This is a genomic window from Aeromonas sp. QDB20, assembly GCF_027707805.1.
Lineage (GTDB): Bacteria > Pseudomonadota > Gammaproteobacteria > Enterobacterales > Aeromonadaceae > Aeromonas > Aeromonas dhakensis.
In genome coordinates this window covers 1-56,800 of the sequence record NZ_JAPCJC010000017.1, presented here as the reverse complement: position 1 = coordinate 56,800, position 56,800 = coordinate 1, and the positions used below count along the sequence as shown (strand labels likewise).

At 63.3% G+C, this 56,800-nt stretch carries 53 protein-coding genes (1 of these 53 cut by a window edge); 22 read left to right on the top strand and 31 right to left on the bottom strand.

All coding sequences use genetic code 11. The features are described from left to right. The 3 genes in view from agaF to PG897_RS17255 are tightly spaced (each overlapping or abutting the next) and all read left to right on the top strand, a layout consistent with a single transcriptional unit that may run on beyond the window. On the top strand, nt 1-97 hold the final stretch of the coding sequence (agaF, locus tag PG897_RS17265) for a PTS galactosamine/N-acetylgalactosamine transporter subunit IIA (RefSeq protein WP_043170428.1). It extends 338 nt beyond the left edge of the window; 97 of the gene's 435 nt are visible here — the last part of the coding sequence; the start codon falls outside the window, past its left edge; the stop codon is at nt 95-97. After that, complete coding sequence (nagA, locus tag PG897_RS17260; RefSeq protein WP_043170430.1) at nt 98-1,297, top strand: N-acetylglucosamine-6-phosphate deacetylase; 1,200 nt, start codon at nt 98-100, stop codon at nt 1,295-1,297. Further along, the gene (locus PG897_RS17255) at nt 1,288-2,142 is read left to right on the top strand and encodes a tagatose bisphosphate family class II aldolase (protein WP_005309394.1); all 855 of its coding nucleotides are present in this window, start codon (nt 1,288-1,290) and stop codon (nt 2,140-2,142) included. The genes nagA and PG897_RS17255 overlap by 10 nt, the downstream gene beginning before the upstream one ends. A gap of 119 nt (nt 2,143-2,261) precedes the next feature. Here PG897_RS17255 and pdxJ read toward each other — a convergent pair whose 3' ends face one another. The 10 genes from pdxJ to rpoE form a co-directional block, all read right to left on the bottom strand. After that, entirely contained in the window at nt 2,262-2,999 is a 738-nt protein-coding gene (pdxJ, locus tag PG897_RS17250) for a pyridoxine 5'-phosphate synthase (RefSeq protein WP_017786468.1), read from the bottom strand. A 128-nt stretch (nt 3,000-3,127) separates the two neighbouring features. Continuing rightward, the gene (gene recO / locus PG897_RS17245) at nt 3,128-3,838 is read right to left on the bottom strand and encodes a DNA repair protein RecO (RefSeq protein WP_017779322.1); all 711 of its coding nucleotides are present in this window, start codon (nt 3,836-3,838) and stop codon (nt 3,128-3,130) included. Further along, nucleotides 3,839-4,738: a GTPase Era gene (gene era, locus PG897_RS17240; RefSeq protein ID WP_005309385.1), complete on the bottom strand. Its 900-nt coding sequence runs from the start codon at nt 4,736-4,738 to the stop codon at nt 3,839-3,841. Beyond that, on the bottom strand, nt 4,735-5,406 hold the full coding sequence (rnc, locus tag PG897_RS17235; protein ID WP_005309383.1) for a ribonuclease III: 672 nt from the start codon (nt 5,404-5,406) through the stop codon (nt 4,735-4,737). The genes era and rnc overlap by 4 nt, the downstream gene beginning before the upstream one ends. Further along, nucleotides 5,407-6,330 carry a signal peptidase I gene (lepB, locus tag PG897_RS17230; RefSeq protein ID WP_005309381.1) on the bottom strand — a complete coding sequence of 308 codons (924 nt, stop codon included), beginning with the start codon at nt 6,328-6,330 and terminating at the stop codon, nt 5,407-5,409. A gap of 3 nt (nt 6,331-6,333) precedes the next feature. Continuing rightward, on the bottom strand, nt 6,334-8,127 hold the full coding sequence (gene lepA / locus PG897_RS17225; RefSeq protein ID WP_005309379.1) for a translation elongation factor 4: 1,794 nt from the start codon (nt 8,125-8,127) through the stop codon (nt 6,334-6,336). Between the two features lie 118 nt (nt 8,128-8,245). Further along, nucleotides 8,246-8,707, bottom strand: coding sequence for a SoxR reducing system RseC family protein (locus tag PG897_RS17220; RefSeq protein WP_005309378.1), 462 nt, complete (start codon nt 8,705-8,707; stop codon nt 8,246-8,248). A gap of 93 nt (nt 8,708-8,800) precedes the next feature. Then, nucleotides 8,801-9,781 (bottom strand): MucB/RseB C-terminal domain-containing protein, encoded by a 981-nt coding sequence (locus PG897_RS17215; protein WP_010635033.1) that lies wholly within the window; start codon nt 9,779-9,781, stop codon nt 8,801-8,803. 18 nt (nt 9,782-9,799) lie between these two features. After that, nucleotides 9,800-10,399 carry an RseA family anti-sigma factor gene (locus PG897_RS17210; RefSeq protein WP_043170433.1) on the bottom strand — a complete coding sequence of 200 codons (600 nt, stop codon included), beginning with the start codon at nt 10,397-10,399 and terminating at the stop codon, nt 9,800-9,802. A gap of 23 nt (nt 10,400-10,422) precedes the next feature. Then, a complete protein-coding gene (gene rpoE / locus PG897_RS17205) occupies nt 10,423-11,004 on the bottom strand; it encodes an RNA polymerase sigma factor RpoE (RefSeq protein ID WP_005309371.1) in 582 nt (193 codons plus the stop codon). 182 nt (nt 11,005-11,186) lie between these two features. Here rpoE and nadB point away from each other — a divergent pair, with 182 nt between their 5' ends. Then, the gene (gene nadB / locus PG897_RS17200) at nt 11,187-12,794 is read left to right on the top strand and encodes an L-aspartate oxidase (protein ID WP_043170434.1); all 1,608 of its coding nucleotides are present in this window, start codon (nt 11,187-11,189) and stop codon (nt 12,792-12,794) included. Between the two features lie 423 nt (nt 12,795-13,217). Here the strand turns inward: nadB and PG897_RS17195 are convergent, their stop codons facing one another. After that, on the bottom strand, nt 13,218-13,595 hold the full coding sequence (locus PG897_RS17195) for a protein YgfX (RefSeq protein ID WP_017764759.1): 378 nt from the start codon (nt 13,593-13,595) through the stop codon (nt 13,218-13,220). A gap of 19 nt (nt 13,596-13,614) precedes the next feature. Next, complete coding sequence (locus tag PG897_RS17190) at nt 13,615-13,884, bottom strand: FAD assembly factor SdhE (protein WP_005309363.1); 270 nt, start codon at nt 13,882-13,884, stop codon at nt 13,615-13,617. 113 nt (nt 13,885-13,997) lie between these two features. On the opposite strand from PG897_RS17190, the gene ygfZ reads away from it, so the two are divergent. Next, nucleotides 13,998-14,903: a tRNA-modifying protein YgfZ gene (gene ygfZ, locus PG897_RS17185; protein ID WP_042051136.1), complete on the top strand. Its 906-nt coding sequence runs from the start codon at nt 13,998-14,000 to the stop codon at nt 14,901-14,903. 18 nt (nt 14,904-14,921) lie between these two features. On the opposite strand, the gene PG897_RS17180 is transcribed toward ygfZ, so the two are convergent. Beyond that, a complete protein-coding gene (locus PG897_RS17180; protein ID WP_043170438.1) occupies nt 14,922-15,800 on the bottom strand; it encodes a LysR family transcriptional regulator in 879 nt (292 codons plus the stop codon). A gap of 124 nt (nt 15,801-15,924) precedes the next feature. Here PG897_RS17180 and PG897_RS17175 point away from each other — a divergent pair, with 124 nt between their 5' ends. Next, nucleotides 15,925-16,362, top strand: coding sequence for a PACE efflux transporter (locus tag PG897_RS17175; protein ID WP_005309357.1), 438 nt, complete (start codon nt 15,925-15,927; stop codon nt 16,360-16,362). A 95-nt stretch (nt 16,363-16,457) separates the two neighbouring features. On the opposite strand, the gene PG897_RS17170 is transcribed toward PG897_RS17175, so the two are convergent. Then, a complete protein-coding gene (locus PG897_RS17170; RefSeq protein ID WP_019839856.1) occupies nt 16,458-16,796 on the bottom strand; it encodes a hypothetical protein in 339 nt (112 codons plus the stop codon). A 193-nt stretch (nt 16,797-16,989) separates the two neighbouring features. Here PG897_RS17170 and cutA point away from each other — a divergent pair, with 193 nt between their 5' ends. The 4 genes from cutA (at nt 16,990) to PG897_RS17150 (ending at nt 20,085) form a co-directional block, all read left to right on the top strand. Then, nucleotides 16,990-17,307 carry a divalent-cation tolerance protein CutA gene (cutA, locus tag PG897_RS17165; RefSeq protein WP_201881409.1) on the top strand — a complete coding sequence of 106 codons (318 nt, stop codon included), beginning with the start codon at nt 16,990-16,992 and terminating at the stop codon, nt 17,305-17,307. Then, nucleotides 17,304-19,094, top strand: a complete 1,791-nt coding sequence (locus PG897_RS17160; RefSeq protein WP_201881411.1) for a protein-disulfide reductase DsbD — start codon at nt 17,304-17,306, stop codon at nt 19,092-19,094. Before cutA ends, PG897_RS17160 begins: the two co-directional genes overlap by 4 nt. Then, on the top strand, nt 19,084-19,617 hold the full coding sequence (locus PG897_RS17155; protein WP_201877685.1) for a GNAT family N-acetyltransferase: 534 nt from the start codon (nt 19,084-19,086) through the stop codon (nt 19,615-19,617). Before PG897_RS17160 ends, PG897_RS17155 begins: the two co-directional genes overlap by 11 nt. A 78-nt stretch (nt 19,618-19,695) precedes the next feature. Then, complete coding sequence (locus PG897_RS17150) at nt 19,696-20,085, top strand: hypothetical protein (protein WP_270829208.1); 390 nt, start codon at nt 19,696-19,698, stop codon at nt 20,083-20,085. 54 nt (nt 20,086-20,139) lie between these two features. On the opposite strand, the gene PG897_RS17145 is transcribed toward PG897_RS17150, so the two are convergent. The 11 genes from PG897_RS17145 to PG897_RS17095 all read right to left on the bottom strand — a co-directional run bounded on the left by PG897_RS17145 (nt 20,140) and on the right by PG897_RS17095 (nt 34,240). Beyond that, a complete protein-coding gene (locus PG897_RS17145) occupies nt 20,140-20,679 on the bottom strand; it encodes a hypothetical protein (protein ID WP_233422795.1) in 540 nt (179 codons plus the stop codon). 230 nt (nt 20,680-20,909) lie between these two features. Continuing rightward, a complete protein-coding gene (locus tag PG897_RS17140; RefSeq protein ID WP_270829207.1) occupies nt 20,910-22,211 on the bottom strand; it encodes an NAD(P)/FAD-dependent oxidoreductase in 1,302 nt (433 codons plus the stop codon). Between the two features lie 220 nt (nt 22,212-22,431). Continuing rightward, nucleotides 22,432-23,511: a class II fructose-bisphosphate aldolase gene (gene fbaA / locus PG897_RS17135; protein WP_005309342.1), complete on the bottom strand. Its 1,080-nt coding sequence runs from the start codon at nt 23,509-23,511 to the stop codon at nt 22,432-22,434. A gap of 115 nt (nt 23,512-23,626) precedes the next feature. Next, nucleotides 23,627-24,790, bottom strand: a complete 1,164-nt coding sequence (locus PG897_RS17130) for a phosphoglycerate kinase (protein ID WP_005309339.1) — start codon at nt 24,788-24,790, stop codon at nt 23,627-23,629. Nucleotides 24,791-24,852: 62 nt separating this feature from the next. Next, nucleotides 24,853-25,863 carry an erythrose-4-phosphate dehydrogenase gene (gene epd / locus PG897_RS17125; RefSeq protein WP_010635047.1) on the bottom strand — a complete coding sequence of 337 codons (1,011 nt, stop codon included), beginning with the start codon at nt 25,861-25,863 and terminating at the stop codon, nt 24,853-24,855. Between the two features lie 49 nt (nt 25,864-25,912). Then, a complete protein-coding gene (locus tag PG897_RS17120; protein ID WP_201881416.1) occupies nt 25,913-26,842 on the bottom strand; it encodes an ROK family protein in 930 nt (309 codons plus the stop codon). A 181-nt stretch (nt 26,843-27,023) separates the two neighbouring features. Then, complete coding sequence (hemE, locus tag PG897_RS17115; protein WP_010635049.1) at nt 27,024-28,091, bottom strand: uroporphyrinogen decarboxylase; 1,068 nt, start codon at nt 28,089-28,091, stop codon at nt 27,024-27,026. Nucleotides 28,092-28,247: 156 nt separating this feature from the next. After that, nucleotides 28,248-29,027 carry an NAD(+) diphosphatase gene (gene nudC / locus PG897_RS17110; RefSeq protein WP_043170453.1) on the bottom strand — a complete coding sequence of 260 codons (780 nt, stop codon included), beginning with the start codon at nt 29,025-29,027 and terminating at the stop codon, nt 28,248-28,250. A gap of 200 nt (nt 29,028-29,227) precedes the next feature. After that, the gene (gene putA / locus PG897_RS17105) at nt 29,228-32,392 is read right to left on the bottom strand and encodes a bifunctional proline dehydrogenase/L-glutamate gamma-semialdehyde dehydrogenase PutA (RefSeq protein WP_201885367.1); all 3,165 of its coding nucleotides are present in this window, start codon (nt 32,390-32,392) and stop codon (nt 29,228-29,230) included. 268 nt (nt 32,393-32,660) lie between these two features. Continuing rightward, nucleotides 32,661-33,266, bottom strand: a complete 606-nt coding sequence (locus tag PG897_RS17100) for a TIGR04211 family SH3 domain-containing protein (protein ID WP_005309324.1) — start codon at nt 33,264-33,266, stop codon at nt 32,661-32,663. Nucleotides 33,267-33,418: 152 nt separating this feature from the next. Beyond that, nucleotides 33,419-34,240 carry a potassium channel family protein gene (locus PG897_RS17095; RefSeq protein ID WP_017782385.1) on the bottom strand — a complete coding sequence of 274 codons (822 nt, stop codon included), beginning with the start codon at nt 34,238-34,240 and terminating at the stop codon, nt 33,419-33,421. A 31-nt stretch (nt 34,241-34,271) separates the two neighbouring features. Between PG897_RS17095 and PG897_RS17090 the strand changes: the two genes are divergently transcribed. From PG897_RS17090 to PG897_RS17075, 4 genes are all read left to right on the top strand, one after another. Then, nucleotides 34,272-35,522 (top strand): methyl-accepting chemotaxis protein, encoded by a 1,251-nt coding sequence (locus PG897_RS17090; protein ID WP_005309321.1) that lies wholly within the window; start codon nt 34,272-34,274, stop codon nt 35,520-35,522. Nucleotides 35,523-35,693: 171 nt separating this feature from the next. Beyond that, the gene (locus PG897_RS17085) at nt 35,694-36,134 is read left to right on the top strand and encodes a GNAT family N-acetyltransferase (protein WP_017779337.1); all 441 of its coding nucleotides are present in this window, start codon (nt 35,694-35,696) and stop codon (nt 36,132-36,134) included. A 130-nt stretch (nt 36,135-36,264) separates the two neighbouring features. Next, the gene (gene glnE / locus PG897_RS17080) at nt 36,265-39,138 is read left to right on the top strand and encodes a bifunctional [glutamate--ammonia ligase]-adenylyl-L-tyrosine phosphorylase/[glutamate--ammonia-ligase] adenylyltransferase (RefSeq protein ID WP_201881420.1); all 2,874 of its coding nucleotides are present in this window, start codon (nt 36,265-36,267) and stop codon (nt 39,136-39,138) included. 246 nt (nt 39,139-39,384) lie between these two features. Then, a complete protein-coding gene (locus tag PG897_RS17075) occupies nt 39,385-40,476 on the top strand; it encodes a type I restriction endonuclease (protein ID WP_201881459.1) in 1,092 nt (363 codons plus the stop codon). Between the two features lie 75 nt (nt 40,477-40,551). On the opposite strand, the gene PG897_RS17070 is transcribed toward PG897_RS17075, so the two are convergent. The 3 genes from PG897_RS17070 to PG897_RS17060 all read right to left on the bottom strand — a co-directional run bounded on the left by PG897_RS17070 (nt 40,552) and on the right by PG897_RS17060 (nt 45,741). Next, nucleotides 40,552-41,088 (bottom strand): GNAT family N-acetyltransferase, encoded by a 537-nt coding sequence (locus tag PG897_RS17070; RefSeq protein WP_201881422.1) that lies wholly within the window; start codon nt 41,086-41,088, stop codon nt 40,552-40,554. Between the two features lie 152 nt (nt 41,089-41,240). Further along, nucleotides 41,241-43,397, bottom strand: a complete 2,157-nt coding sequence (locus PG897_RS17065; protein ID WP_201881431.1) for an AsmA family protein — start codon at nt 43,395-43,397, stop codon at nt 41,241-41,243. A 196-nt stretch (nt 43,398-43,593) separates the two neighbouring features. Continuing rightward, complete coding sequence (locus tag PG897_RS17060) at nt 43,594-45,741, bottom strand: prolyl oligopeptidase family serine peptidase (RefSeq protein WP_201881432.1); 2,148 nt, start codon at nt 45,739-45,741, stop codon at nt 43,594-43,596. A 234-nt stretch (nt 45,742-45,975) separates the two neighbouring features. Between PG897_RS17060 and PG897_RS17055 the strand changes: the two genes are divergently transcribed. From PG897_RS17055 to PG897_RS17030, 6 genes are all read left to right on the top strand, one after another. Continuing rightward, a complete protein-coding gene (locus PG897_RS17055) occupies nt 45,976-47,187 on the top strand; it encodes a threonine synthase (RefSeq protein ID WP_201881434.1) in 1,212 nt (403 codons plus the stop codon). Next, nucleotides 47,184-47,849: an amino acid ABC transporter permease gene (locus PG897_RS17050; protein WP_201881436.1), complete on the top strand. Its 666-nt coding sequence runs from the start codon at nt 47,184-47,186 to the stop codon at nt 47,847-47,849. The genes PG897_RS17055 and PG897_RS17050 overlap by 4 nt, the downstream gene beginning before the upstream one ends. Then, entirely contained in the window at nt 47,830-47,961 is a 132-nt protein-coding gene (locus tag PG897_RS17045; RefSeq protein ID WP_265342733.1) for a hypothetical protein, read from the top strand. The genes PG897_RS17050 and PG897_RS17045 overlap by 20 nt, the downstream gene beginning before the upstream one ends. A 92-nt stretch (nt 47,962-48,053) precedes the next feature. Beyond that, on the top strand, nt 48,054-48,716 hold the full coding sequence (locus PG897_RS17040) for an amino acid ABC transporter permease (RefSeq protein ID WP_043170473.1): 663 nt from the start codon (nt 48,054-48,056) through the stop codon (nt 48,714-48,716). After that, nucleotides 48,713-49,474 carry an amino acid ABC transporter ATP-binding protein gene (locus PG897_RS17035; protein WP_216988684.1) on the top strand — a complete coding sequence of 254 codons (762 nt, stop codon included), beginning with the start codon at nt 48,713-48,715 and terminating at the stop codon, nt 49,472-49,474. Before PG897_RS17040 ends, PG897_RS17035 begins: the two co-directional genes overlap by 4 nt. Beyond that, nucleotides 49,471-50,307, top strand: coding sequence for a transporter substrate-binding domain-containing protein (locus PG897_RS17030; protein ID WP_139398077.1), 837 nt, complete (start codon nt 49,471-49,473; stop codon nt 50,305-50,307). The genes PG897_RS17035 and PG897_RS17030 overlap by 4 nt, the downstream gene beginning before the upstream one ends. Nucleotides 50,308-50,610: 303 nt before the next feature. Here the strand turns inward: PG897_RS17030 and PG897_RS17025 are convergent, their stop codons facing one another. Together PG897_RS17025 and PG897_RS17020 are read right to left on the bottom strand one after the other, a co-directional pair. Next, nucleotides 50,611-52,557: a MacB family efflux pump subunit gene (locus tag PG897_RS17025; protein WP_367273689.1), complete on the bottom strand. Its 1,947-nt coding sequence runs from the start codon at nt 52,555-52,557 to the stop codon at nt 50,611-50,613. 2 nt (nt 52,558-52,559) lie between these two features. Further along, complete coding sequence (locus PG897_RS17020; protein ID WP_270829206.1) at nt 52,560-53,720, bottom strand: efflux RND transporter periplasmic adaptor subunit; 1,161 nt, start codon at nt 53,718-53,720, stop codon at nt 52,560-52,562. A 161-nt stretch (nt 53,721-53,881) separates the two neighbouring features. Here PG897_RS17020 and PG897_RS17015 point away from each other — a divergent pair, with 161 nt between their 5' ends. Together PG897_RS17015 and PG897_RS17010 are read left to right on the top strand one after the other, a co-directional pair. Beyond that, on the top strand, nt 53,882-54,562 hold the full coding sequence (locus PG897_RS17015) for a response regulator transcription factor (RefSeq protein WP_042008917.1): 681 nt from the start codon (nt 53,882-53,884) through the stop codon (nt 54,560-54,562). Continuing rightward, nucleotides 54,559-55,842: a HAMP domain-containing sensor histidine kinase gene (locus PG897_RS17010; RefSeq protein ID WP_201881442.1), complete on the top strand. Its 1,284-nt coding sequence runs from the start codon at nt 54,559-54,561 to the stop codon at nt 55,840-55,842. The genes PG897_RS17015 and PG897_RS17010 overlap by 4 nt, the downstream gene beginning before the upstream one ends. A 29-nt stretch (nt 55,843-55,871) precedes the next feature. On the opposite strand, the gene PG897_RS17005 is transcribed toward PG897_RS17010, so the two are convergent. Further along, entirely contained in the window at nt 55,872-56,372 is a 501-nt protein-coding gene (locus PG897_RS17005; RefSeq protein ID WP_201885365.1) for an NUDIX hydrolase, read from the bottom strand. Between the last annotated feature and the right edge of the window lie 428 nt (nt 56,373-56,800).

Below are 56,800 nucleotides of genomic sequence, written 5' to 3'. Positions count from 1 at the left end.
TGAACAGGCGCTGTGCTGTGGTCATCGCGGCCTCACCAGCCTGGTGGACGAGCTGGCGCGCGAGCGGGCCGAGACCCTGGCCGAGGAGGGGATCTAGATGGCAGAGCGGATCCGCGCCCGCCGCCTGCTGACCGAGCAGGGCTGGCAGGAACATCAGGTACTGACCCATGAAGGGGGCATCATCACCGCCATCGGCCCCATCCCGGCCAACGACCCGGTGCGGGAGGTCGAGCTGCTGGTGCCCGCCCTCATCGATGGCCATGTTCACGGCGGGGCCGGCGTCGACGTGATGGATGAGGCGGCCGACGCCCTGGCCCGCCTCTCCCTTGCCAAGGCGGCAGAAGGGGTGGGCGCCTTCCTCGCCACCACGGTCACAGCCCCGCTGCCCGCCATCCTCAGCACCCTGGGTCGCATCGCCGATGCCATGGCGAGCCCCCAGCCGGGCGCGCAACTGCTCGGCAGCTATCTGGAGGGGCCCTACTTCACCCCGGATAACAAAGGGGCCCATGACCCGGCCCTGTTCCGGGAGCTGGATCTGGCGGAGCTCGACCAGCTGCAACAGGTGGCGCGAGGCACCCTGAAGGTGGTCGCCCTCGCCCCCGAGAAGGGCGGGGCGCTGGCCGCCATCCGTCATCTCAAGCAGGCCGGCATCCGGGTGATGCTGGGTCACTCCGCCGCCGACCACGACACCACCATGGCGGCGCTGGCGGCGGGGGCCTCCGGGCTGGTGCACTGCTTCAACGGCATGCGCGGCCTGCACCACAGAGAACCCGGCATGGTCGGCGCAGGCCTGGTGCATCCCGGTGCCTGGCTGGAGCTCATCGCCGACGGCCACCACGTCCATCCGAGCGTGCTCAGACTCTGTCACTGCTGCGCCAGGGATCGCCTGCTGCTCATCACGGATGCCATGCGCGCCGCCGGCATGCCGGACGGTCACTACCTGCTCGGCGACTACCGGGTGGAGATGAAGGACGGGGTGGTGCGCACCGACACCGGCGGCCTGGCGGGCAGCACCCTCACGCTGCTCGGCGCCGTGCGCAACATGGTGCAGCTGGCCGGCGTGCCGCTGGAGGAGGCCATCCGCATGGCTTCGTTGGCACCGGCCAGGATGCAGGGGGTGGAACATCGCCTCGGCTCGCTGGCCGTCGGCAAGCAGGCCAACCTACTCGCCCTGACCGCGGAGCTCAATCAACAACATATCTGGGTGGCCGGCCGGGAGATCCTCCCCGCCCCTGCCCCTCTCTCTTTCCCTGAAGCTGGTGCCCCTCTGGGTGCCAAGGAGTCCTCATGTATCTGATCTCGTCCCACGAAATGCTTAAAGATGCCCAGCGCCGCGGCTATGCGGTGCCCGCCTTCAACATCCACAACCTGGAGACCGTCGAGGTGGTGGCCCGCACCGCCGCCAAACTGAACTCCCCGGTGATCCTGGCCGCCACGCCGGGTACCTACCGCCACGCCGGGGTCGAGTACCTGGTCTCCATCTGCGCCTCAGCTGCCCATCAGTACCGCATCCCGCTGGTACTGCATCTGGACCACCACGAGGACGAGCAGGATATCCACTACAAGGTCGAAGCCGGCATCCACTCCGCCATGATCGACGCCTCCCACCTGCCGTTCGAGGAGAACGTCGCCAAGGTGCAGCGGGTCGTCACCTTCTGCCACCGCATGGGGGCAAGCGTGGAGGCCGAGCTGGGCCAGCTCGGCGGCCAGGAGGATGACCTCATCGTGGACGCCGCCAACGCCCATCTGACCGACCCGGACAAGGCGGCCGAGTTCGTGGCGCGCACCGGCATCGACTCCCTGGCCGTCGCCATCGGTACGGCCCACGGCCTCTACAAGGAGGAGCCGCGCCTCGACTTCGAGCGCCTCGCCGCCATCCGGGCCAGGGTAGCGGTGCCGCTGGTGCTGCACGGCGCCTCCGGCATTCCCGACCGGGACGTGCGCCGCTGCATCGAGCTCGGGGTGTGCAAGGTCAACGTGGCCACCGAACTCAAGATCGCCTTCTCCGACGCCATGAAGGCGTTCCTGGCCTCCCACCCCGACGCCAGCGACCCGCGCCAGTATCTGGTGCCCGCCATGGCCGCCATGGAGGAGGTGGTCGCCGCCAAGATCCGCATGTGTATGAGCGACGGCAAACTCTGAACATCGCAGAAGGCAGTGCAAGTCTGACCGCCACCGACCTTTCCATCATACCGCAACAAAAAGGGACGCCGTGGCGTCCCTTTTTCTTCGTGTCGCGAGGCCCAACCCCTGCCGACAGATCAGATCCCCTGACGGGCTTCCTGCATCAGCAGGCGCATGTCGCTGACCGCCTTGGCCAGGCCGTCGAAGGCGGCGCGGCCGATGATGGCGTGACCAATGTTGAGCTCATAGAGCTCGGGGATGGCGGCGATGGCCTTGACGTTGTGGTAGTGCAGGCCGTGGCCGGCATTGACCTTCAAGCCCTTGCCGGCGGCATAGGAGGCACCGGCGGCGATGCGCTTGAACTCGGCGTTACGCTCGGCATCCGTGGTGGCATCGGCGTAGCGACCGGTGTGGATCTCGATGAAGGGAGCACCGCTCGCGGCGGCCGCATCGATCTGGATGGGGTCGGCATCGATGAAGAGCGACACCTGGGCACCGACGGCGGCCAGACGGGTCACCGCATCGGTCACCTTGTCCAGCTGGCCGGCCACATCCAGGCCACCCTCCGTGGTCACCTCGGTGCGCTTCTCCGGCACCAGGCAGACGAAGTGAGGCTTGATACGGCAGGCGATGCCGATCATCTCCTCGGTCACCGCCATCTCCAGGTTCATCCTGGTCTGGATGGTCTGGCGCAGGATCTCCACGTCACGGTCGGTGATGTGGCGGCGATCTTCCCGCAGGTGCACCGTGATGCCATCGGCACCGGCCTGCTCGGCCACGAAGGCGGCCTGTACCGGATCCGGATACTGGGTGCCCCGGGCATTGCGCAGGGTGGCGATGTGATCGATGTTCACACCCAGATAGATTTCGCTCATTGACGACTCCTTGAAGCTCTTCACTGTTAACTGTGCAGCTGCCGCCTTGGCGCCAGCGCCGATATCCGTATGTCACGTGGGGGGTTGCAGGTTGCAACCCGCGGCAGAGGCACAAGGCCGGCAGGCGTTCAGCCCTGGCCTGCACCTCTGCGCTTTAAAAACAGCTCCCGGCTCTTCAACTGACGCCGTCCCAGATAGGGTTGCAGCGCCAGCCGGCTGAAACGCTTGGCCGCCTGCAACAGGGGGGGAGTATCGAAGCGCCCCTCGGCAAAGGCCAGCAGGTGCGCGCCGAGAAACAGGGTACGGGGATCCGGCGCCCGCTCGCAAGCGACAAAGCCCAACTCTCGCTCGAAGCCGTAGAGCAGGGTTGGCTCAATTGGCGACTCGTCATCCGCCGTGTACTCGAAGTCCACCGCATAACCCAGCGCCTGCAACAGCAGGAACTCGAAGCGGCGCAGCGGCAGCTCCGGCGTCTCGCCGTCGGCCAGCGCCATGATGGCGCGGGCATAGGCATCGAACACCTCGGGGAAGGGGGTGTGCGCTTCCAGCAGGTAGTAGACCAGCTCGTTGAGATAGAGGCCGTAGAAGAGGCGATCGCCACCGAGGCGCAGGGAGTGATCCGGGCACTCGACCTGGGTGAGATTCTTGAGATCCCCCTTGCCACGCCAGGCGATGGTGAGCAGGGTAAAGGGTTGCAACAGCCCCTTCAGAGGCGAGCGTGGCCCGCGAGAACCGCGAGCCACCAGGGTAAAACGGCCACTATCCTGGGTGAAAACCTCGACCAGCTGGCTGGTCTCCCGATAGGGCCGACTGTGGATGACGAAAGCCGGGGTCAGCAATCAGTCGTCGCCATAGCCGAGACTGCGCAGGGCGCGCTCGTCGTCAGCCCAGCCGGACTTGACCTTGACCCACAGCTCGAGGTGCACCTTGTTCTGGAACAGCCGTTCCATGTCGATGCGGGCCTCGGTGCCGATGGTCTTGATCTTCTCGCCCTTGTTGCCGATGACCATCTTCTTCTGGCCTTCGCGCTCCACCAGGATCAGGCCGTGGATGTGGTAGAGACCGTTCTCTTCCACCTTGAAGCGCTCGATCTCCACCGTCACCGAGTAGGGCAGCTCCTCACCGGTGAAGCGCATCAGCTTCTCGCGGATGATTTCGGAGGCCATGAAGCGGGAGGAGCGGTCGGTCACGTAATCTTCCGGGAAGAAGTGGACGTTTTCCGGCAGCAGATCCTTGGCCCACTCGCGGATTTTCTCCACGTTGGTGCCCTTCTCGGCGCTGATGGGCAGGATGTGAGAGAAGTTCATCTGCTGGCCCAGCCACTCCAGGTGGGGCAGCAGATCCTCTTTCTCTTTGACGTTGTCGATCTTGTTGACCGCCAGCACCACGGGACACTTGAGGTTGCGCAGTTTACCCAGCACCATCTCGTCGTCCTTGGTCCAGTGGGTGCCGTCGACCACGAACACCACCATGGCCACGTCCCCCAGCGAACTGGTGGCGGCGCGGTTCATCAGGCGGTTGATGGCCCGTTTCTCTTCAATGTGCAGACCCGGGGTATCCACGTAGATGGTCTGATAGTTCTCCTCGGTGTCGATCCCCAGGATCCGGTGACGGGTGGTCTGGGGCTTCTTCGAGGTGATGCTGACCTTCTGGCCAAGCAGCTTGTTGAGCAGGGTGGACTTGCCCACGTTGGGGCGGCCCACGATGGCGACAAAGCCGCAATAAGTGCTATCTGTCATGACAGTTTTTCCAATGCTTGCTGCGCCGCGGCCTGTTCGGCCTTGCGGCGGCTGGTGCCGACCCCGACCAGCGGACCATCCAGGCCTTCCACCTCACACTGGACGGTGAACTCCTGGTTGTGGGCTTCGCCCTTGACGTTGGTCACTGTGTAGGTCGGCAGGGATTTGCGGCTTCCCTGCAGAATTTCTTGCAGACGGGTCTTGGGATCCTTCTGCTCTATGCCCGGCTTGATCTCGTCCAGGCGACTGGCGTACCAGCCCAGCAGCAGGGTCCGTACCGTCTCAAGATTGGTATCCAGATAGACGGCGCCAATCACCGCCTCGACCGTATCGGCCAGAATGGATTCACGGCGAAAACCACCGCTTTTCAGCTCGCCCGGCCCCAGGATCAGGTGATCCCCGAGGTCGAACTCCCGGCCCAGTTCGGCCAGGGTCTTCTCGCGTACCAGGGTGGCGCGCATCCGGCTGAGATCCCCTTCCGCCGCCTGCGGGAAGCGGTGGAACAGATCGTCGGCAATCACCAGACTCAAAATGGAGTCACCCAGAAATTCCAGTCGCTCGTTGTGACGGGAGCCGGCGCTGCGGTGAGTCAGCGCCCGGGTCAGCAGTTCTTGATCCTGAAAGACATGCCCGAGACGGGACTGCAGTCTGTTCATCTTGATATTCATTTACTTGATTCCGCCAATGCGGTTGAAGCGCACCCCTGTCGGTACCCAGCTCGGCAGCAGGGAGCCTTCTTCGCGCTCGAATTCAAAACTTATCCAGATAGCGACCGCCTTGCCCACCAGGTTCTGCTCGGGCACGAAGCCCCAGAAACGGCTGTCGGTACTGTTGTCACGGTTGTCGCCCATGACGAAGTACTGACCTTCCGGTACAACCCACTCGTCGGGGTAGGTGCCGGGCTGGCGGTAGTAACGGCCGACCATATCGGGCATCAGCGGGTTGCGCAGGGTCTCGTGAGACACCTCGCCCAGCTGCTCGGTATAGCGGTCAAGCGGGATCCCCATCTGGGTAAATTCACCCCTTTGTTCAAACTTGACGTCGAGCTTCTGGAAGCCCGGGCACGTTTTCCCTTCCTGCTCCTCGCACTTGGGCCGGATCATCAGCTCCTTGTTGCGATAGATGACCCGATCCCCCGGCATGCCGACTACGCGCTTGATGTAGTCCACCCGGGTATCCAGCGGATACTTGAACACCACCACATCGCCGCGCTTGGGTTCACCAGTCTCGAGGAACTTGGTGTTGGTCACCGGATCCTTGAGGCCGTAGGCAAACTTCTCCACCAGGATGAAATCGCCCACCAGCAGGGTGGGCATCATGGAACCAGACGGGATCTGGAACGGTTCGAAGATGAAGGAGCGCAGGATCAGTACGAGGGTGATGACCGGGAAGACCCCGGCGGTCTGTTCGATCCAGACCGGCACGGGGGCCACCTTGGCCAGGGTTTTCTCGTCCAGATGGGCGCCGCCGTGGGCACGGGCCACGGCAATCTTGGCGGCCCGCTGCTTGGACCAGATCATCTTGTCCAGACACCAGATAACACCGGTGATCGCGCAGACCACCACCAGGATCAGGGAAAACGTGCTTGCCATCTATTAATCCTTTCCGACGTGGAGAATTGCGAGGAAGGCTTCCTGCGGCACGTCGACACGGCCCAGAGACTTCATCCGTTTCTTGCCTTCTTTCTGCTTGTTCAGCAGCTTCTTCTTACGACTCACGTCACCACCGTAACACTTGGCGGTCACGTCCTTGCGCAGGGCCTTGACGGTGCTGCGAGCGATGATCTGGTTGCCGATGGCAGCCTGGATGGCGATATCGAACATCTGGCGCGGGATCAGCTCGCGCATCTTCTCCACCACCTGGCGACCGCGATACTGGGCGTTCTCCTTGTGGGTGATGATGGCCAGGGCGTCGACCCGCTCGCCGTTGATCATGATGTCCAGACGGACCATGTCGGAGGTTTCGAAACGCTTGAAGCCGTAGTCCAGCGAGGCGTAACCGCGGCTGGTGGACTTGAGGCGGTCGAAGAAGTCGAGCACCACTTCCGCCATCGGGATCTCGTAGGTCAGTGCCACCTGCTTGCCGTGGTAGACCATGTTGGTCTGCACGCCACGCTTCTCGATACAGAGGGTGATCACGTTGCCCATGTACTCCTGCGGCAGCAGAATGTGACACTCGGCGATGGGCTCACGCATCTCCTTGATGCTGGTGATGGCGGGCATCTGGGCCGGGCTGTCGATGTGGATGGTGGTACCGTCGGTCTGCTCGATCTGGTAGACCACGGTCGGCGCCGTGGTGATCAGATCCAGATCGTACTCACGCTCCAGCCGCTCCTGGATGATCTCCATGTGCAGCATGCCGAGGAAGCCACAACGGAAGCCGAAGCCCAGTGCGGTTGAACTCTCCGGCTCGTAGAACAGAGAGGCGTCGTTGAGCGACAGCTTCTCCAGTGCATCGCGGAAGGACTCGTAGTCATCGCTGGAGATGGGGAACAGACCGGCATAAACCTGCGGCTTCACCTTCTTGAAGCCGGCCAGCGCCTTCTCGGCACCGTGTTTGGCCAGGGTCAGGGTATCGCCCACCGGCGCGCCGTGGATGTCCTTGATGCCACAGACGACCCAACCTACCTCGCCGCAGCCCAGACCGTCGGTATCCACCTGCTTGGGTGTGAAGATACCGATACGATCGACACCCCAGGTCTGGCCGGTGCTCATTACCTTGATCTTGTCGTTCTTCTTGAGCGAACCGTTCTTGATCCGCACCAGAGAGACGACGCCCAGATAGGAGTCGAACCAGGAGTCGATGATCAGCGCCTGCAGCGGGGCATCCGGATCCCCTTCCGGAGACGGGATCTTGGCCACGATCTCTTCCAGCACCAGATCGACACCGAGGCCGGTCTTTGCGGAGCAGCGCACCGCATCGACCGCGTCGATGCCGACGATGTCCTCGATCTCTTCGGCAACCCGCTCTGGCTCGGCGGCCGGCAGGTCGATCTTGTTCAGCACCGGCACCACTTCCAGGTCCATTTCCATGGCGGTATAGCAGTTGGCCAGAGTCTGTGCCTCAACCCCCTGGCCGGCATCCACCACCAGCAGTGCCCCTTCACAGGCCGCCAACGAGCGGGAGACCTCGTAGGAGAAGTCCACGTGGCCCGGGGTGTCGATAAAGTTCAGCTGGTAGGTGTTACCGTCTTGTGCCTGGTAGTTCAGGGTCACACTCTGTGCTTTGATGGTAATGCCGCGCTCGCGCTCCAGTTCCATGGAGTCAAGCACCTGAGCCTGCATCTCGCGGTCGGACAGGCCGCCACAAGTCTGGATCAGACGGTCCGACAGGGTCGATTTACCGTGGTCGATGTGCGCAATAATCGAAAAGTTACGAATGTGTTTCATCGAGCAAGAATCACTCAAAATTAGGTTAGGGCCGGATATGGAGGCAGGATTTTACTGGATAACCCGGTCGACGGCCAATCTTTAGTCGACGAAGCACCAGAAATAGCGGCCTGCACGGTCAGGAGAGATGGCGGGTGGGCAGGACCACACCCAGCATGCGGGGACCATAGGCCCCCTGATCGAGCCGGTTGGAAAAGTAACGAACCAGTGAAAAACCGACGAGGCCCCCCAGCAGGCAGCAGAGGATGGTGACCCCCTCCCCCGCAGAGAGCAGGGGTGCCAGCCAGAGTTGCCCCAGCAGGGCCCCCGCCAGCAGGCAGAACAGCGGCAGCACATAGACCAGCGCGGCCCCCTGCAGGATGCTCGCCTGGGGAATGCCGAGCCTCACCTGCTGGCCGACGCTCACCTCGGCGGTGAGCGCCACCCGCAGTCGCTGCGCTTTCAATGGAAACGCCTTGGCCACCGTGCCGGTACCGCAGTTGGACTGTTGATGACAACCGCTGCAGGCGGAGCGCCGTTCGCACTCCACCCAGGCATGTTCTCCATCAATGGCCACCACGGTTGCCAGCTCTTCGCTCATTCCACTCACAAGACGGTTCCACAATAACGAAAGATAGATTGACCCAATCTGAACACGACTGCCGGCCTTGGGCAAGCAGCCGCGTCTGACGGCTTACTGTACGGCCTCGTTGCGGGCCAGCGGCTGCACCGATTCGGCAATCCGCTTGGCGGTGTCGGCCGGCACTTCCCCGACCACGGTTATCTCGACCCCCACGTCATTGACGAAGCTCACCAGCGAGGTGGCGCCCTGACGGATCAGTTGCTGGCGCACCGCCTGCTTGGGATCGACCCGGGCCACGTAGACCGAGAGATCCACCAGCCCGTCGGAGAGCATCATGTAATCCACCGGCAGACTGGTAGTCACCAGCTGGTGACGATCCCGGGAGAGCACCTTGAAGCCTTCAGGCAGCCAGGTGAGGTGCCAGTTCAGCTGCTGCTGCGGCGCCGGATAGGCATCTTCCAACGCCAGCGCCTGGGGCAGCTTGCTGCTGGCCAGCTTCACCAGCCAGGGGGCCGGCGCAGGGAGCCGGTCCAGATCCACCCCCAACACCTGTTCGACCAGGTTGCCTTCCCGATCCACCATGTCCACCCGCAGCAACAAGCTGCTCTGCTCATCAATCCAGAGCACGAAACCGTACTTGTCGGCCTCCTTGGGCACCAGCCGCACCACCTGAGCCACCAACCCAGCCGCCCGGCTGCGGCCGGCCAGCACAGGATCATAACTCTCCAGCACCCGCGGCAACGGCATTCTCACCAAGGTGGCCCACACGCCGGGGAAACGTGCCCCCTTGAGGGTGTAGGGTTCATGGGTATTTTCAAAAAAGGTGTACTCGTCCTGGCGCTGCAGGTACTCGATGGTCTTGCCATCGAGGTAGCTGAGGTGAGCCACCTCCTTGCCATCGATCACGCCGTGGCTGAAGCGGATAGGCTCGAGTCGCCCCTGCCGGGCCTTGACCATGGACAATTCGAAATTCTGTTGCGAGACGGCACTCTGCATCTGCTGCAACAAGGCCTCGGCCGACTTGTCGTCGGCCGAGGCCTTGGCGCTGATCAACAGGAGAGAGGCCAGCAAAATACGGCTGGACTGGCGCACGTTCTGATCCCTAATCCGTTATTCCTGAATCTGCTTGTCTTGCAGCAGACGCTGTTGCAACTGGTGGTCGCGCAGGAAAGCGTTGATGCGTTCGCGCTGCTCCTGCATCTGCTGTTCGCTCAACCCCTGCTGACGCTGGGTTGCACGATTGCCGTCCTGCGGATAGTGCACGCTTACCGGCGAGGCACTGCCACCAACGGGGATAGTGTTGAGTACCGGGTTGGTCGGCACACCGTCCTGCCCCTGATACTGCTGCACCCCGAAGATGACGGCGGCAGCGACCGAGGCGGCGATGGCGTATTGCCCTACCTGCTGGCCGGCACGGCGCAGGAACGGCACTATCGTGGCGGTCTTGGCGCTACCCGGCTGCGGTACGGCAGGTTTGCTCTCCACCGGCTTGGGCGCCAGTATGGTAGGTTCATCTTCCAGCGCAGCCATGATGCTGTCGCTGAGATCCAGTTGCAGATTGACCGGCAGGTCCCCCCGCATGGCATCACCAATCAGGTGGTAACGAGACCAGGTCTCTTGCAGAGCCGGATCCGTTCCCAGCTCGTTCAGAACCTCAACATCGCTCAAGTCACCGTCCATCAGGGCCGAGAGTTGCTCTTTATTTGCCATAAGTTAACCTGTCTTTCCCCAGTTTAATTCTCGATCAGAGGTTGCAGCTTTTTATCGATTGCTTCCCTCGCCCGGAAGATGCGGGATCTCACCGTACCCACCGGACAATCCATGATTTCGGCAATCTCTTCGTAGCTCAGCCCTTCCAGTTCGCGAAGGGTGATAGCTGTCCTCAAGTCTTCCGGCAAAGCTTCTATGGCAGAAAACACGGTGCGCTTGATCTCGTCGGTCAGCGTCAGGTTTTCCGGGGTAGCCACCTCTTGCAAGGCTTCGCCACCGCCATAGTATTCTGCCTCTTCCGCCTCTACGTCACTGCTGGGCGGCCTGCGCCCCTGAGAGGTCAGATAATTCTTGGCCGTGTTCACGGCAATCCGGTACAACCAGGTGTAAAAGGCGCTCTCGCCACGGAATGTCGGCAGCGCGCGATAAGCCTTGATGAAAGCCTCCTGCGCCACATCCGGTACATCGCCCGGATTGTTGACATACCTGGCCACCAGGTTGACCACCTTGTGCTGGTATTTTTTTACCAACAGGTTGAATGCATTTTTATCGCCACGCTGGACCCGTTCAACCAGCTGTTCGTCCAGTAGATTCTGGTCGCTCATCAGAGCCGTAAAACCCCCATCAGGTTATCGTTTTTCTTTTCCGGCCCTTCCTAAGCGCACAAGTTCAGACAGGAGGAATCAGGGAAAGTTCGCTTGCATTGAAAAAAATGTGACGCAGGCTGCATCACCACCCTCGCTTGGGCTACCATGGTGCCAGTTCTTAATCCAGGCCAATGATACTTATGAAAGCAAGTGTTGAATACCTTTGCGACGTACTGATCATTGGCAGCGGTGCCGCCGGTTTGTCTCTCGCGTTGCGATTGGCAGACCAGGCCAAAGTCCTGGTTCTGAGCAAGGGGCCCATCAGTGAAGGGGCCACTTTCTATGCGCAAGGAGGCATCGCTGCCGTGTTCGACGAGACCGACAGCATCGAATCCCACGTGAGCGACACGCTCAACGCCGGGGCCGGGTTGTGTGACCCGGCCGTGGTGGAGTTCACCGCCCGCAACGCCCGCGACTCCATCCAGTGGCTGATCCAGCAGGGGGTCCCCTTCGATCAGGAGGAGGACGCCGAGGGCGAATCCCACTATCACCTGACCCGCGAAGGGGGCCACAGCCATCGCCGCATCTTCCACGCGGCGGATGCCACCGGCAAGGCGGTGCAGCTCACCCTGATCGATCAGGTGCGCGCCCACCCCAACATCCAGCTGATGGAGCGCTTCAACGCGGTCGACCTCATCACCACCCGCAAGCTGGGTCTGCCCGGCAACCGGGTGCTGGGCGCCTATGTCTGGAACCGCAACGCCGAGCAGGTCGAGGTGATCCGTGCCCGCTTCGTGGCGCTGGCCACCGGCGGTGCCTCCAAGGTGTACCAGTACACCTCCAACCCGGACGTCAGCTCTGGCGATGGTATCGCCATGGCGTGGCGCGCCGGCTGCCGGGTAGCAAACCTGGAGTTCAACCAGTTCCACCCCACCAGCCTGTTCCACCCCGATGACCCCAACTTCCTGCTGACAGAAGCCCTGCGCGGCGAGGGGGCCTATCTGCGCCGCCCCGACGGCAGTCGCTTCATGCCCGACTTCGACGAGCGGGCCGAGCTGGCACCGCGGGACATAGTCGCCCGCGCCATCGACCACGAGATGAAGCGGCTCGGTGCCGACTGCATGTATCTGGACATCAGTCACAAGCCGGCCGATTTCATCATCAAGCACTTCCCGACCATCCATGAGCGCTGCCTCGCGGTCGGCATCGATATCACCAAGGAGGCGATGCCCATCGTCCCCGCCGCCCACTACACCTGCGGTGGCGTGATGATCGACAACAACGGCCAGACCGACATTCCCGGCCTCTACGCCATCGGCGAGGTGACCTATACCGGGCTGCACGGTGCCAACCGGATGGCCTCCAACTCCCTGCTCGAATGCGTGGTCTATGCCCATCAGGCGGGGGCCGACATCCTGGCCAAGCTGCCGACGAGCGTGGAGCCGCCCCACCTGCCGGTGTGGGACGAGAGCAAGGTGGAAGATTCGGATGAGCTGGTGGTGATCCAACACAACTGGCACGAGCTGCGGCTGATGATGTGGGACTACGTGGGGATAGTGCGTACCAACAAACGTCTGGCCCGCGCCAAGCGCCGCATCGACCTGCTCAAGCAGGAGGTGCAGGAGTACTACGCCAACTTCCGGGTCTCCAACAACCTGCTGGAGCTGCGCAACCTGCTGCAGGTGGCCGAGCTCATCGTCAACTGCGCCCTGCAGCGCAAGGAGTCGCGCGGCCTGCACTACAACCTGGACTACCCGGACATGCAGCCGGACTCCAAGCCAACCGTGCTGACGCCGGAGCGGGATTGATATTTTCGCTCAGTAATGAGCCTGAAGTTCCCGCGGCCTGCACTGCTGCAACCCGGACTATCCGGACATGCAGCCGGACTCCAAGCCGACCGTGCTGACGCCGGAGCGGGATTGATCTTTTCGCTCAGCAATGAGCCTGAAGGTCCCGTGGCCTGCACTGCTGCAATCCGGACTACCCGGACATGCAGCCGGACTCCAAGCCGACCGTGCTGACGCCGGAACGGGATTGATCTTTTCGCTCAGCAATGAGCCTGAAGGTCCCACGGCCTGCACTGCTGCAACCCGGACTATCCGGACATGCAGCCGGACTCCAAGCCGACCGTGCTGACGCCGGAGCGAGACTAGTCTCTGCTACAAGCAATAAGAAGCAATATCCAGATGACCTCGCTCCGGCGGGGTCATCTGTTTTATGGGGAAGAGAGGCTAGCGGATCGGCTGGGAGAAGTGGATGGCGCGAGCCAGCGTGCGGTAGTGGGCCGGTGCCAGCGCATCGCTGAACAGCCAGAGCCGGCTGGCGGGACGCTCCACCGCTACCAGCTGCAACCAGAGCACGCCGGGCCAGATGCGGCTGCCCGCCCCCAGCTGATAACGGTTGCCCTGCCAGCTGAGCCACTGACCGTCCCACTCCAGCACGCCGGTCATCCGGCTCGTGTCGAGCCAGGCGCGCCACAACCCCAGACCCCAGCAGGGCAGCAACAGGGCCCACTGCCAGCCGTGGATCAGGGCGGCCAGTGGCCACAGGATCAGCAGAAACAGCGACAACAGCAGCAGACGCTGCTGTCTGGAGACGGTGACGGGCATCGACACCCGTACGGATGGATCAGCGCTGGCGATCGTGACGGGCCTGATTGCGTTCCAGGATCAGCGGGATCATGGCGGCGAAGGCAGGGTCTTCCGGCACGCCGTGGCCCATGCTCCAGCGGAACAGCTCCGGATCCTCACACTCCAGCAGGCGGATGAAGGTCTGCTGATCGGCCTCACTCAAGCCATCGAACTCGTGCTCGAAGAAGGGCATAAAGATCACATCCAGCTCGAGCATGCCACGGCGGCAGGCCCACTTCAGGCGGGATTTTTCAATTGGGCTCAACATGGAACTCTCCTTACAAAGACCCGGCGATGGTACCAGCTGGATTTTCCGGCTGACAAACATTCCTTACGTCTTTACCATGCAGGTCACATACTTTCTGTCTCTGGAATGCCATCGTGAGCCTGCCAATCCTTCCTGCCGAGCCAACCCTGTTCCCTCTGACCGATCTGGCCATCACCAGCCTGAGCGGCCCGGATCGCGCCAAATACCTGCAGGGTCAGGTCACCTGTGACGTCAACGCCCTGCAGCCAGGCCAGCACACCCTGGGCGGCCACTGCGATCCCAAGGGCAAGCTGTGGAGCGATTTTCGCCTGCTCTGCCTGAGCGATCGCCTGCTGATGCTGACCAAGCCGTCGGTGCTGGCCCGCCAGCTACCCGAGCTCAAGAAGTTCGCGATCTTTGCCAAGGTCGAGATCAGCGAGAATCACGGCCAGGCGGTCGGCGTGGCCGGTCAGGGAGCCGATGGCTGGATCGCGGGGCAATACGACCTGCAGCAGAGCGGCCTCATCGAGGGTGGCATGGCGGTGCGGATCGAAGCCGATCGCTGGCTGCTGGTCAGCGAACAGCCGCTGGCGCTGGCCCTGCCCAGCGGCCCCGAGTCGCTCTGGTGGGGACTGGAGATCAAGGCCGGCATCCCCCATCTGGAGGCGGTTCATCAGGGTGAGTACATTCCCCAGATGCTCAACCTGCAGGCGCTGGATGGCATCAGTTTCACCAAGGGCTGCTACATGGGGCAGGAGACGGTGGCCCGCGCCAAGTATCGCGGCGCCAACAACCGCGCCCTGTTCGTGCTGAGCGGCACCGCCACTACCCCGGTTACCAGCGGCGACACCCTGGAGATCCAGCTCGGTGACAACTGGCGCCGCAGCGGCATGGTGCTCAACGCCTGGCAGCAGGATGGCGAGCTGTGGCTCACCGCCGTGCTGCCCAAGGACACCGAGGCCGACGCCCGCTTCCGGCTCAAGCAGGAAGAGGGCTCAAGCCTGACCCTGCAGCCCCTCCCCTATCAGCTGACCGAGTAAGCGAAGCAAAGCACCCTGCTAGCGCACCCGCGCCAGCAGAGCCTCCTTCAGCCAGCGCCCCGCCTGCCCGAGCGGGCGGGCGCGATGCCACTGCAGCTCCAGCGCCAGCTCCGGCTGGGTGATGAAGTCCGGCTTGAGCACCACCACCTCGCCCCGAGCCAGCGGCCGGTGCAGCAGAAAATCGGGCACCGCCGCCCACCCCAGCCCCAGTTTCACCAGCTCCAGGATCCCGAGATCCCCCTCCACCCACCACACTTGCGCCGACAGGCGAAAGCGATGGCGCTCAGTCCCTTCCCGTCGCCCTGTCACCAGCAGCTGGCGAGCCCCCTGCAGATCGCTCTCCCGCAGCGGCGCCTTGTGGGCCAGCGGATGTTCGGGGGAGACCACCAGCGGCATGGCGACGCCTCCCAGCGAGCGGGCCACGATCTCCTGCTGCGGGTTCTCCTTCTGATAACTGATGCCGAGCTGGGCGCGGCCGCTAATCAGCATCTCGGTGAGATCCTCCATCAGCGGAAACAGCAGCTCCAGCTCAACCGTCGGGTAGTGGGTGGCGAACTCCTCCAGCACGGCGCCGAGCCAGGGCAGGTGGGAGTCATCATCGATGGCCAGGGTCAGGCGCGACTCGACGCCGCTGGCCAGCTCGCCGGCGATGGCCTGCAAGCGGGCGCTCTGGGCCAGCAAGATGCCGGCCTCCTGGCTGATGCGCACGCCCGCCTCGGTCAGCACCGGATAGCGCCCGCTGCGATCGAACAGCTCCAGCCCCAGATCTATCTCCAGATTGGCGATGGCGGTGCTGACTACCGACTGCGCCTTGCCCAGCTGGCGCGCGGCCGCCGAGAAGGAGCCTGCCTGCGCGGCGGCCAGCAATACCCTGAGTTGTTCCAGCGATGGGTTCATCGTCCTGCTCCTGAAAATGCGGTCATCCATCTATTTTAGCGATGGATACTAACGTGAAACTATCAAAAAATAGGGATAGATTGCCAACCAGTCAGTCAACATAGCTGTTTAAAGAGAGGAATTTATGCGTACCCGCAATGACCGTATCCGCCACGCTATCGGCTTTGAAGTGATAGGTCTGCTCATCGCAGCCCCCCTGGCCAGCTGGATCACAGGCATCGAGCTCAGCCACATGGGGCCGCTGGCCGTCCTGTTCTCGGTACTGGCCACCGTCTGGAACTATGTCTACAACATCGGCTTCGACAAGCTGCTGCTCAAGTACCAGGGGCACCCGCACAAGACCTTGTGGCAGCGCGTGGTCCATGCGTTCGGCTTTGAAGGGGGCTTCATGGCGCTCACCCTGCCGGTCATCGCCTGGTGGCTGGATCTCGCCCTGCTGGCGGCGCTGGCGCTCAATATCGGCTTCGTGACCTTCTATCTGGTCTACGCCTTCGTCTACAACTGGAGCTACGACAAGGTGTACCCAATCCCGGGTCAGTGGCAGCAGAACGCACTGGGTTGAACGACGGCAAAAAACGGTGGGAAAAACGAGGCACCATCATGCAAGAGGCATGATGGTGCTGGGGGAGGACAAGCCCGGCGGGCCTGCCGCAGCCTTCAGGCTTGTGCCTTCAGCTCTTCGGTCTGGGCCTCTGCCTCGGCCTCCTGGGTCAGCATGGCCTCAAGGTCGCTCTGGTACTGGGTCAGCAGACGCTGGGCCGCCACCATGTCACCCTTGTGCAGGCGCTCGAACAGATGGTGTTGCACCACGCCGTTGAGATACTCCACCGTGACCGGTTGCTCCAGGGTCTCCAGCAACTCCTCTTTTTCCAGCTCGGCATTGATTTCATCGGCACTGGTACGCAGCAGACCGGCCAGTTGCACCAACATACGGCGCTCACCTTCGCGCAACAGGCTCAACATGCGGTTTCTCTGCTGCTCATTCTGTTGGGTCATACATTTCCTTACGTCGAATGGGAACAAGCCCGCTCATTCTGCCTTGTCGCTCTGACAGCGTCTATCTCATGCCCCCCACTTATTTTCATGTCGCAGCCGCAAAGTGCGCCAGATGCTATTTGACCCGTCGCTAGGTATAGTAGCCACTGGTTTGCGGGCGCCTGGCCGCCCGGTACGGACGAGAAATTTCACCATGACTGACGCCATTCTGGTGCTTTGCACCTGCCCGGATGAGGCCAGTGCCGACCTCATATGCGAACAACTGCTCGACCGGCGGCTGGCGGCCTGCATCAACCAGCTGCCCGGCCTCACCTCCGTCTATCGCTGGCAGAACCAGATCGAGCGGGCCACAGAGATCCAGCTCATCATCAAGTCGCAAGCGGCCCTGTTCGAGCCGCTGCGCCAGTGCATTCTTGCTCATCACCCCTATGAGGTGCCGGAGATCCTGGCACTGCCGACAAGCCAGGGCCACCAGCCCTATCTCGACTGGATAAAACAGGAAACTTCATGACGCCGTTTCGCCTGCTATCTCCCCTGCTGTTGCTCTGCGCCCTGCTGGCCGGGCTCGACTCACTGCCGGCCCGGGCCAGCAGCACGGATCTGCTGAGTGCCCTCGGCATAGAGGCCAGCGCCCAGCCCAAATTTCTGAAAGTGGACGAGGCGTTCGTCCTCGAGAGCGAACAGCAGGGCAACCGGCTGCTGCTGCGCCTGCGCATCGCCGACGACTACTACCTCTACCGCCACCGCTTCAGCTTCCAGGGCGAGAACCTCACCTTCGAGGAGCCGGTGCTGCCCGCCGGCACCGATCATGAAGACGACTTCTTCGGCAAGACCCAGGTCTATTACCGGGAGGTGCAGATCCCCGTCACCCTGACCGAGGCGGGCCAGCAGGCCAGCCTCAAGATCAGCTATCAGGGCTGCACCGACGGCCTCTGCTATCCCCCGACCGACAAGCGGATCGCCGTCGAGCCCCTCGTCGCCGAACCACCGCATGACCAGGTCGATGCGCCCACGCCGGCCCCGGCCAGCAGCCAGCAGGATCAGCTGGCGGCCGCCCTCGGCAACCAGGGTTTCTGGCTCAGCGTCGCCGCCTTCTTCGCACTGGGGCTCGGCCTCGCCTTCACCCCCTGCGTCTTCCCCATGTATCCCATCCTGACCGGGATCATCGCCGGGGCCGGCCATCGCCTCTCCACCCGCCGCGCCTTCCTGCTCTCCTTCGTCTACGTGCAGGGGATGGCGGTCACCTACACTCTGCTCGGGCTGGTGGTGGCGTCGGCAGGCTTGAAATTCCAGGCCGCGCTGCAGCACCCCTATGTGCTGATCGGGCTCTCGGTGATGTTCGTGCTGCTGGCCCTCTCCATGTTCGGGCTCTATACCCTGCAGCTGCCGAGCAGCCTGCAGACCCGACTCTCCGGTCTCTCCAACCGCCAGCAGGGCGGCTCCGTGCTCGGGGTCGGCATCATGGGGATGATCTCCGGCCTGGTCTGCTCCCCCTGCACCACGGCCCCCCTCTCCGGCGCCCTCATCTACGTGGCCCAGAGCGGCGATCTCTGGCTCGGCGGCGCGGCCCTCTACGCCCTGTCGCTGGGGATGGGGCTGCCGCTGCTGCTGCTCGGCACCTCGGGCGGCAAACTGCTGCCCAAGGCGGGCGCCTGGATGGACGTGATCAAGCAGCTGTTCGGGTTTGCGCTGCTGGCGGTGCCCATCCTGCTGCTCTCCAGGCTGTGGAGCGATCAGGTCGCCACCCTGGCCTGGCTCGGCTGGGGGCTGCTGCTGTGCGGCTACCTCTACCATCACAACCAGCACCAGCAACATTCGGTGGGGCGCAGCCTGCGCGGTTTCGTGCTGCTGCTGGCGATGATCAGTGCCGTGGTGGTGGGCAAAGATCTGCTGCTGCCCTCCCCGGGCGCCAGCGTCGCCGCCCAGGCCGAGACGCCGGCCTTCATCCGCATCAAGACCCTGGACGATCTCAAGACCCAGCTGGCCGCCGCCCGCGGCAAGCCGGTGCTGCTCGATCTCTATGCCGACTGGTGCGTGGCCTGCAAGGAGTTCGAACACAAGACCTTCAGCGACCCCGCCGTGCGCGAGCGCTTCGGCCAGATGGTACTGCTGCAGGCGGACGTCACCGCCAACGACGATGCCGATGTGGAACTGCTCAACGGCCTCAACGTGCTGGGCCTGCCGACCCTGATCTTCTTCGACCGCGCCGGCAATGAAGTGAGCGGCCAGCGGGTGACCGGCTTTATGGGGCCCGCCGAGTTCCTCGGTCAGCTGGACAGGATTGGCGATGCCAACTGAGCTGCGTCAGCTGCAGGCAAGCGATGCGCCCGCCCTGCAGCGGCTGTTCGAGCTGGCTCCGGCCTATCAGGCGGCGATAAGTCACGCGCCGCTCTGCGCCCAGGCGGCAGAGGAGGCGCTCACGGCCTGTCCGCCGACGCTGCCCTTCTCTGCCAAACAGGTGATCGGGCGCTGGGAGGCGGGGGAGCTCACCGCCGTGCTCGATCTGCTGCGCGGCTACCCCGAGCCCACCACCGCCTATCTGGGGCTGCTGCTGGTGGGCGAGCCCTGGCAGGGGGCCGGCCGCGGTCAGGCGCTCTATCTGCACGCCTGCGCGCTGGCTCGCGCCTGGGGCGCAACCCGGCTGCGCCTGTCGGTCATTGCCAGCAATGAGGTCGCCTTGTCCTTCTGGCAGCGCCGAGGGTTCACCGAGTGCTATCGCCGCGAGCTGGCCGGCTACCGGGCCGAGGCTATCGTGCTGGAGCGCGCCATCGACCCCGCCCCTTCCGGGCACGCGCCCTCCCTCTCGAACCTTACTGACTGATTTTTCTGGCAATCCCTTGTATATGGTCGGCAGCATGGCAAAATTTGCCCTTTCCCGTCTCGTTCGTCCGGAGTTTTGATGAAAAAGTGGTTCATCCCCCTGCTTGCCCTCTGGCTCTATGGCTGTTACGCAGGTCCAGGTGAAGAGGCAATCCGGACCCAGGTCACCGCCAAACTGCAGGCCGACACCGACGCCAATCTGTTCGAGATCAGCGACTTCACCATCCTGGACAAGGAAGAGCGCATGGAGGGGGTCTATCTGGTCAAGGTGAGCTACCAGCTCCACTTCAAGCGGGGACTGGAGCAGTTGCAGGTACTGCAGGACGAGGATCTGGTCTACGACAGGGTCGGCCCCTTCCAGCAGGAGATGGGACTGATGGAACTGGAGCGCAAGTACGGCGAGTTCGAGGCGGGCCAGGTGCTGCCGCAGCAAGCCGAGGTGTGGATGATGAAGACCGAGCAGGGCTGACGTCTGGCCGAGCCCGCTCACTGACGCGGCCCCGGCCAGGCAACCCGGGCCGACTCAGGCCTGGGTATCCACCATATAACCCTTCCGGTCGGGCGCGTCACTCGGGATCTTGCTGGCAAAGGCCGACAACAGATCCTTCAGAGTCACCCCGCTACCGCTGTTGCCGCTGCTCTCCAGCAGGCTGGAGAATTGACTCTGCAGGGCGCTCACCTCGCTGCCAGGCTCCCCTTCCCCATCCAGCTGACCCAGCAGGCTCTGCAGATCCAGCTTCATGGGATTGTCACTGCTGCCAGTGGCGATGGCCTTGCTCCCCTCCTGCTGAGCGTGCAGGGCATCCATCAGGCTCGCCATGAAGGAATCGAGTGAACCACCGCTGGCGGCGGTACTCTCGGTACTCTCACCGCTCTCTTCCTCGCTCTTGCCCGACAGGCCCAGCTCGGCCAGCACCGACTTGAGATCCTGCTCCATCTTGTTGCTCGCACCCGGGGGCGGCGGAGGCGGCATCTCTGGTCTCTCCTGCCGTTCGCCGCTGCGCGTTGCCAGCAGTTGCGCCAGCGAGCCGACGCTTCCCGCGGCCGTTACGTTTGTTGTCATTGTCCTGATCTCCTGAGCGGGGCCGCCGCTGATCCTCAGCGGCTCAAACCCCGTTCACAGATGGCAAACCCCGCGCCAATCCGGTGTGTTCCTCTGATCAGCACAAGAAATTGGCGCATGATGGATTTTTGACAACTCCGACTATAAAGCGAGGCAACGGCAGGATAAATCCGGCTGGCCGGCAAACGGGGCGGCAACCGCTTGCCGAGCCGTGGCAAGCCCTGACTCGCTTAGAACAGATCCTTGAAGCGATACCAGAGCATGCCGAGCGCCAGCAAGGGCGAACGCAGCGCCGGGCCGCCGGGGAAGGTCATGTGGGGCACGCGGCCAAACAGATCCAGCCCCCGGCGCTCCCCCCTGATCGCCTCCGCCACCAGCTTGCCCGCCATATGGGTAGCGTTGAGACCGTGGCCGGAATAGGCCTGGGCATAGAAGACGTTGGGATGATCCGCCAGGCGGCCGATCTGGGGCAGCCGGTTGGCCCCTATGCCTATCATGCCGCCCCACTGGAACTCGATGGCGGTCTCCGCCAGCTCGGGAAACACCCGCAGCAGCTTGGGCAGCATGAAGGCCTTGATGTCGCGAGGATCCCGTCCCGAGTAGTTGCAGGCCCCGCCAAACAGCAGGCGGCCGTCGGCGGAGAGACGGTAGTAGTCGAGCGCCACGTTTTGATCGCACACCGCCATGTTTTGCGGCAGCAACCGCTGGCGCAGCCGTTTCTCCAGCACCTCGGTGGCGAGGATGTAGGAGCCCGCCGGCAGCACCTTGCCCCCCAGCTCGGGGTTGAGGTCATTGAGATAGGCGTTGCAGCCGATCACCAGGTAGTCGGCGCTGACCCGGCCATGGGCCGTGGTGACCTGTAGCCGCTCGCCATAGTCGATGTGCACCACTCTGGATTGCTCAAACAGGACCACTCCCAGGCTGGCCGCCGCGCGCGCCTCACCCAGCGCCAGGTTGAGAGGGTGCAGGTGGCCGGAGCCCATGTCGATCATGCCGCCGATGTAGCGATCCGATCCCACCACACTATGCATATCTTCGCGCGCCACCAGTTTCAGCTCGTGCCGGTAGCCGAGGCTCGCCAGGTGCGCCGCCTCCTCTGCAAACCCGGCCAGATGGCGCTGGCGGGTGGCCAGATCGCAGTAGCCCCAGCGCAGGTCGCAGTCGATGTTGAAGCGCTCGACTCGCTCGCGCACCAGCTCGACCGCCGCCAGCCCCATCAAATCCAGCTCGCGCACACCCTCTTCACCAATCCAGCGGGCGAACTGGCTGGTGTCGTGACCGATACCACGAATGAGCTGACCGCCGTTGCGCCCGGAGGCGCCCCAGCCGATACGGTTGGCTTCCAGCAGCACCACCTTGTAGCCAGCCTCGGCCAGATTGATGGCGGTATTGAGACCGGTGAAGCCGCCGCCTATGATGCAGACCTCGGCATTGCACTCCCCGCTGAGCTCTGGCCACTGCTGATTGTCATTGCGGGTGGCCGCGTAATAGGAGGCCACGTGTTCCTGATGTGTGTTGTGCTTTCCCTGCATGTTCAGCATCCTGCCCTGGTCCCGTTGCGTTTACTAAAATAAACGGCCTGCCATCGATAATACGCAGGCCCCCGTCGCCAATCCAGCCCGCCGGGATCACAGAAATGCAAAAGGCGTCCCAAAGGACGCCTTGTCACGAGCCGACCGCCCATCGCGATCCGCACTCATGCAAAAGGCGCCCCGCAGGGCGCCTTTTCATGCAATCAAGGTGCTGTACTAATTACAGTACGTTGATGGCGTTCAGGTCGGAGAAAGCCTGTTCCAGACGCTTGATCATGGAAGTCTGACCGGCACGCAGCCATACGCGCGGATCGTAGAACTTCTTGTTCGGCTTGTCGGCACCTTCCGGGTTGCCCAGCTGACCTTGCAGGTAGGCTTCGTTGGTCTTGTAGAAGTCCAGGATGCCTTCCCAGGTCGCCCACTGGGTGTCGGTGTCGATGTTCATCTTCACTACGCCGTAGGAGATGGACTCGCGGATCTCTTCCAGAGTGGAACCTGAGCCACCGTGGAATACGAAGTCCAGAGACTTGGCAGGGATGCCGAACTTCTCGGACACGTACTTCTGGGAAGCGTCCAGGATGGACGGGGTCAGCTTGACGTTACCCGGCTTGTAGACACCGTGCACGTTGCCGAAGGAGGCAGCGATGGTGAAGCGCGGGCTGATCTTGGACAGACGCTCGTAGGCGTAGGCCACGTCTTCCGGCTGGGTGTACAGAGCGGACTGATCCATGTGGCTGTTGTCGACGCCGTCTTCTTCGCCGCCGGTGCAACCCAGTTCCAGTTCCAGAGTCATGTTCATCTTGGCCATGCGGGTCAGGTACTCGCAGCAGATGTCGATGTTCTCTTCCAGAGACTCTTCGGACAGATCCAGCATGTGGGAGGAGAACAGCGGCTTGCCGGTTTCAGCGAAGTGCTTCTCGCCCGCTTCCAGCAGACCGTCGATCCACGGCAGCAGCTTCTTGGCAGCGTGGTCGGTGTGCAGGATGACCGGTACACCGTAAGCTTCGGCAACGGCGTGCACGTGCTTGGCACCGGAGATGGCACCGATGATTGCAGCCTGCTGACCTTCCAGCTTCAGACCCTTACCAGCGGTGAATGCAGCACCACCGTTGGAGAACTGAACGATAACCGGCGCTTTCACCTTGGCGGCAGCTTCCAGCACGGCGTTCACGGAGTCGGTACCGACGCAGTTGACTGCCGGCAGAGCGAAGCCGTTCTCTTTCGCGATGGCGAACACTTTCTGAACGTCATCACCAGTGATCACGCCCGGTTTTACGAAGTCGAAAATTTTCTTAGACATGTTTAATCGTCCTGTCTCGTATGCCGTTAATAAAAAATGGGGGGTTCATCATGAACCGGCACAGCGGCCACATGATAAACGAAACGGGAGGCTTTTGCCCCCCGTCTCGGGTCAATTAGGCTTTGGCGCGCTGTTCCAGAATCGCAACAGCCGGCAGTACCTTGCCTTCCACGAACTCCAGGAAGGCGCCGCCGCCGGTGGAGATGTAGGAGACCTTGTCGGCGATGCCGAACTTGTCGATGGCGGCCAGGGTGTCACCACCGCCAGCGATGGAGAAGGCCGGGGATTCAGCGATGGCACGAGCGATCACTTCGGTACCCTTGGCGAACTGGTCGAACTCGAACACGCCGACCGGGCCGTTCCACAGGATGGTCTTGGCATTCATGATGATGTCGGCCAGGGCCTTGGCAGAGTCAGGGCCGATGTCGAAGATCATGTCGCCGTCGGTCACGTCAGCAACGGACTTGATGGTGGCCGGGGTGGACTCGGAGAACTCGGCACCCACAACCACGTCGGTGGTGACCGGGATATTGGTTTCGGCAGCCAGTTTCTTGGCGGTGTCGATCAGGTCGTGCTCGCACAGGGACTTGCCGACGTTGTGACCGGCAGCAGCGATGAAGGTGTTGGCGATGCCACCACCAACCACCAGCTGGTCAGCGATCTTGGAGAGGGATTCCAGTACGGTCAGCTTGGTGGAGACCTTGGAGCCGCCAACGATGGCAACCATCGGGCGCTCGGGCTTCAGCATGGCTTTGCCCAGGGCTTCCAGTTCACCAGCCAGCAGCGGGCCGGCACAGGCAACCGGTGCGAACTGTGCCACACCGTAGGTGGAACCTTCGGCACGGTGAGCAGTACCGAACGCATCCATTACAAAGACGTCACACAGGGCGGCGTATTTTTTGGCCAGCTCTTCGGTGTTCTTCTTCTCGCCTTTGTTGAAGCGGCAGTTTTCCAGCACAACCAGCTCACCGGCGGCGACTTCTACGCCATCCAGGTAGTCTTTGGCCAGACGAACCGGGCAGGACAGTGCGTCTTTCAGATAGTTGACAACCGGAGCCAGGGAGAATTCTTCGTTGTATTCACCCTCGGTCGGACGACCCAGGTGGGAGGTGATCATCAGCTTGGCGCCCTTTTCCAGAGCCAGCTTGATGGTCGGCAGAGTCGCCACGATACGTGCATCGGAGGTGACCTTGCCGTCTTTTACCGGCACGTTCAGGTCAGCACGGATCAGAACGCGTTTGCCCGCCAGATCCAGGTCAGTCATCTTGATAACAGACATATTCAGTCCTCTATATTTTCAGGTAATGTTAAAAACAGTAACCTTGCGCCCGGTGCAGGCTCTCAGCCTGCGGCCATCATGGCCCGGGTGGTATCCAGCATGCGGTTGGCGAAGCCCCATTCGTTATCACACCACATCAACATCTTGACGAGGTTGGCATCGCTGACCCGGGTCTGGGTACCATCAATGATGCAGGAGTGAGCATCATGATTAAAGTCTACGGAGACCAGTGGCTCTTCCGTGTAATCCAGAATACCGCTTAATGTACCTCTGGATGCCCGTTGCAGGGCTTGATTTACGTCAGTAACCGTCACTTTTTTACGAACAGTAATACTGAGATCCATTGCCGTTACATTGATGGTCGGTACCCGTACCGCGATCGCCTCGAACTTGCCGGCGAAGTGGGGGAGGATCCGCTCCAACCCCTTGGCCAGCTTGGTATCCACCGGGATGATGGACTGGCTGGCGGCGCGGGTTCGGCGCAAGTCGCTGTGGTAGGCATCGATGACTTGCTGATCATGCATGGCCGAATGAATTGTCGTAATAGTACCACAATTTATCTCGAATTCTCGATGCAATGTTTCGATGACGGGGACCACGCAGTTGGTGGTGCAGGAGGCGTTCGAGACGATCCGCTCGCGCCCGGTCAGCACCTGATGGTTGACCCCGTAGACGATGGTGGCGTCCACGTCCGCCTCGGCCGGATGGGAGAACAACACCTTGCCCGCCCCCGCCGCCAGATGCAGCTCGGCATCGGCCCGCGAGCCGAACACCCCGGTGCAATCCAGCACCACGTCCACCCCCAGCGCCCGCCACGGCAAGCGCGACGGATCCCGCTCGGCAAACAGGGAGATGAGATCCTCCCCCACCAGCATGCTGTTGCCGGCCAGCTGCACCGGATGGTGGAAGCGACCGTGGCTGGTGTCGAAGCGGGTCAGGTGCACCATGGCTTCGGGGGCGGCCAGCTCGTTGATGGCCACTATCTTGATGTTCTTGTCGCGGCCGCTCTCGTAGAGGGCCCGCAGCACGTTGCGGCCGATCCGCCCGTACCCGTTGATGGCAATCTTGATCATGAAAATTCCGGGTCCTCAGCATGGACAAAGGGACAAGCGGATGGCTGACTCACGACAGCAGGGCATCCTGAAATTCACCGCGGGCCAACAATGCCGCCCCGAATACCCCGGCGCTGTCCCCCAAGGCTGGAGCAATAATGGGGGTGGCGAAGCGGGGATTAAAGAGGAAGGGCAAAATAGTCTCCCGTCCCGCGCGGTACAGACTCTGCACGTTGCCCACCCCGCCGCCGATGACGATCACATCCGGATCCAGGATGTTGACCACGTTGGCCAGCGCCTGGCCAAACAGCAGATGCAACCGGTCGATGGTGAGCTTGGCCACGTGATCGTGAGCCGTCGCCACCGCGATCTTGGCCAGCGGGAGGCGGCGCTTGGCCTTGGCCTCGTACCAGGCCTCCAGCGCCGGGCCGCTGATGAAGGTCTCGACGCAGCCGCGCTTGCCGCAGTAGCACTCGGGGCCGTCGGGTGAAAGCACGTTGTGGCCCCACTCGCCGGCGATGCCGTGGTGGCCGTTGAGGATGCGGCCGTTGATGACGATGCCGGAGCCAACCCCGGTGCCCATGATGATGCCGAACACCACGCGTGCAGAGGGGTGGTGCTGGCGCACCGCCCCCAGATGGGTTTCCGCCAGCGCGAAGCAGTTGGCGTCGTTGGCGATCAGCACGGGCACGCCGAGCCGGCGCTCCAGATCCTCCTTGAACGGCTTGCCGTTGAGCTCGGTGGTGTTGCAGTTCTTCATCAGGCCGGTTTGCGGATCCCGCGCCCCCGGCGTCCCCATGCCAATGAGGGTCGGCCGCTGACCGATCTTGTCGGCACACTCTGCTACCAGTTTGGCGATCTGGCCGATCATGTGGTCATAACCGCCGGCACGCTCGGTGGGAATGCGATGGCGCAGCAGCACCTCGTCCCCTTCCAGCACCACGCACTCGCACTTGGTACCGCCAAGGTCGATACCCCAATCCAACAACCTGTTGCTCATCCTGCCTCCAGCCATGACCGCAGGGCGCCAGCTCCGGGGTGCACGCTGCCGTGCCCGCCTGAAGTCGACCGCCCTCTACCGGGTTGCAGTGTAACCCGAGCGGCGGTCAGGATGCAGCCCCCGCCGCAGACAGCAAAACGGGGCCCGCAGGCCCCGTTGTTCCTTGTGTTGTCGACGGCGCTCAGCGGCCGTGGTACTGGGCTGACAGCTCGTGGACCGCGTTGACGAACACGCCGGCATGCTCCGGGTTCACATCCTGATGGATGCCGTGACCCAGGTTGAAGACGTGGCCGTTGCCGTGACCGAAACCGGCCAGGATGGAGGCGACCTCTTCACGAATGCGGGCCGGGCTGGCGTAGAGCATGGAGGGATCCATGTTGCCCTGCAGCGCCACCTTGTCGCCGACCCGGCGCTTGGCGTCCGCGATGTCGGTGGTCCAGTCCAGACCCAGCGCATCGCAACCGGTGGCGGCGATCTGCTCCAACCACTGGCCACCGTTCTTGGTGAACAGGGTGACCGGCACGCGGCGACCGTCGTGCTCGCGGATCAGGCCATCGACGATCTTGTGCATGTACTGCAGGGAGAAGTCGCGGTAATCGCGTGGGGTGAGCACGCCGCCCCAGGTGTCAAACACCATGACTGCCTGGGCACCCGCCTTGATCTGGGCGTTGAGATAGGCAATCACGCTGTCGGCCAGCTTGTCGAGCAGCAGGTGCAGAGTCTGCGGCTCTGCGTACATCATCTGCTTGATCTTGGTGAACGCCTTGGAGCTGCCCCCCTCCACCATGTAGGTGGCCAGGGTCCAGGGGCTGCCGGAGAATCCGATGAGCGGCACTTCGCCTTTCAGCTCGCGGCGGATGGTACGCACCGCGTTCATCACGTAGCCGAGTTCGTCTTCCGGATCCGGCACCGGCAGCGCCTGCACGTCGGCCATGGAGGTGATCGGACGCTCGAAGCGCGGGCCTTCACCCTGTTCGAAGTAGAGACCGAGCCCCATGGCATCGGGCACGGTGAGGATGTCGGAGAAGAGGATGGCGGCATCGAGCGGATAGCGGCGCAGCGGCTGCAGGGTGACCTCACAAGCCAGCTCGGCGTTGCGGCACAGGGACATGAAATCCCCCGCCTGGGCGCGGGTGGCCTTGTATTCCGGCAGATAGCGGCCAGCCTGGCGCATCATCCATACCGGGGTCATGTCCACTTCCTGGCGCAGCAGGGCACGCAGGTAACGATCGTTCTTCAGCTCTTTCATCCCAGTTCCTGAGTTCATATCCAGCATAAAATGGCGGATATGATACCACTTTGTGCGCGGCGGGGGGCGGCTCAAACGCCAGCCACTGCCGTTGGAGTGCAAAGATGTGAAGGGGCGCAAACAAGCGCCCCGCTTTTCCTGCAGGGCCGGGGGCCGTCAGCCCACGTCGGCGAGACACTGCTCGATAAGCCGCCGCGCTATGGTGCCGTGGGGCGGCAGCCTTGGCAGCACACTAGCCTCGAAGAAATCCGCCGCCACCAGCTCCTCGTCCTGCACCCGGATCTCGCCGCTCTCATAATCGGCGGTGAAGCCCATCATCAGGCTGTGGGGGAATGGCCAGGGCTGGCTCGCCACGTAACGCACGTTGCTCACCCGGATGCCGCTCTCCTCGAACACCTCCCGCGCCACGCACTGCTCGAGGTTCTCCCCCGCCTCCACAAAACCCGCCAGCACGGTATACATGGGATCCTCGGCCTGATAGTGACGGCGGTGGGCCGCCAGCAAGATGGCGGGCCCCTTGCGCACCGCCACGATGATGCAGGGGGAGATGCGCGGATAGACGACGTGGCCATGGCGGCACCCTTGCGCCCACTCCCCCGCCTTCGAGCTCATGGGGGCGCCGCACTCGCCGCAGAAGCGGTGGGTACGGCGAAAGGTGGCGAGCTGCCAGGCGCGGCCGGCCAGGCGAAAGCCCTCTTCATCCCCGGCCACCATCAGCTGGCGCAGGGGGGTAAGGGCCTCGAGATCTGCCTCTTCCCCCAGATCCAGCAGCAGGCAGGGCAGCCCGTCCCACTCGTCAAAGCGCTCAAAGGCAGCATGCTGCAAGTGGCTGGGCAGACAGGCGCGGGGGCCTTGTGGAATGCGCCCCTGGTCATCCAGCAGGACGAGGTGATCGCCCCCCAGCACGAACCAGCGGGCCTGTTCGGTTAATGGCATAGATGCAGCACTCTTTGTTGTGACGTCGGTCGGGATGCGCGCCCGGGACTGGGCGGCGGTGACGGATGAAAGCGACAACCGGCCACCATCTTAAGACGCGGCAAGCCGGGTGGCGACCCCAAGATGGCGGCTTTTCAATACCCATGAGAATGCCCATGAAAAAGGCCGCCCGCAGGCGGCCTGATGTCGGTCACGGTCGATCAGGCATCGCCCATCGCCAGCAGTGAGGCGTTGCCGCCCACCGCCGTGGTGTTGATGGTGCGGGTCTTCTCGGTAATGAAACGGCTCAGATAGTGAGGGCCGCCCGCCTTGGGACCGGTGCCGGAGAGCCCCTGCCCGCCGAACGGCTGTACCCCGACCATGGCGCCGATCTGGTTGCGGTTGATGTAGACGTTGCCCACGTTGATGCGGCTCGCCAGCTCCTCGGCATGGGATTCGTTGCGGCTGTGGATCCCCAGCGTCAGGCCGTAGCCGGTACCGTTGATATCCGCGATCACCTTGTCCAGATCCCGGGCGGCGTAGCGCACCACGTGCAGGATGGGGCCGAACTGCTCGCGGGTCAGCTCGCGGATGGAGCCGATCTCCAGCGCGGTCGGCTGCACGAAGTGCCCCCCCAGGGTCACGGCCGGCATCGGCGCCTGGGCGATCAGGCGGGCACGCGGGATCATGTGCACCAGGTGCGCATCCAGCCCCGCCTTGGCCTCGGCGTCGATGACCGGGCCGACGTCGGTGTTGTGCTCGGCCGGGTTGCCCACTTTGAGCTCCTGCAAGGCACCGGTGAGGATCTCCAGCACCCGCGGCGCGATCTCTTCTTGCAGGTAGAGCACCCGCAGGGCGGAGCAGCGCTGGCCGGCGCTCTGGAAGGCGGCGCTCACCACGTCGCGCACCACCTGCTCCGGCAGGGCGGTGGAGTCGACGATCATGGCGTTCTGGCCGCCGGTCTCGGCGATGAGCGGCAGGATGGCGCCATCGCGCTGGGCCAGGGTCATGTTGATGAGCTTGGCGGTCTCGGTAGAGCCGGTGAAGCAGACGCCGCCGATGCGGGCATCCGCCGTCAGCTTGGCACCCACGGTGGCGCCGTCACCCGGCAGCAGTTGCAGCACGTCGCCCGGAATGCCGGCCTGATGGGCCAGGGTCACCGCCAGGTGGGCGATGATACCGGTCTGCTCGGCCGGCTTGGCGATGACGGTATTGCCGGTGGCCAGCGCCGCGGCGACCTGGCCCAGGAAAATCGCCAGCGGGAAGTTCCACGGGCTGATGCAGACGAACACGCCGCGCCCCTGCAGGAACAGCTCGTTCATCTCGCCGGTGTAGCCCGGCAACAGGGTGGCCTGCCCCATCAGGCCACGGGCCTGCACCGCGTAGTAGCGGCAGAAGTCCACCGCCTCGCGCACCTCGTCGATGCCATCCTGCAGCAGCTTGCCCGCCTCGCGGGTACAGAGGGAGATGAACTGCTCGCGGTTCGCTTCCAGCAGATCCGCCAGTTTCTCAAGGGCGGCGGCACGCTCGCTCACCGGGGTCTCGCGCCAGCGCGGGAAGGCCGCATGGGCCGAGGCCAGCGCCTGCTCCACCGCCTGCTCGTCGGCCCAGTGGATCTTGCCGACGGTGAGGCTCACATCCTGCGGGCTCAGCACCACGCGGGCCTCGTTGCGCTTGAGGGTCTCGCCATCGACGATGGGGCCCGCCAGCCACTGCTTGTTCTCCAGCTCCTTCAACTTGGCGAAGAAGGGGCGCTGGATGGAGACGATGTTCATGTTGACGCCGCTGGAGTTCTTGCGGTCGCTGAACAGGTTCACCGGCTGCGGAATGCGATCGTTGGCCAGGCTGGAGTAGCGCTTGAGGGTGCGCAGCGGGTGCTCGGCCAGGGAGTCGACCGGGGTGTTGGGGTCCACCAGCTTGTGGACGAAGGAGGTGTTGGCCCCGTTCTCCAGCAGGCGGCGCACCAGATAGGGCAGAAGATCCTTGTGAGCCCCCACCGGCGCATAGATGCGGCAGTGCAGGCCGGGATGCTCGTTCAGCACCGCGTTGTGCAGCTCCTCCCCCATGCCGTGCAGGCGCTGGAATTCGAACTGGCGATCGCCGGCCATCTCCAGAATGCTGACCACGGTGTTGGCGTTGTGGGTGGCGAACTGGGGCGAGATGAAGCCGCGGGTCGGCTCGCTCAGCAGGTAGCGGGCGCAGGCGAGGTAGGAGATGTCGGTGCCCGCCTTGCGGGTAAACAGCGGGTAGCCGGGCAGACCGGCCTGCTGGGCATATTTCAGCTCGCTGTCCCAGTAGGCCCCCTTCACCAGCCGCACCGGAATGATATCTCCCTGCTCGCGGGCCAGCGCGGTGAGCCAGCAGAGTACCGGCAAGGCGCGCTTGGAATAGGCCTGCACCACCATGCCGAGCTTGCCCCAGCCACGGTTGGCGTCGGAGCGATAGAGCTGCTCGAACAAGTCCAGGGAGAGCTCGAGGCGGTCCATCTCTTCGGCGTCGATACTGATGGCCACGTCTTTGTCGCGGGCCAGACGCACCAGTCCCACCAGCCGCTCGCACATCTCGCCGAGCACCCGCTCGCGGTTGGCCACGTCATAGCGTGGATGCAGCGCCGACAGCTTGATGGAGATGGAAGGAGCCGGGCCGCCGTCGCTGATGCGCTCGCCGCCCACCGCCTCGATGGCGCGCTGGTAGTCACCGAAATACTTGTCGGCATCGGCCAGGGTCAGGGCGGACTCCCCCAGCATGTCGTAGGTGTGGGTGTAGCCCTTCTCGCGGGACTTGCGGCTCGCCTTGAGGGCTTCCTTCATGTCGCGCCCCAGCACGAACTGCTTGCCCATGATCTTCATGGCGGCGTACATGGCGGATCGCACCACCGGCTCCCCCAGCTTGTTGACCATGCGGCCCAGCAGGTTGGCCGGGTTGCCGTCCAGCTTCTTGTCCAGCTTGATGATCTTGCCGGTCAGCATCAGCCCCCAGGTGGAGGCGTTCACCAGGGTGGAGTCGCTCTTGCGAAAATGGGACGACCAGTTGGCGCCGGAGAGCTTGTCCTTGATCAGGGCATCGGCGGTCTCGGCATCGGGAATGCGCAGCAGCGCCTCCGCCAGGCACATCAGGATGATCCCCTCCTGGGTATCCAGGCTGTACTCCTGCAGGAAGGCATCGATGCCGTCGCCGGATCCGCTCTCCTTGCGCACCTTGGTCACCAGGGTGCGGGCACGCTGGGTCACCCGTTCCAGCGAGGCGCCATCCCCCGGCAGCATGGCCGACAGTTCGGCCAGATAGGCATTTTCATCCACCACGTAGTTCTGGGTGATGGCTTCGCGCAGGGCGGCCAGATCGGAGGGAATGTAGTCAGCGGCAAGCACTTGGGTAGCTTTGAACATATGGGGTCTTCCTGTACGCCCTAGGGCTGATATCGACGAAGGCGGTCGTGCCGCCGAAACGCCGATAATGTATACAATATCAACCCATAGATGAAATGAAATTGTTGCCTGTTATTAACAAAGAACGCTGATTGGCTCATATGGCGCACTATATCGGCGCCATATGCCTACCAGGCAAAATTCATCGCCTTATTTTGTATACAATTTTCGCAAGACAAAAAAGAAGGGTCGCCATGGCGACCCTTCACGCTGCTGCCGACAGCGGTTGTCAGTTCATCCAGCGATCGCCGCGGCTGCGGCGACGGGGCAGCATGGGCAGCAGGATGCCAAGCAGGATGCCGCCCCCCACCATGGCACCACCGCGGATGAACCAGTCCATCTGCATGTCGTGCTCCTGGTTGTCGTAGCTCTGGGTCAGGGCGTCGTTCTGTTCCTTGAGGTTGCCCATCTCCTCGCCCTGGCTGGCCAGCTGGGCCTTGAGGGTGGCGATCTCCTTGCTCTGCTCGGCGATCTTGCCATCCTTCTCGGCGAAGCGTTTCTCGTTGTCACCGTTGAGGTTCAGCAGGCGGGCCTTGGCCTCTTCCAGCTCTTTCTGTACCTGAGGCAGCCGCTCGCGCAGGCTGATCTCGCCCTGCAACTCGCTGCTCTTGATCCAGCCCTCACGGCCGCGACCGTCCACCACCTGGGTAAAACCGGCCTCGTTGTTCACTGCCTTGACGTCCAGCGGCTCACCCGCCTTGACGCTGCCAAGGATCCGGTACTGGGTGCCCGGACCATTGTGAATAAAGGTAAAGATGTTGTCTGAAACATAGCGGGTATCGGCCAGTGCCTGTTGGGCACACAAGCAGATCAGGATCCCGAGAAGGGCGCGCATGGTCGATCGGTTCTCTTCGTTTGGTTAGGTGACTGGCGAATGTTAAGCCGCCGGCGGGTCAAAGGACAAGCAAAGAAAAGGGCTCCCCCCCGAGCTGAGAGGTGGCTCGCAACTTGTCTCTATCGCGACGCGACCATTCCGGACGCCGCTGCCTATTTCTGTTTCAGTGCCTTCACTTCGGCCCGCAGGGCTCGCAGCTCCTGCAACAACAGATCCTGCTGTGCGCTCTGGTGATGGCGCCACTTCTCCAGCTCCGCATCCCCCCGTCCCGGCTGCAGGAACAGGCTGGCCATGAAACCGCTGATGGCACCAAACAGACCGACCCCGAACAGGATCAGCAGGCTGGCGACGAAGCGTCCCTCCTCCGTCTTGGGCACCAGATCGCCATACCCCACGGTGGAGAGGGTCACCAGCGTCCACCAGAAGGCATCGTAGGGAGTCTGGATCTGGCTGCCGGGCTGGCCCGACTCGACCCAGTACATCACCCCTGACCCCACCCCCAGCAGCAGGAAGAACAGGAACAGGATGCCGGAGAGGGTGGTCTCGTTGCGCTCGCGGCGAAACATGGCCAGCAGATCCGGCTGATCCCGCAGCAGCTGGTAGATCCGCCACAACTGGATGAGCCGGGCCCAGCGCAGCTGCTCCACCATGGGCAGACTGCCCGGCAGATAGAACCAGTTGGCCTTGAAGAAGGCCATCCGGTCGGGGGCCCGGATCCAGCCATAGGCGAAGTGACCGAGGAAGAAGTAGCAGATCAGGCTGTCGACGTCATAGAAGAGCTGCAGGGTCTGGGGGGCCAGGGTTTGATGACCCCACCAGCGGGCCGTGACCAGCACAACCGAGATCACCGACAGAAACGCCATCAACAGATCCATGGCGCGTAGATGAGTTAAGTGATGGCGCATACATTTTCCCACTTTAGGCACGGTGCGAATTAATAAAAAGGAAGATAATGCCGATAGTCCTGAGGACAAAGGAAAACCGGTCATTAAAAGGAGAAATATTATGCAGTTAAACCCGCTGGAGAGGCGAATGAGCAATATCCGGCTGGTACCCAAAGTGGTACTGCTCATGGTGTTCAGTACTGTGTTGCTGCTGATCAAGCTCTGGTTCGACGCCAGCAATCTGGAAACCACCCTGCTCAGCGAAGGGATCGCCCCCGACAAGGCAGACACCATCGCCAACAGCCTGCTCTGGACCGGGCTGATGGAGACCGCCATCATGGGGCTGGTCTTCGTGGTACTGCTGCTGACCGGCTCGCGCCTGATGGTCAAGCAGGTGCACTATCTGGTGGGCCTGCTGGAACGCTTCGCCCGCAAGGATCTGAGCCACCGGGTGCTGCTCAAGTCCCGTGACGAATTCGGCGACATCGCCAAAGCGGTGGCCCACTCCCAGGAGAACCTCAAGGAGGTGTTCGGCACCCAACGCGTCGCCTGCAAGGAGCTCAACGACATCGCCTCCCAGGTGACCCTCTGCATGGAGGAGGCCAACGAGGCCATCAGCGAGGAGTTCACCCAAATTGAGCAGCTGGCCAGCGCCATGAGCCAGATGGTGGGTGCCATCCGCGAGGTGGCCGCCCATGCAGAGCAGGCCTCCCACGCCACCGCCGAAACCAGCCAGCTGGCGGAAGAGGGGAGCCGCTGCGTGGCTGCCACCGTCAACACCATCGACACCCTCTCCGGCAACATTCAACGCTCCTCCACCGTGGTCAACCAGGTGGAACAGGGGGTCGATCAGATAGGTTCAGTGGTCGACACCATTCGCGGCATCTCGGAGCAGACCAACCTGCTGGCGCTGAACGCCGCCATCGAAGCCGCCCGCGCCGGTGAGGCGGGCCGTGGCTTCGCGGTGGTCGCCTCCGAGGTACGGGAGTTGGCCAACCGGGCCCAGGCCGCCACCGTCGAGATCCAGAAGATGATCGAACAGTTGCAGGGCAATGCCCGCCAGGCGGCCGAGCTGATGGCCCAGAGCGTGCAGCAGGCCGACAAGGGGGTGGAGCAGGTGACCCAGGCCGGCGACCAGCTCGCCACCATAGTGCAGCGGGTACAGGGGGTGGCCGACATGAACCGCCAGATCGCCGCCGCCTCCGAGCAGCAGAGCTCGGTGGCCGAGGAGATGAGCGGCAACCTGGAGCAGGTCAAGCAGGTGGTGGAGGGTTCCGTCGTGGTACTGCGCGAGCTGCAGGAGGCCTCCGAACTGGTGGAGCGCCACAGCCAGACCCTGGATACTCATATTCAGGCCTTCAAGCTGGCCTGACGGGCGTCATCTCACAGACAGGAAGAGATGAGCCAGCCCCTGGACAGCACTCATCATCCAGGCCCTCAAACTGGCCTGACACAGGGCCGCTGTTGTTGAACGCCGCAATCCGGTTAGACTGGAAGGCCCCCACGAGGGGCCTTTCTTTTTTCATCGCGGCAAGGAGCCAGGATGCAGACCACAGAACTTGCGCTTGAAATCAGCGCCGACCAGGGACGACTCGACCTGCCGCTGATCCACCGCTTCTTGTCTGAAGAGGCCTACTGGTGTCGCGGCATTCCCCTTGCCACCCTGCAGCGGGCCATCAACCATTCGCTCTGCTTTGGCGGCTACCTCGGCGGCCAGCAGGTCGCCTTCGCCCGGGTCATCACAGACCGCGCCACCTTCGGCTATCTGGCCGACGTGTTCGTGCTGCCTGAGTATCGCGGCCGCGGCTACAGCAAGGCACTGGTGGCAGCCATACTCGACCATCCCGAGCTGCAGGGGCTGCGTCGCCTCTCCCTCGCCACCTCCGATGCCCACGGCCTCTACGCCGGTTTCGGCTTCGTGCCGCCCGCCAGCCCCGGCAGCCTGATGGAGATCTACCACCCCGATATCTACCAGCGCACCTGAATGGCCGGCTGCCGATAATTCCCGCCGGATCATGCTTCTCGCCCCTGCGCTGTGACGCGGGGGCCCGACAGTGCTAGATTGGCAGCCAGCTTTTTATCCGGCAGTTTCGTTAATCACAAGGACGGCAACCGTGGCCCAGCACTCTCCCTCTTTCTCCGCCTTCTCCCCCCTGCTGCAGGAGCTGGCCCAGCGCCACTGGCAACGGCTGACTGAACTGGCCCCCGACTACGGCACGCAACCCGAGCCGGTGCGCCAGACTCTGCTGACCCTGCTCGGTCTCTCCGATTTTGTCGCCGACTCTCTCTTCAAACAGCCGGAGTTGCTGACCGAGCTGCTCGCCTCAGGAGATCTGGATCAGGCCGAGCGCTGGCCCGCCTACCAACGCGATCTGGCCGCCCTGCTGGCCGAGGTGGACGACGAGGAGGCGCTCAAGCGCATCCTGCGCCAGTTCCGCCGCAGCCGCATGCTGGTGATCGCCTGGCGCGAGCTGCTGGGCCACGCCGAAGTGGAAGAGAGCTTTATCCACCTCACCAAACTGGCGGATGCGCTCATCTGCTCTGCCCGCGACTGGCTCTACGCCAAGCAGTGTGGCGAGCTGGGCACCCCGATGGATGGCAACGGCAACCCGCAGCCGCTGCTGATCCTCGGCATGGGCAAGCTCGGCGGTGGCGAGCTCAACTTTTCCTCGGACATCGACCTTATCTTCACCTTCCCCGAGAACGGCTACACGGTCGGCGGGCGGCGCGAGCTCGCCAACCAGCAGTTCTTCATCAAGCTGGGCCAGCGCATCATCAACGCCCTGCACCAGAGCACGGTCGACGGCCAGGTATTTCGAGTCGACATGCGGCTGCGCCCCTTTGGCGACGCGGGGCCGCTCGCCATCTCGTTTGCCGCCATGGAGGATTACTACCAGCATCACGGTCGCAACTGGGAGCGTTACGCCATGGTCAAGGCGCGGGTGCTGGGGCCCCAGTGCGAACATGCGGTGGAGCTGGCCGAGATGCTGCGCCCCTTCGTGTTTCGCCGCTATATCGACTTTGGCGTCATCGACGGCCTGCGCCAGATGAAGGCGATGATCGCCGCCGAGGTGCGTCGCAAGGGGCTGGAGGGCAACATCAAGCTGGGGGCTGGCGGCATTCGCGAGGTGGAGTTCATCGCCCAGGCGTTGCAGCTTATTCGCGGCGGTCGTGAACCTGCGCTGCGGGTGCGCCATCTGCCGGAAGCGCTGGCCGCCATTGCCCGGTGCGGCGCCCTCGAATCCGGCCATTGCGACCGCTTGCTGGATGCCTATCGCTTCCTGCGCCGGGTCGAGAACATATTGCAGGAGATCGGCGATCAGCAGACCCAGACCCTGCCCACCGAGGAGCGGGATCGCCAGCGACTCGTCGCCGCCCTCGGCTTTACGGACTGGGGTGCCTTCATGGCTCATCTGGATGAGGAGATGGCGGCCGTCCATCAGGAGTTCGCCGCCGTGGTGGGGGAAGAAAAAGAGGCACCCGCCCATCTGGAGCAGCTCTGGCTCGATCTGTGGCGCACCGAGCTCGACGCCGCCGAGCTGGAAAAACTGCTGACCGCGCAGGGGGTGGCCGAGCCCGCCCCGCTCTGCGCCGCGCTGCTGCGTTTCAAGGAGGAGTACAAGCGCCGTCAGGTTGGCCCGCAGGGGCGCATCGCGCTGGACTGGCTGATGCCGGAGCTACTGCGACTGGTGGTGGCCAGCGAGCAACCTGCCCGCCTGTTCGAGCGGGTGTGCGAGCTGCTGACCCGCATCTTCACCCGTAGCGCCTATCTGCAGCTGCTGGCGGAGAACCCGGGCGCCCTGCGCCAGCTGGTGCGGCTCTGCGATGCCAGCCACCTGGTGAGCGAGCAACTGGCCCGCTACCCCATCCTGCTGGACGAGCTGCTCGACCCGCAGCACCTCTACCACCCCACTCCGCTCGATCAGTACAAACCCCAGCTGCGCCAGTTCCTGCTGCGCATCCCCGAAGAGGATGTGGAGCAGCAGATGGAGGCGCTGCGCCAGTTCAAGCAGGTGCAGCTGCTGCGCATCGTGGCGGCCGACATCGCCGGCGCCCTGCCGCTGATGAAGGTGAGCGACCACCTCACCTGGCTGGCGGAGGCGATCACCGAGGAGGTGGTCAATCAGGCCTGGGCCCAGATGAGCGAGCGTTACGGGGTGCCGCCCGAGGTGGCGGTGAGCGGCCAGCGCGGCTTTGCGGTGGTGGCCTACGGCAAGCTGGGCGGCATCGAGCTCGGCTACGGCTCCGATCTCGACCTGGTGTTCCTGCACGGCGGTGACCCCAACAGCTACACCGACGGGCGCAAGCCCATCGACAGTCGCCAGTTCTACCTGCGTCTGGCCCAGCGGATCCTGCACCTGTTCAGCACCCGCACCCCCTCCGGCATCCTCTACGAGATCGACATGCGGCTGCGCCCCTCCGGCGACTCTGGCCTGCTGGTCTCATCGCTGTCGGCCTATGAGCTGTATCAGCAAAACGAGGCCTGGACCTGGGAGCATCAGGCGCTGGTGCGGGCCCGTCCGATTTATGGCGATGAGGCGGTGATCGCCGAGTTTGCCCGCATCCGCCGCGCCGTGCTGGCCAAGGAGCGCGAGCTGCCGACCCTGGCCCGCGAGGTGCGCGAGATGCGCCACAAGATGCGGGATCACCTGCTCAAAGCCGGTGCCGGCGAGTTCGATCTCAAGCAGTCCCCCGGCGGCATGGTGGACATCGAGTTTATCGCCCAGTATCTGGTGCTGGCCCATGCCTGCGGCGAACCCGATGCCCTCACTCGCTGGTCCGATAACGTGCGCATCTTCGACGAGTGCGTGCTGGCGGGAGTGCTGACCCTGGAGCAGGCGGAGGGGCTCAAGCACGCCTATCTGGAGATCCGCAACCTCGGCCATCGCCTCAACCTCTCGGAGGTCTCCCGCAAGGTGGGGGACGACCAGTTGCTGGCCGAACGAGGCCATGTGCTGGCGGTCTGGCAACAGCTGCTGGGGGAGTAAACAGAAGGGGCGCCGAGGCGCCCCTTTTAATTGCTCTTTGCGACAATGAGCCAAATATTCTTCACATAAAACTCAATAGCGGTGAGCTAGATCCTGTTTCAGGCATACAATCCTTGGAATCGTATGGCACTTTGCTGAATATAAGCAGAGGTTATGGGTATCCAGTCTCCATTATTCAGCCCGAAAATGATTGAGGGGAATATAGCGTTAAAAAGTACCACCTTGCTGCCATACAGAGAGGAAGAAATGGATTTTTCAGAACAGCTACAGAGTCTATCCAAAAAAATTGCGCAACAAGCATCGATGATCACTACTGAAGAAGCGACCAAAAATGCCTTTGTCATGCCATTTCTCAATCGTGTTCTCGGTTATGATGTCTTTGACCCCACCGAGGTAATCCCCGAGTTCACCGCAGATACCGGTATCAAAAAGGGAGAAAAGGTTGACTATGCCATTCTGAAGGATGGCCAGATTCAAATTCTGGTTGAATGTAAAAAATACAGTGAAAAGCTGTCTGCAAAACACTCAGGCCAACTCTTTCGTTATTTCTCGGTCACCAATGCCAGAATTGGCATTCTCACCAATGGTGCTCAGTATGAATTTTATACCGACCTGGATGCACCAAATAAAATGGATGAAAAGCCATTTCTTACATTGGATCTTGAGGACATAGATGAGCATGTCGTTCCTGAGGTATTAAAACTGACTAAAACCGCCTTCGATGTTGAGTCCGTTGTTGATGCTGCAGGAGAACTTAAATATCTTAGCCAGATCAAAAAACTACTTGCCGAGCAATTTGCTTCTCCAGAAGAGGATTTCGTCAAATTCTTTGCATCTCGTATTTATGATGGCGTACTGACAGCCAGGGTTAAACAGTCGTTCACTGATATCAGCAAGAAAGCACTGAACCAATTCCTCAACGATAGCATCAATGCAAGATTGAAGTCTGCAATAGGTAATAGTGTCAGTACTTCAACTGTCTCATCAATCTCAGAGAACGATCTGCCTGGTGACAACAGCGAAAATGATAACAATAAAGAAAAATCCAGAGTAGACACCACTATTGAAGAAATGGAAGCGTTCAATGTGGTTAAAGCAATACTCAGGCAGCAATTTGATGTCGCCAGGATTGCCCCCAGGGATACCCAAAGTTATTTTGGAATCCTGCTGGATGACAATAACCGGAAACCACTTTGCAGATTACATTTTAACTCTCGCCAAAAATATATAGGCCTGTTTGATGCGGAAAAGAAAGAAACTCGACATCCGATTGGCTCAATAGATGAGATTTTCACTTTTGCAGATCAACTGCTTCATACTACAGCCGTCTACGAATAATCCTGCTATCAGGGGGAGAGACCTCCCCCTTCACTTCACTTCACTTCACTTCACTATAGAGTGCCTGTCACTGATTCAGGCCGGGCCGTGATCCATCACCGTCTCCACCAGCACCTTGTTGAAACGCAGATAATCCTCCTTGTCGAGCGGGGCCGGATAGCTCAGCACCCGCAGCGCATGTCCCTCGCAATCTGGCTGATAGGGCGGGTGCACGTGGTCATGATCGCTCAGACAAAAACCCAGCCCCTGATAGAAGCGCAGCCGTCGAAGGGAAACCTCGTCCTCTGGCGGATCTATCTCCAGGATGACGGGCCGCCCCGCCGTCTCGCAGAAGGCGGCAAGCAGGCGTGAGCCGTGGTTCTGGCCGCGCAGGGCGGGGTTGATGGCCAGATGCTCGATGTAGATCTGCTCACCGCAGTCCCACCAGAAGATAAAGCCGAGCAGCTGCTCGCCCTGATAAAAGAGCTGACAGTGAAAGCGGGAGTCTCCCATCTTGCGTTGCTGATGCTGCGGCTGGCGCTGTTCATAGCGGGGAAAGCTGCTGCCGTAGATCTGCCAGACCAGTGGCCAGTCCGGATGGGATATCTCTCTTGCGATTTCACTTCGACTCATTCATCTGCTCCTTGGTAAAACCACAGTGATACCATCTTTATCCGGCCCAAACACCCCTCTCTTTCACTACCGGCGCGTCCCCGCCTCCCGGCCAAAACGCACAGAGCCCGCACGGGGCAGGCTCTGCATGGCGATAAAACAACAGGGCTAGGCTATTTGAACAGGCCCTTGAGCAGCTGATCGGCCACCCCCTTCACCCCTTCGTTGTCGGCCTTGTCACCCAGCAGCTTCTTGAGACCGCGCTCGGCCTCCTTGCGGGCCTTCTCCTCCAGCAGCTTGTTGTTGCTGAGCAGTGCCTTCACATCGAGCCGGTAGCTCGGCGCCTGCCAGTGGCCGCCGATACGCACAGGTATGGTGATGTCCTTGAGCTCATCCACCGTCTTGCCCCCCTGCCCCTTGCTGCTCTCCACCACGGAGGTGAGGAACAGGAAATCGAGGGTCTCCGGCACCAGAGCGGTCTGGCCCTGCCCCTTCACCCGCAGAGCGGGGGCGAACAGCTGGATGTCGTCGCTCTGGGCGACCCCGTCGGCAATCCGGAAGCTGGCGGTGAGGGCGCTGAAGTCGGTCTTGCGCGCCTCCTTCACCTGATCCGCCCCCTTGCCGGTCAGGGTGGCCCGCGCCTCGCGGATCATCTCCGCCAGGTTGATGCCGTGCAGGGCGCCATCGCTCAACTTGAGGTTCACCTTGCCCTGCATCCGGCTGCGCAGCGCCAGTTCGGAGAGGCCGGCTCCCTGCACTTCGACCTCGAGATCCCCCTTGCCCTCCAGCAGATCGGTCTGGGCCAGGGTCTGCAGCAGCGGCCGCACATCGACCCCCTGTACCCGCTTGTGGGCCTGATAGCGAGCCGGCTTTTGCCGCGCATCGAGCACGCCGCTGGCGGTCACCTTGCCACCGGCCACGCCGGCGCTGAACTGCTTGAGGGTGAGCTGGCCACCGGCCAGGGCGAGCTGCAGGTCGACGGCGTTCAGATCCAGCCCTTTCAGTCGCACACTGCCCAGCTGCAACCGGCCGGCCAGATCAACCGACTTGAGGGCGGTCAGATCCGGTTCGGCCGTGGAGAGCGCCTTGGCGGCGGGTGCGGCAGCCTGCGCCGTCGTCCCGGCCGGGGCTGCAGCGCCCGAACTGGCCGCGGCGGGTGCAGTCTTGGCCGGCTGACCGAGCCAGCCGTCAAGGTCGAGCTTCTCCCCCTTGAGGTCGAATTCCACCCTGGGCACGGCGCCCAGCTGCACGCTGCCGTTGCCGCTCAGCAGGGCGTCATCCACCCCCATCACCAGGTTGGTCAGGATCACGTTCTGCTTGTCGAGCTCGGCACGGGCAAAGCCCGCCAGCTTCACCTGCAGTTGCGGACGTGGCAGGGCGTCACCACTGAGCTTGGCGGCCAGCACGGCATCCGACACCTCCAGCAGTTGCCGGTTCTCGTCGAGGCGCGCCTTGAGAGTACCCTCCAGGGTGCCGGCCAGGGTCGGCTTGTCCGCCGTTCCCTGGGCGCCCTGCAAGTTGAGCGTGAGGCTGCTCCACTCCCCCAGCGCCAGCCGGTCGGCCTTGAGGGAGAAGGCGTCGAGCCGCTGCACCGGATCCTTCAGGCTCCCCTCCAGGCTGAGATCCTTGAGCTCGCTGCGGCTCTCATCCTGGGCCAGCTTGAGCTGGGCCTGCCCCTTGAGATCAAATGCCAGCTCCCCCTGGGCCCCCTTGGCGGCCAGGGTCACCGGCACCCACTGATCCACCACCAGCTGGCCCAGGTTCAGATCCAGCTGTTCGAGGCGGGAGACTGTGCCGTTGCGATCATCCTGCAGCAGGGCGCTGGCCTGTTGCAGCTCCACCCCTTGCAGGCTGATCTGCCAGGGCTGCTTGTCACTGGCGGCCGGGGCAGCCGGCTGACTCTCGCCCGTCGGCGAGGCATCCGCCCCCTGTTTGGTCGTCTTGATGAGATCGCTCAGGTTGGAGCTGCCGTCAGCCTTGGTCTGGATAAACAGGTGGGCGCCGCTCAGGGTCACCTTGCCTATCTCAAGCCGGTGGGAGAGCAGCGGCAGCAGGCCCACCGAGGCCTCCCCGCGCTCGAAGCGCACGAGGTCGGGCTCGGCGAAACCGGCGGGGTTGCGCAGCGCCACCTTCTCGAGAGAGAGGCCGAGGCTTGGCCAGAAGCGCCAGCCGATCGCCCCCTCCATCACCAGCTCGCGGCCGGTACTCTTGCGCACCTGCTCCACCAGCTGAGGCTTGAACTGATTGGGGTCGATGAGGGACATCAGGGCGGTGATGGCCACCACGGCCGCCAGCGCCAACCCCAGCAGGATGTAGATGATCTTCTTCACGATGGACTCCTTGAATGCGGATCTTGTGACTGACTATACCACCGGGGGGATAACAGATGGGGCCCGTCTGCCAAAACAGGCCAGCGGCGAGACAGGGATGGTCGCAGGTCGGCGTTCAAACGCGCGGCAATGAAAAGGGCCCCGCAGGGCCCTGATGATAGTGGATGGTGGATGGCTGACGCCCCTCTCGCCCGGATCAAGGTTGACGCGGCAGCTCCCGGTAGCCCATCTCGTACAGGGTGAAGGCATAGATGTCCGCACTCTGCTCAATCAGCTTGGCCACCGGCGTACCCGCCCCGTGCCCGGCATTGGTCTCGATGCGGATGAGCTGGGGATGGGGGCCGGCATCGTCGGCCTGCAGGGTGGCGGCAAACTTGAAGGAGTGAGCCGGCACCACCCGATCGTCGTGGTCCGCCGTGGTCACCATAGTCGAGGGGTAGCTGACCCCGGGTCGGACGTTGTGCAGCGGCGAGTAGCCCTTCAGGTAGTCGAACATGGCCTCGCTGTCGGCGCTGGTGCCGTAGTCATAGGCCCAGCCCGCCCCGGCGGTGAAGGTGTGGTAGCGCAGCATGTCGAGCACCCCCACCGCCGGCAGGGCGACCCGCATCAGATCCGGCCGCTGGGTCATCACGGCCCCCACCAGCAGACCGCCGTTGGAGCCACCGCGGATCGCCAGCCGGTCGGTGCGGGTGTAGCCCTCGGCCTTGAGGTACTCGGCCGCCGCGATGAAGTCGTCGAACACGTTCTGTTTGTTCTGCTGGGTGCCCGCCAGGTGCCAGGCCTGGCCGTACTCACCGCCCCCGCGCAGGTTGGCCACCGCATAGACGCCCCCCAGATCCAGCCAGTTGGCCACCGACACGCTGAAGCTCGGAGTCAGGCTCACGTCGAAGCCGCCATAGCCGTAGAGGATGGTCGGGTTGCTGCCATCGAGTTTCAGCCCCTTGCGGTAGCTGATGATGAGCGGCACCCGGGTGCCGTCCTTGCTCTGGTAGAAGCGCTGCTCGGAGACGTAATCCTCTGGCTTGAACGGCGCCGCCGAGGCGCGATAGAGGCTGATGGCGCCGCTCTTGGGCTCGAACCGGTAGAGTGTGGGCGGCTGGGCATAGTTCTCGAAACCGAAGTAGAGGGCAGGATCATCGTGCTTGCCGTTGAAGCCGCTGACGCTGCCAAGGCCGGGCAGCGCCACCTCGCGCACCCGCTTGCCCTCGTAGTCGAACTGCTCGACCCGGGCGGTGGCATCCACCATGTACTCGGCAAACAGATAGCCGCTGCCGCTGTGCACCGTCAGCACCTGCTGACGCTCGGGGATAAGGTCGCGCCAGTGGGCCGGCCCCGGGTTGGCGGCATCAACCGTCACCAGCCGGCGGTTGGGGGCGTCCCTGTTGGTCAGCAGGTAAAGGGTGCTGCCCTTGTTGTCCACCAGGCTCACATCCGCGTCCAGATCCCCCTGCACCGTCAACAGCGGCGCGTTCTCCTGGCTCAGATCCTTCACATAGAGGCGGTTGCCGGAGGTGGAGTTCGCCGCCGAGATGAGCAGGAAGCGGTCATCCTCGGTGACGGTCGCCCCCACGTAGCGGTGGTGCTGGGCCGGGATGGCGCCGAACACCAGCCGGTCATCCTGCTGCGCCGTGCCGAGCCGGTGGAAATAGACCTTGTGCTGATCGGTCCTGGCCGACAGCTCGCTGCCGTCGGGCTTGTCGTAGCTCGAGTAGAAGAAGCCCTCGTTGCCAAGCCAGCTGATGCCGCTGAACTTCACATCCTTGAGGGGCGCCTCTAGCGGCTGCTTGCTCTGTACGTCCATCAGGTGGATCTCGCGCCAGTCGCTACCCGCCAGCGACAGCGAGTAGGCCAGGATGCGGCCATCGCGGGAGAAGCTCAGCTGATCCAGTGCCGTGGTGCCGTCGGGGCTGAGGGTATTGGGATCGAGGAACACCTCGGCCGGCTTGCCCTCCTGCTGGCGCCACAGCACGTTCTGGTTCTGCAGTCCGTCGTTCTTGAAGAAGTAGTGGTAGCGCCCCTCGCGAAACGGCGCCCCCTCCTTGGCGTAGTTCCAGGAAGCGGCCAGCTTCTCCTTGATAGCGGCGCGATACGGGATCTGTGCCAGATAACCCTGGGTCACTGCATTCTGGGCCTTGACCCAGGCTTCGGTCTCGGGGCTGCGGTCATCCTCCAGCCAGCGATAGGGGTCGGCCACGGCCTGACCGAAGTAGTGATCCACCTGCTCACCCTGGCGGGTGACGGGGTAGTGAAGGCGCGCTTTCCCTGACATGGCATCCTCTCTGGTTGGCTGGCCGCTGCACGCACAGAGCAGTGACAGGGCCAGCAGGCTGACAATCGCTCGCATCGATGCGGCTCCCTGCAATTTCGGTGAAGCGGGCAGGTTAGCAAAGAGTGCCGGATGGCCCAACCCCCCAGCGGGTGACCAGGCAACATGAGCGGGAAACCGCCACAACCCGGATAAATCGGAGTCATATGAATTTTTTCGCTTAGGTTTGCCAGTTTATTTTGTTTGTTATCCGGCACTTGGGTCACAGGATGGAATAAGCGACTGACCATCTCGACTCATTCAGGATAAAGCATGCCGTACAGCTACCTATCACATCTGCGTTGCAGCAAGACCGGCGAGGTTGTGGATGCCGATCAGCCCCAGCAGCTGAGCCCGGTCGGCGCCCCCTTGCTGGCCAGCTACGACCTCGAGGCCCTGAAGCAGGCCTGGCATCCGGCCGCCCTGCTGGGTCGCCCCGCCAGCCTGTGGCGCTACCACGAGCTGCTGCCGGTGCGCGACCCCGCCCAGGTGGTCACCCTGGGGGAAGGCTTCACCCCGCTGTTGCCGCTGCCGCGCCTCGGCAAGCAGGTCGGCATTCCGGATCTCTGGATGAAGGATGAGAGCCTCACCCCCACCGGCTCTTTCAAGGCCCGCGGCGCCGCGGTCGGCGTCTCCCGCGCCCGTGAACTCGGCGTCACCCACTTCGCCATGCCCACCAACGGCAACGCCGGTGCGGCCTGGGCACTTTACGGCGCCCGCGCCGGCTTGCTCAGCACCATAGTCCAGCCGCAGGCGGCCCCCGCCATCACAAGACTGGAGAGCGCCCTGGCCGGTGCCCGCCTCTATCTGGTGGACGGCCTCATCAGCGACGCCGGTCGCCAAGTGGCCGAGGCGGTGGCCGAGCAGGGGCTGTTCGATGCCTCCACCCTCAAGGAGCCCTATCGCATCGAGGGCAAGAAGACCATGGGGTTTGAAATCGCCGAGCAGCTCGGCTGGACCCTGCCGGACGTGATCCTCTACCCCACCGGCGGCGGCGTCGGTCTCATCGGCATCTACAAGGCGCTGCGGGAACTGCAGGAGCTGGGCTGGGTGCAGGGGCCGCTGCCGCGCCTGGTGGCGGTGCAGGCGAGCGGCTGCGCCCCCATCGTCCAGGCCTGGCAGCAGGGGGAGCGCGAATCGCGCTTCTGGCCCGACTCCCAGACCTTGGCGTTCGGCATCAACGTGCCCAAGGCGCTGGGGGATTTTCTGGTGCTGGACGCCCTCTATCGCACCGAGGGCTGCGCCGTCGCGGTGGAAGATGGCGCCATCCAGCGCGAGCTGCGTCAACTCGCCTCCCAGGAGGGCTGCTTCGTCTGCCCGGAAGGGGCGGCCGCCTTCGCCGCCGCCCGCCAGCTGCGGGAAGCGGGCTGGATCCAGGGGGGCGAGCGGGTGGTGGTACTCAACACTGGTGCCGGCATCAAGTACCCGGACGCCATCACGGTCGTGCCCCAGCGGCTGCGCCGCGACGGGAGGATCCCGGCATGAGCTTCGACTGGTCTTTTGTCCTCACCACCCTGCCGGCGTTCGGCCAATCGGTCTGGGTCACCTTGCAGCTCGGCGCCATCGTGATCCTCACCTCGCTCGCCGTGGCGCTGCTCAATGTGACGCTGCAAAGCCTGCATCGGCCCTGGCTGAACAGGGTGATCCGCGCCTATGTGGAGCTGGCCCGCAACACGCCGCTCTTGATCCAGCTGTTCTTTCTCTACTTCGGGCTGCCGGCGCTCGGTCTGTCGTTGTCGGGCTTTGCCACGGCGGTGATCGCCATGACCTTCCTCGGCGGCGGCTACCTGACCGAGGCGCTGCGGGCAGGCGTTCAGGCAATCCCCCCCAGCCAACTGGAGGCGGGGCGGGCCATCGGCCTCTCCCGCTGGCAACTGCTACGCCACGTGCAGCTGCCCCAGGCCTGGCTCGCCAGCCTGCCGGCGCTGTTTGCCAATTTCATCTTCCTCTTGAAAGAGACCACGGTGGCCTCGGCGGTGGCGGTGCCGGAACTGCTCTACACCACCAAGAACTACATCGCCCTCTACTACAAGACCTACGAGATGCTGGCGGTACTGACCTTGATGTGCGTGCTGATCTTTCTGCCGCTGTCGCTCGCCCTGCGCGTCGTTGAAAGGAGGCTGCAACATGGTCAGTTCGGTCACTGAATCGCTGATGCAGGCGAGGATCCCGATGTGGGCACTTACCTTCCTGCTGCCACCGTCACTCGTCACCGAGGCGCAGGAAAGGAGGGATCAATATGGTCAGTTCGGTCACTGAATCGCGGATGCGGACGAGGATCCTGATGTGGGCACTTATCTGCCCTCTACCACCGTCATTCACCATCCATGCACAAGAAAGGAGGGATCGCTATGGCCAGTCCGGTCACTGAACAGTTGACGCAGGCGCTGCCACTGCTGGCGGTGGGCGCGGGTCAGACCCTCGCCATCTCGCTGCTGGCCATCCTGTTAGCCACCCTGGGCGGGGTCGGTTACGGCGTGCTGGCCCAGCAAGGGGGAAGGCTGACGCGGGTAGTGTTGCGAGTCTATCTGGAGCTGTTTCGGGTGGTGCCCGTGCTGGTCTGGCTCTACCTCTTCTTCTTCGGGCTGCCGATCTTCTTTGGCCTGGATATCCCGGCCTTCTGGTGCGCCGTGCTGGTGCTGGCCCTGTGGGGCGCCAGCGAGGTGGGAGAGGTGGTGCGCGGCGGCCTCAACTCCCTCGCCCGTGGTCAGCAGGAGGCCGGCCTGGCGCTCGGGCTCTCCCGCTGGCAGCTCTATCGCCACGTGCTGCTGCCTCAGGCACTGCAACGGCTGACGCCGCCGACCATCAACATCTACACCCGCATCATCAAGACCAGCTCGCTGGCGGTGCTGATCGGGGTGGTGGAGGTGATCAAGGTGGGCCAGCAGATCATCGAGCGCACCTATGGCTCGCTGCTCATCTACGGTCTGCTGTTCCTGTTCTTTTTTCTGGTCTGCTATCCGCTCTCGCTCGCCTCGCGCCGGCTGGAGCAACAATGGGGTAATGCGGTATGACACCTCTGCTTGAGCTCAATGCTGTCAGCAAACAATTCGGCCAACACCGGGTACTGGATGAGGTCAGCCTCACTGTGCACGCCGGGGAAGTGATCGTCATCCTGGGGCCGAGCGGCTGCGGCAAGAGCACATTGCTGCGCACCCTCAACGGGCTCGAACCCATTCAGGGGGGCGAGATTCGCTTCGACGGAGAGTTGCTGGATGGCAATACCGACTGGCAGCGGCTGCGACAACGCATCGGCATGGTGTTCCAGAGCTATCACCTCTTCCCCAACCTGACGGTGCTGGAGAACGTGCTGCTCGGCCCCCTTCAAGTGCAAAAACGAGAGCGGCAGGAGGCCCTGCTGCAGGCGGAACAGCTGCTGACCCGCATCGGCCTGTGGGAGCGGCGCCACGACTATCCGCGCCAGCTCTCCGGCGGCCAGCAGCAGCGCATCGCCATCGTGCGGGCCCTGTGCATGAACCCGCAGGTGATGCTGTTTGACGAGGTGACCGCTGCGCTGGATCCCGAGATGGTGCAGGAGGTGCTGGAGGTGATCCGCGATCTCGCCGGCAGTGGCATGACCCTGCTCATCGTCACCCACGAGCTGGCCTTCGCCCAGGCGGTGGCGGATCGCATCGTCTTCATGGACGGCGGCCACATTCTGGAGCAGGCCGCCCCCCATCAATTTTTCGAGCACCCGCGCAGCCAGCGTGCCCGCCAGTTCCTCGCCAAGTTTTCTTATACAAATGTCATCAAACGAAAGGAGTCAGCATGAAAAAGATCACCTCGGTTCTGTTCAGTGCCCTGTTGGGACTGGGTCTCGCCAGCGGCGCCGCCCATGCGGCGGACGGCTCCCTCGCCAAGATCAAGGCGCGGGACAAACTCATCGTCGGCGTCTTCACCGACAAGCCCCCCTTCGGCTATGTGGACGAGAAGGGCAACTACGTCGGCTTTGATACCGATCTCGGTCGCCGTTTCGCCAAGGATCTGCTGGGGGACGAGAACAAGGTCGAGTTCGTGGCGGTGGAGCCCGCCAGTCGCATCCCCTTCCTGCAGAGCGACAAGGTGGATCTCATCCTCGCCAACATGACGGTGACCCCGGAGCGGCGGCAGGTGGTGGACTTCACCAACCCCAACCTCAAGGTCGCGGTGCAGGTGCTGGTGCCGGAGAAGAGCGCCGCCAAGGGGCTGAACGATCTCGCGGACAAGACCCTGATCGTCACCACGGGCACCACGGCCGACATCTGGCTGACCCGCAACCACCCGGAGTGGAAGGTGCTCAAGTTCGAGAAGAACACCGAATCCCTGCAGGCGCTGGCCCAGGGCCGTGGCGATGCCTATGCCCAGGACAACCTGGTGCTCTTCAGCTGGGCCAAGGAGAACCCGGGCTATCGGGTGTTGCCCGAGAAGTTGGGCTCGGAAGACCCCATAGCGCCGGCGGTGAAGAAGGGCAATATCGAGCTGCGTGACTGGGTCAACGACCGTCTCGCCAAGCTGGGGGAAGAGAAGTACCTGCTGAAACTCTACGACCAGTATGTGCGCGAACACTTAAGCGCCGATACCGATCCGAACGACGTGATAGTGGAAGGAGGCAAGTGGCAGGGCTGAACCTGCGAAGTGCTGAGAGTGTGATGTGTGTGAAATCTTGGTTCCGTTGGTCCGCAAACCGCAAGGTTTGACCTTTCAGGCGTCCCCCTCGGGTGGCGCCTTTTTTTCGCATGGGAAAAAGAACCGGGCCAGGGGCCCGGTTGAAAACCCGCGCAGAGCAGGCTGTGTCACGTCGATGACACGGTTCAGGCTGCCGGACTGACACGGGATGCCGTCCGGCCAATTCGCCGCGCCGCCGGGGGCGGGATGAGCCCTCGGCAACGCCGGCGAATGGGTTGGCGCAGCGGGCGCCGAAGAGAGTGCCTACTCCCGCTCCAGGGCGTGGATGGGGTCCATCCGCGCCGCCCGCCGCGCCGGGAAGAAGCCGAACAGCACGCCGATGAGGCTCGAGCAGAAGAAAGCCATCAGCACGGCGTCCAGGGAATAGCTCAGGGTAAACTGGCTGCTGAAGTGCTCGAACAAGACGCCGACCAGCAGGGAGAGCAGCACCCCGGCCGCCCCGCCCAACAGGCAGACCAGCACAGCCTCGATCAAGAACTGCTGCAGTATGTCGCCGGTTCTGGCCCCCACCGCCATCCGCACGCCGATCTCGCGGGTGCGCTCGCTCACCGACACCAGCATGATGTTCATCACCCCGATGCCTCCCACCACCAGGGAGATGAGCGCAATCATGGCGATCAAGAGAGTCAGGGTGGCATTGGTGCTGGTGATCGCCTGACGAATGCTGTCGGTGTTGAGCACGAAGAAATCCTGAGCGCCGTGACGCTCGCGCAGCAGGCGGCTGATGCCATCCTCGGCGGCGGCCAGCGCCACCTCGTCCTGCACCCGCACGCTGATGCTGCGCAGGTGGCTCTGGCCCAGCATCCGCGTCATGGCCGTGGTGTGGGGGATCCAGACATTGAGGTTCTCGTCGCTGCCAAAGCCGCTCTGGTTGCGGGCCACCACCCCGATCACCCGGCACGGCAGGCTACCCAGCAGGATCACCTGACCGAGCGGCGACTCCCCCGCGGCAAACAGGCGCGCCAGGCTGTTCTCGTCGATCACCACCTCCTGCGCCAGAGCGGCCACGCTGGTGGCATCGAACAGCATGCCTTGCAGCAGTCGATAGCCGCGCACCTGGAAGAACTGCTCCCCCACCCCGTTCACCGAACCCAGTACCGCCTGACTGCCCCGGCGCAGGGTGACGCTGGTGGCCAGGCTGGGGGTCACGCTGTGCACATAACCAAGTCCGGCGAGGGCGTCGGCATCCTCCACCCTGAGGGTCTGGACCGCCTCGGCCCGCCGATCGCCGAAGCCGCTGCCGGGGAAGATCTCCAGGGTGCTGGTGCCCATGGCATTGATATTGGCCAGTACCTGCTGCTGGGATCCGCGCCCGAGCGCCACCACAGACACCACGGCGGCGATGCCGATGATGATGCCGAGCATGGTGAGGAAGGTGCGCATGCGCTGGGCCTGCATGGCCAGCAGCGCCATCTTGAAGGCGGCGCCGAGCCGCCCGGCCAGACCGCCACGCGCCCCTTCGCCGACCCGGGACCCAATGTGCGCGGGAAGCGGCTGTGCCGGCTCATGACGACGATCGGCCACCACCTCGCCATCTTTCAGCTCGATGATCCGCTCGGCCTGCTCGGCGATCGCCATGTCGTGGGTCACGATCACCAGCGTATGCCCCTCGCGGTGCAGCCCATTCAATATGCCGAGCACCTCGGCCCCGCTCTGGCTGTCGAGGGCGCCGGTCGGCTCGTCCGCCAGGATCACCTGACCGCCGTTGATGAGGGCGCGGGCAATGCTGACCCGCTGCTGCTGGCCGCCGGAGAGCTGGCTCGGCTTGTAGTCGAGCCGGCTGCCGAGCCCGAGCCGCTGCAGCAGGCTCTCGGCCCGCGCCTTGCGCGCATCGCCGGCCAACCCGGCATAAAGGGCGGGCAGCGCCACGTTGTCGCGGGCACTGAGATCCCCCAGCAGGTGGTAGCGCTGAAAGATGAAGCCGAAGTGCTCGCGGCGCAGGGTCGCCAGCGCATCGGCCGCCAGCCGGCTCGTCTCCCGTCCGGCCACCCGGTAGTCACCCTCGCTCGGCTGATCGAGGCAGCCCAGAATATTGAGCAGGGTTGACTTGCCGGAGCCGGAGGCGCCGACGATGGCCACCATCTCGCCCCGCGCTATGGTCAGGTCGATGCCCTTGAGCACCTCGACGCGCCGCTCCCCGTCGCCAAAATGGCGGCGGATACCGCTCAGTTGCAGCAGTGGTTCTCTCATCATCACATCCCCATGGGCGGACCCATCCGCCCGCTCTGCTGGTGCTGGGCCGTCAACTGGCTCACCACCACGGCCTCCCCCTCCGCCAGCCCGTCCAGGATCTGGGCATCCACCTTGTTGTTGAGGCCGACCTTCACCTGCCGCCATTGCGGGCGACCGCCCTCATCCACCACCTGTACCCGCCCCTCGCTCAGGGCGATGGCCGGGATCACCAGGGCGTTGCGTTCGGTCGCCAGCACAATGTGCACCTGGGCCGTCATGCCGATGCGCAGGGCCCGCTGCGGATTTTCCACCTCGAACAGGCCGTTGTAGTAGACGGCCGTGCTGGTCGAACTGCTGCTGGTCGTGTCGTCGTTGATGGTGTCGGGGGCGGGCTCGATGGCGCGCAGGCTGGCCTGGTAGCGCCGCTCGGGCGCTCCCAGCACGGTGAAATAGCTGGGCAGTCCTGTCTTCACCCTGATCACGTCCGCCTCCGAGATCTGCGCCTCCACCGTCATGGTGTCGAGCCGCGCCACCTTGACCATGGTCGGGGTACTCTGCACCGCGTTGACCGTCTGCCCCTGCTCCACCGGGATCGCCACTATGGTGCCCGCCATGGGGGAGACGATGCGGGTGTAGCCCAGATTCACTTTGGCGGTATCGACCGCGATGCGGGCCTGCACCGCCTGCGCCGTCAACGCCCGGATGTCGGCACGGGTGGCCGTCAGGGTCGCCTCCGCGCTGTCGTAGTCGGCCTGACTGCCCAATCCCCGAGCCAGCACCTTGCGCTGACGCTCGAAGACCAGCTGGTTGTTGCGCAGAGTTGCCCGGCGCGAGGCCAGCTGGGCCTGCACGTTGTCGAGGGCGGCTTCGGCATCTTTGAGGGCGTTCTGCTGGGTGAGATCGTCGATCTCGACCAGCAGATCGCCCTGCTTCACCTCGTCCCCCAGTGCCACATGCAGCGCCTTGATCTGCCCCGATACCTGGGCCCCCACACTCACCAGCTTCTGGGCCTGCAGGGTGCTGTCGGCCAGCACGCTCTGCTCCAGATCCCGCCGCTCGACCGAAGCCGTGATATAGGCGGCTGCCGGCGCCGCCGTGGAAGGCAGCCACAGCCAGCCGGCGCCGAACAGCAGCAGGGCGGGCAGCAGCAGGCGAACAACGAGAAGACGGACAGGGGTCATCGCGGATATCCTTGGCTAAAACAGAGGATGAAACAGACCCGGGCAATCTACTCCAATGTCCGGTTAAGCCTCTTGCAGGGCAGTGTAAGGATTGCGTAAAAGCAGCTGTCAGGCGGAGACGGACACGGGAAAATGGCGCCAACCCGAGACGGAGAAGAGCGATGAAGATCCTGCTGGTGGACGATGATCTGGAGCTTGGCACCATGCTGAGCGAATACCTGGGCGGCGAAGGCTTTGCCACCACCCATGTGCTGACCGGCAAGAGCGGCGTGCAGCACGCCCTCTCCGGCAACTATGCCGCCGTGGTGCTCGACATCATGCTGCCCGACTTGAACGGCAGCGAGGTGCTCCGCCAGATCCGCCGCGACAGCCGGATCCCCGTCATCATGCTCACCGCCAAGGGGGACAATATCGATCGGGTGATCGGGCTCGAGATGGGGGCCGATGACTATGTGCCCAAACCCTGCTACCCGAGGGAACTGGTGGCCAGGCTGAGGGCCGTGCTGCGCCGGGTCGAGCCTGCCCCCGCCAATCCGGGCAAAGAGCAGGGCCTGCGCCTTGGCGAGCTGGTGCTCTCCCCCGCCACCCGTCAGTGCCACTGGCAAACGCAGCCGCTGGAGCTGACCGCCACCGAGTTCAACCTGCTGGAGCTGCTGCTGCGATCGCCGGAGCGGGTGGTCAGCAAGGATGAGCTCTCCCTGCATGGGCTGGGCCGCCCACGCGAGCCCTATGATCGCAGCGTCGACGTGCACATCTGCAACATCCGCCAGAAGCTGCAGGCCCTGGCGGGGGACGCCATCGGCATCGAGACGGTGCGCAGCATAGGATACCGGCTGGCATGATCCTCAAGGGGCGCCTGTTCTGGAAGATCCTGTTCGGCTTCTGGTTCACCATCATCATGATGAGCCAGCTGCTGTGGGTGGCGTTCAGCCTCTATCGCCACGAAGGGCCGCCGGAGCAGCGCATGGCCAACCAGCTGGCCGAACGCCAGCTGGAGGCGGCCGCCAGCCTGCTGCAGCGACAGGGACCGGCTGCAGTCGCAGCCCTGCAGGCCAGCTGGCCGGCCCGAGAGCGAAGGCTGCTGCAGCTTGAACCGATCACAACAGAGCCAGCCACGACGCTGGGCGGCCGCATCCTGCTGGGGGCCGATGGCCAGCGCTATCGGCTTGACTATGACGGCGCCGGCCTGCAGCAGTTGCTGGCCCCGCCCCAGCCCCATCGCAACTGGCTCAACATGCCGCCCCCCATGTGGTGGATCGGCGGGCTTGGCGGCCTCTTCTTCAGTGCCCTGCTCGCCTGGCACCTGACCCGTCCCATGAACCGCTTCCGACAGGGGTTCGCACGCCTCGCCCAGGGAGATCTGGCAGTGCGCCTCTACCCCGCCATGCGGCGGCGCCACGACGAGATCAGCGATGCGGCCCGCGACTTCGATGCCATGGCCGAACGGCTGCAACTGCTGGTGGAGAGCCGCGAGCAGCTGCTGCACGACGTCTCCCATGAGCTTCGCTCCCCCCTTGCCAGGTTGCAACTGGCCATCGGTCTTGCCCAGCAGGATCCGGCCAGGATCGAGGGTTCCCTCGAGCGGATCCAGCTCGAGACCCATCGCATGGACAAGATGATCGGCGAACTGCTGACCCTCACCCGTGCCGGCCATGGCGAGCGGGACGGCGAGGAGTATTACGATCTGCAGGGGCTGGTCGACGCCGTGGTGAGCGATGCCCGCTACGAGGCGCAGCACATGGGGGTCGAGATAAAAACCTGGGTGGATGAAACCCGGGAGTACACGGTCTGCGGACAGGCGGAGCTGATCCGCCGGGCCCTCGACAACGTGCTGCGCAATGCCCTGCGCTTCTCGCAGGCGGGCCAGTGCATCCACCTGACCCTGATGCACCAGGGCAGCGAGTTCGTCATCGAGGTGGCGGATCAGGGGATGGGGGTGGATGAGAGCAAGCTCTCCAGCATCTTCGATCCCTTCGTGCGGATCGGCTCCCCCGCCGCAGGCAAGGGCTATGGGCTGGGCCTTGCCATCACCCGCAAGGCCATCCAGGCCCAGGGCGGGCGGGTCGACGCCAGAAACGGCGAAGAGGGTGGCCTGATCGTCACCCTCCATTTGCCGGGCTAACTGCTCCGCCCTGTCATCACAGCTATCGGTTAGCCCCGTAGCCGCTGCAATTGACCGATGGCATTGCCGGTAGAACGAAAGGCAAACTCTGCGGGGGCAATGCTGGCCAGCTTGCGCCACTCGCAGGCGGCCACATCATCGGCCGCCACCACCAAAGGCTTGTGCGCCAACTCCAGCAAGAACACGGTATCGCTGGTGTGATAGATCACATCGTCATAGGGATAGACGTTGGCATAGGAGCCCAGGTAGCGCGGCGTCTCACCTGCCAGATCCAGTCCCAGCTCCTCCTTGAGCTCCCTCACCAAGGCTTCCTCCAGCGATTCACCGGGATCGACGAAGCCGCCCGGCAGATCCAGCAAGCCCCGGCCTGGATCCCGAGCCCGTACCGCGACCAGCAGCTCGTCCTGCCAGCACAGTGCCACCATCACGGCCGACGCCACATTCTGGAAATAGTGAAAACCACAGCCACAGGCAAACTCTTTCTCGCTGCGTTGTTGCAGCGTTCCGGAACCACAACGCGGACAAAACATAGGGGGACTCTCATCTGACACCAAAGGCGCATTGTATGACGAACCCCATCCCTGATGGAAAGCCTTGAGGCACAACGCCCATGACGTGATAAATCAGCAGGATATAAAAGAGGGAGGAGAGGTAATACAGAGGGAAGCAAACCAAAGAAACCCAGTCTTTCGACTGGGCTTCTTTTAGTGGCGGAGCGGACGGGGAGACGGACAGAGTCCGGCTCAAGCACAAAGGACAACAGACAGGGACCAAGTTGCCAGTGGCAAGTCGCAGCCCTGGCGGTTGTCTCTTGTTTCCTCATCCCGTTTGCAAAAGCCAGATAGCAAAAAGGCCTTCCCGTGAGGGAAGGCCTTTCAATTTAGTGGCGGAGCGGACGGGACTCGAACCCGCGACCCCCGGCGTGACAGGCCGGTATTCTAACCGACTGAACTACCGC

Coding starts and splice junctions, on each gene's coding strand:
- nagA (WP_043170430.1), top strand. CDS start 98: ATGGCAGAGCGGATCCGCGCCCGCCGCCTGCTGACCGAGCAGGGCTGG.
- PG897_RS17255 (WP_005309394.1), top strand. CDS start 1,288: ATGTATCTGATCTCGTCCCACGAAATGCTTAAAGATGCCCAGCGCCGC.
- pdxJ (WP_017786468.1), bottom strand. CDS start 2,999: ATGAGCGAAATCTATCTGGGTGTGAACATCGATCACATCGCCACCCTG.
- era (WP_005309385.1), bottom strand. CDS start 4,738: ATGACAGATAGCACTTATTGCGGCTTTGTCGCCATCGTGGGCCGCCCC.
- rnc (WP_005309383.1), bottom strand. CDS start 5,406: ATGAATATCAAGATGAACAGACTGCAGTCCCGTCTCGGGCATGTCTTT.
- lepB (WP_005309381.1), bottom strand. CDS start 6,330: ATGGCAAGCACGTTTTCCCTGATCCTGGTGGTGGTCTGCGCGATCACC.
- lepA (WP_005309379.1), bottom strand. CDS start 8,127: ATGAAACACATTCGTAACTTTTCGATTATTGCGCACATCGACCACGGT.
- PG897_RS17220 (WP_005309378.1), bottom strand. CDS start 8,707: ATGAGCGAAGAGCTGGCAACCGTGGTGGCCATTGATGGAGAACATGCC.
- PG897_RS17210 (WP_043170433.1), bottom strand. CDS start 10,399: ATGGCAAATAAAGAGCAACTCTCGGCCCTGATGGACGGTGACTTGAGC.
- rpoE (WP_005309371.1), bottom strand. CDS start 11,004: ATGAGCGACCAGAATCTACTGGACGAACAGCTGGTTGAACGGGTCCAG.
- nadB (WP_043170434.1), top strand. CDS start 11,187: ATGAAAGCAAGTGTTGAATACCTTTGCGACGTACTGATCATTGGCAGC.
- PG897_RS17195 (WP_017764759.1), bottom strand. CDS start 13,595: ATGCCCGTCACCGTCTCCAGACAGCAGCGTCTGCTGCTGTTGTCGCTG.
- PG897_RS17190 (WP_005309363.1), bottom strand. CDS start 13,884: ATGTTGAGCCCAATTGAAAAATCCCGCCTGAAGTGGGCCTGCCGCCGT.
- PG897_RS17180 (WP_043170438.1), bottom strand. CDS start 15,800: ATGAACCCATCGCTGGAACAACTCAGGGTATTGCTGGCCGCCGCGCAG.
- PG897_RS17175 (WP_005309357.1), top strand. CDS start 15,925: ATGCGTACCCGCAATGACCGTATCCGCCACGCTATCGGCTTTGAAGTG.
- PG897_RS17170 (WP_019839856.1), bottom strand. CDS start 16,796: ATGACCCAACAGAATGAGCAGCAGAGAAACCGCATGTTGAGCCTGTTG.
- cutA (WP_201881409.1), top strand. CDS start 16,990: ATGACTGACGCCATTCTGGTGCTTTGCACCTGCCCGGATGAGGCCAGT.
- PG897_RS17160 (WP_201881411.1), top strand. CDS start 17,304: ATGACGCCGTTTCGCCTGCTATCTCCCCTGCTGTTGCTCTGCGCCCTG.
- PG897_RS17155 (WP_201877685.1), top strand. CDS start 19,084: ATGCCAACTGAGCTGCGTCAGCTGCAGGCAAGCGATGCGCCCGCCCTG.
- PG897_RS17150 (WP_270829208.1), top strand. CDS start 19,696: ATGAAAAAGTGGTTCATCCCCCTGCTTGCCCTCTGGCTCTATGGCTGT.
- PG897_RS17145 (WP_233422795.1), bottom strand. CDS start 20,679: ATGACAACAAACGTAACGGCCGCGGGAAGCGTCGGCTCGCTGGCGCAA.
- PG897_RS17140 (WP_270829207.1), bottom strand. CDS start 22,211: ATGCAGGGAAAGCACAACACACATCAGGAACACGTGGCCTCCTATTAC.
- fbaA (WP_005309342.1), bottom strand. CDS start 23,511: ATGTCTAAGAAAATTTTCGACTTCGTAAAACCGGGCGTGATCACTGGT.
- PG897_RS17130 (WP_005309339.1), bottom strand. CDS start 24,790: ATGTCTGTTATCAAGATGACTGACCTGGATCTGGCGGGCAAACGCGTT.
- epd (WP_010635047.1), bottom strand. CDS start 25,863: ATGATCAAGATTGCCATCAACGGGTACGGGCGGATCGGCCGCAACGTG.
- PG897_RS17120 (WP_201881416.1), bottom strand. CDS start 26,842: ATGAGCAACAGGTTGTTGGATTGGGGTATCGACCTTGGCGGTACCAAG.
- hemE (WP_010635049.1), bottom strand. CDS start 28,091: ATGAAAGAGCTGAAGAACGATCGTTACCTGCGTGCCCTGCTGCGCCAG.
- nudC (WP_043170453.1), bottom strand. CDS start 29,027: ATGCCATTAACCGAACAGGCCCGCTGGTTCGTGCTGGGGGGCGATCAC.
- putA (WP_201885367.1), bottom strand. CDS start 32,392: ATGTTCAAAGCTACCCAAGTGCTTGCCGCTGACTACATTCCCTCCGAT.
- PG897_RS17100 (WP_005309324.1), bottom strand. CDS start 33,266: ATGCGCGCCCTTCTCGGGATCCTGATCTGCTTGTGTGCCCAACAGGCA.
- PG897_RS17090 (WP_005309321.1), top strand. CDS start 34,272: ATGCAGTTAAACCCGCTGGAGAGGCGAATGAGCAATATCCGGCTGGTA.
- PG897_RS17085 (WP_017779337.1), top strand. CDS start 35,694: ATGCAGACCACAGAACTTGCGCTTGAAATCAGCGCCGACCAGGGACGA.
- PG897_RS17075 (WP_201881459.1), top strand. CDS start 39,385: ATGGATTTTTCAGAACAGCTACAGAGTCTATCCAAAAAAATTGCGCAA.
- PG897_RS17070 (WP_201881422.1), bottom strand. CDS start 41,088: ATGAGTCGAAGTGAAATCGCAAGAGAGATATCCCATCCGGACTGGCCA.
- PG897_RS17060 (WP_201881432.1), bottom strand. CDS start 45,741: ATGCGAGCGATTGTCAGCCTGCTGGCCCTGTCACTGCTCTGTGCGTGC.
- PG897_RS17055 (WP_201881434.1), top strand. CDS start 45,976: ATGCCGTACAGCTACCTATCACATCTGCGTTGCAGCAAGACCGGCGAG.
- PG897_RS17050 (WP_201881436.1), top strand. CDS start 47,184: ATGAGCTTCGACTGGTCTTTTGTCCTCACCACCCTGCCGGCGTTCGGC.
- PG897_RS17045 (WP_265342733.1), top strand. CDS start 47,830: ATGGTCAGTTCGGTCACTGAATCGCTGATGCAGGCGAGGATCCCGATG.
- PG897_RS17040 (WP_043170473.1), top strand. CDS start 48,054: ATGGCCAGTCCGGTCACTGAACAGTTGACGCAGGCGCTGCCACTGCTG.
- PG897_RS17035 (WP_216988684.1), top strand. CDS start 48,713: ATGACACCTCTGCTTGAGCTCAATGCTGTCAGCAAACAATTCGGCCAA.
- PG897_RS17030 (WP_139398077.1), top strand. CDS start 49,471: ATGAAAAAGATCACCTCGGTTCTGTTCAGTGCCCTGTTGGGACTGGGT.
- PG897_RS17025 (WP_367273689.1), bottom strand. CDS start 52,557: ATGAGAGAACCACTGCTGCAACTGAGCGGTATCCGCCGCCATTTTGGC.
- PG897_RS17020 (WP_270829206.1), bottom strand. CDS start 53,720: ATGACCCCTGTCCGTCTTCTCGTTGTTCGCCTGCTGCTGCCCGCCCTG.
- PG897_RS17015 (WP_042008917.1), top strand. CDS start 53,882: ATGAAGATCCTGCTGGTGGACGATGATCTGGAGCTTGGCACCATGCTG.
- PG897_RS17010 (WP_201881442.1), top strand. CDS start 54,559: ATGATCCTCAAGGGGCGCCTGTTCTGGAAGATCCTGTTCGGCTTCTGG.
- PG897_RS17005 (WP_201885365.1), bottom strand. CDS start 56,372: ATGTTTTGTCCGCGTTGTGGTTCCGGAACGCTGCAACAACGCAGCGAG.